52 protein-coding genes (1 of these 52 running past the window's edge) are annotated in these 57,671 nt (G+C 59.8%); 46 read left to right on the top strand and 6 right to left on the bottom strand.

All coding sequences use genetic code 11. The annotated features are described in order from the left end of the window. The 32 genes from trpA to FTE24_RS19805 all read left to right on the top strand — a co-directional run. Positions 1 to 834: the 3' portion of a tryptophan synthase subunit alpha gene (gene trpA, locus FTE24_RS19960; RefSeq protein WP_237401859.1), read on the top strand. Its footprint begins 84 nt before the window's first position; the window shows 834 of its 918 coding nt (coding positions 85-918); its start codon lies beyond the left edge, outside the window; it ends in the stop codon at positions 832 to 834. Between the two features lie 163 nt (positions 835 to 997). Beyond that, positions 998 to 2,095 (top strand): histidinol-phosphate transaminase, encoded by a 1,098-nt coding sequence (hisC, locus tag FTE24_RS19955; protein WP_150229690.1) that lies wholly within the window; start codon positions 998 to 1,000, stop codon positions 2,093 to 2,095. A gap of 71 nt (positions 2,096 to 2,166) precedes the next feature. Then, complete coding sequence (locus FTE24_RS19950; RefSeq protein WP_150229687.1) at positions 2,167 to 3,255, top strand: prephenate dehydrogenase; 1,089 nt, start codon at positions 2,167 to 2,169, stop codon at positions 3,253 to 3,255. Between the two features lie 304 nt (positions 3,256 to 3,559). After that, on the top strand, positions 3,560 to 3,907 hold the full coding sequence (locus tag FTE24_RS19945; RefSeq protein ID WP_150229685.1) for a hypothetical protein: 348 nt from the start codon (positions 3,560 to 3,562) through the stop codon (positions 3,905 to 3,907). A 237-nt stretch (positions 3,908 to 4,144) separates the two neighbouring features. Then, positions 4,145 to 4,870, top strand: a complete 726-nt coding sequence (locus FTE24_RS19940) for a DUF4274 domain-containing protein (RefSeq protein ID WP_150229683.1) — start codon at positions 4,145 to 4,147, stop codon at positions 4,868 to 4,870. Next, a complete protein-coding gene (locus tag FTE24_RS19935) occupies positions 4,867 to 5,319 on the top strand; it encodes a hypothetical protein (RefSeq protein WP_150229681.1) in 453 nt (150 codons plus the stop codon). Before FTE24_RS19940 ends, FTE24_RS19935 begins: the two co-directional genes overlap by 4 nt. 19 nt (positions 5,320 to 5,338) lie before the next feature. Beyond that, on the top strand, positions 5,339 to 5,962 hold the full coding sequence (locus tag FTE24_RS19930) for an immunity protein Imm33 domain-containing protein (protein WP_150229679.1): 624 nt from the start codon (positions 5,339 to 5,341) through the stop codon (positions 5,960 to 5,962). Positions 5,963 to 6,137: 175 nt separating this feature from the next. Further along, entirely contained in the window at positions 6,138 to 6,743 is a 606-nt protein-coding gene (locus tag FTE24_RS19925) for an RNA polymerase sigma factor (RefSeq protein WP_150229677.1), read from the top strand. Then, the gene (locus FTE24_RS19920; protein WP_150229675.1) at positions 6,733 to 7,365 is read left to right on the top strand and encodes a hypothetical protein; all 633 of its coding nucleotides are present in this window, start codon (positions 6,733 to 6,735) and stop codon (positions 7,363 to 7,365) included. The genes FTE24_RS19925 and FTE24_RS19920 overlap by 11 nt, the downstream gene beginning before the upstream one ends. A 51-nt stretch (positions 7,366 to 7,416) precedes the next feature. Continuing rightward, the gene (locus FTE24_RS19915; RefSeq protein ID WP_150229673.1) at positions 7,417 to 8,022 is read left to right on the top strand and encodes a histidine phosphatase family protein; all 606 of its coding nucleotides are present in this window, start codon (positions 7,417 to 7,419) and stop codon (positions 8,020 to 8,022) included. Positions 8,023 to 8,392: 370 nt separating this feature from the next. Next, on the top strand, positions 8,393 to 8,611 hold the full coding sequence (locus FTE24_RS19910) for an IDEAL domain-containing protein (RefSeq protein ID WP_141445882.1): 219 nt from the start codon (positions 8,393 to 8,395) through the stop codon (positions 8,609 to 8,611). Positions 8,612 to 8,739: 128 nt separating this feature from the next. Then, a complete protein-coding gene (locus FTE24_RS19905) occupies positions 8,740 to 9,402 on the top strand; it encodes a DUF1405 domain-containing protein (RefSeq protein ID WP_150229671.1) in 663 nt (220 codons plus the stop codon). Positions 9,403 to 9,505: 103 nt separating this feature from the next. Beyond that, positions 9,506 to 9,859, top strand: coding sequence for a nucleotide pyrophosphohydrolase (locus FTE24_RS19900; protein WP_150229669.1), 354 nt, complete (start codon positions 9,506 to 9,508; stop codon positions 9,857 to 9,859). Then, on the top strand, positions 9,856 to 10,656 hold the full coding sequence (dapB, locus tag FTE24_RS19895; RefSeq protein WP_150229667.1) for a 4-hydroxy-tetrahydrodipicolinate reductase: 801 nt from the start codon (positions 9,856 to 9,858) through the stop codon (positions 10,654 to 10,656). The genes FTE24_RS19900 and dapB overlap by 4 nt, the downstream gene beginning before the upstream one ends. Before the next feature lie 36 nt (positions 10,657 to 10,692). After that, positions 10,693 to 11,118, top strand: coding sequence for a methylglyoxal synthase (locus tag FTE24_RS19890; RefSeq protein WP_170314886.1), 426 nt, complete (start codon positions 10,693 to 10,695; stop codon positions 11,116 to 11,118). After that, positions 11,111 to 11,821: a bacillithiol biosynthesis deacetylase BshB1 gene (gene bshB1, locus FTE24_RS19885; RefSeq protein ID WP_150229665.1), complete on the top strand. Its 711-nt coding sequence runs from the start codon at positions 11,111 to 11,113 to the stop codon at positions 11,819 to 11,821. Before FTE24_RS19890 ends, bshB1 begins: the two co-directional genes overlap by 8 nt. A 148-nt stretch (positions 11,822 to 11,969) precedes the next feature. After that, positions 11,970 to 13,130: an N-acetyl-alpha-D-glucosaminyl L-malate synthase BshA gene (gene bshA / locus FTE24_RS19880; RefSeq protein ID WP_150229663.1), complete on the top strand. Its 1,161-nt coding sequence runs from the start codon at positions 11,970 to 11,972 to the stop codon at positions 13,128 to 13,130. A 45-nt stretch (positions 13,131 to 13,175) separates the two neighbouring features. Beyond that, a complete protein-coding gene (locus FTE24_RS19875; protein ID WP_337190072.1) occupies positions 13,176 to 14,531 on the top strand; it encodes a CCA tRNA nucleotidyltransferase in 1,356 nt (451 codons plus the stop codon). A gap of 116 nt (positions 14,532 to 14,647) precedes the next feature. Then, on the top strand, positions 14,648 to 15,628 hold the full coding sequence (locus FTE24_RS19870) for a biotin--[acetyl-CoA-carboxylase] ligase (RefSeq protein ID WP_237401864.1): 981 nt from the start codon (positions 14,648 to 14,650) through the stop codon (positions 15,626 to 15,628). A 437-nt stretch (positions 15,629 to 16,065) separates the two neighbouring features. Beyond that, on the top strand, positions 16,066 to 16,995 hold the full coding sequence (panB, locus tag FTE24_RS19865) for a 3-methyl-2-oxobutanoate hydroxymethyltransferase (protein ID WP_150229657.1): 930 nt from the start codon (positions 16,066 to 16,068) through the stop codon (positions 16,993 to 16,995). Further along, positions 16,992 to 17,906, top strand: a complete 915-nt coding sequence (gene panC, locus FTE24_RS19860; RefSeq protein WP_150229656.1) for a pantoate--beta-alanine ligase — start codon at positions 16,992 to 16,994, stop codon at positions 17,904 to 17,906. Before panB ends, panC begins: the two co-directional genes overlap by 4 nt. Further along, entirely contained in the window at positions 17,899 to 18,282 is a 384-nt protein-coding gene (panD, locus tag FTE24_RS19855; protein ID WP_141445871.1) for an aspartate 1-decarboxylase, read from the top strand. Before panC ends, panD begins: the two co-directional genes overlap by 8 nt. Before the next feature lie 225 nt (positions 18,283 to 18,507). Continuing rightward, complete coding sequence (dinG, locus tag FTE24_RS19850) at positions 18,508 to 21,372, top strand: ATP-dependent DNA helicase DinG (RefSeq protein ID WP_150229654.1); 2,865 nt, start codon at positions 18,508 to 18,510, stop codon at positions 21,370 to 21,372. A 24-nt stretch (positions 21,373 to 21,396) separates the two neighbouring features. After that, positions 21,397 to 22,074: a redox-sensing transcriptional repressor Rex gene (locus FTE24_RS19845; RefSeq protein ID WP_150229652.1), complete on the top strand. Its 678-nt coding sequence runs from the start codon at positions 21,397 to 21,399 to the stop codon at positions 22,072 to 22,074. Further along, positions 22,037 to 23,347: an amidohydrolase gene (locus tag FTE24_RS19840; protein ID WP_150229651.1), complete on the top strand. Its 1,311-nt coding sequence runs from the start codon at positions 22,037 to 22,039 to the stop codon at positions 23,345 to 23,347. Before FTE24_RS19845 ends, FTE24_RS19840 begins: the two co-directional genes overlap by 38 nt. Before the next feature lie 25 nt (positions 23,348 to 23,372). Further along, positions 23,373 to 23,891, top strand: a complete 519-nt coding sequence (locus FTE24_RS19835) for a DUF5590 domain-containing protein (RefSeq protein ID WP_150229649.1) — start codon at positions 23,373 to 23,375, stop codon at positions 23,889 to 23,891. A gap of 537 nt (positions 23,892 to 24,428) precedes the next feature. Beyond that, the gene (locus FTE24_RS19830; protein ID WP_150229647.1) at positions 24,429 to 24,974 is read left to right on the top strand and encodes a heavy-metal-associated domain-containing protein; all 546 of its coding nucleotides are present in this window, start codon (positions 24,429 to 24,431) and stop codon (positions 24,972 to 24,974) included. Then, positions 24,967 to 26,469 (top strand): AAA family ATPase, encoded by a 1,503-nt coding sequence (locus tag FTE24_RS19825; protein ID WP_150229645.1) that lies wholly within the window; start codon positions 24,967 to 24,969, stop codon positions 26,467 to 26,469. The genes FTE24_RS19830 and FTE24_RS19825 overlap by 8 nt, the downstream gene beginning before the upstream one ends. A gap of 433 nt (positions 26,470 to 26,902) precedes the next feature. Next, entirely contained in the window at positions 26,903 to 27,775 is an 873-nt protein-coding gene (locus FTE24_RS19820; RefSeq protein ID WP_141445864.1) for a 3-hydroxyacyl-CoA dehydrogenase family protein, read from the top strand. Beyond that, a complete protein-coding gene (locus FTE24_RS19815; protein ID WP_150229643.1) occupies positions 27,772 to 28,980 on the top strand; it encodes an acetate/propionate family kinase in 1,209 nt (402 codons plus the stop codon). Before FTE24_RS19820 ends, FTE24_RS19815 begins: the two co-directional genes overlap by 4 nt. Positions 28,981 to 29,003: 23 nt before the next feature. Next, entirely contained in the window at positions 29,004 to 30,299 is a 1,296-nt protein-coding gene (gene asnS / locus FTE24_RS19810; RefSeq protein WP_141445862.1) for an asparagine--tRNA ligase, read from the top strand. Positions 30,300 to 30,356: 57 nt separating this feature from the next. Further along, positions 30,357 to 31,037 carry a DnaD domain-containing protein gene (locus FTE24_RS19805; RefSeq protein WP_337190070.1) on the top strand — a complete coding sequence of 227 codons (681 nt, stop codon included), beginning with the start codon at positions 30,357 to 30,359 and terminating at the stop codon, positions 31,035 to 31,037. 633 nt (positions 31,038 to 31,670) lie between these two features. Here FTE24_RS19805 and FTE24_RS19800 read toward each other — a convergent pair. Together FTE24_RS19800 and FTE24_RS19795 are read right to left on the bottom strand one after the other, a co-directional pair. Further along, the gene (locus tag FTE24_RS19800; protein ID WP_141445861.1) at positions 31,671 to 32,543 is read right to left on the bottom strand and encodes a carbohydrate ABC transporter permease; all 873 of its coding nucleotides are present in this window, start codon (positions 32,541 to 32,543) and stop codon (positions 31,671 to 31,673) included. Between the two features lie 28 nt (positions 32,544 to 32,571). Continuing rightward, on the bottom strand, positions 32,572 to 33,429 hold the full coding sequence (locus FTE24_RS19795; protein WP_415663132.1) for an ABC transporter permease: 858 nt from the start codon (positions 33,427 to 33,429) through the stop codon (positions 32,572 to 32,574). Positions 33,430 to 33,669: 240 nt separating this feature from the next. Here FTE24_RS19795 and FTE24_RS19790 point away from each other — a divergent pair, with 240 nt between their 5' ends. From FTE24_RS19790 to FTE24_RS19765, 6 genes are all read left to right on the top strand, one after another. Next, the gene (locus FTE24_RS19790; protein ID WP_237401858.1) at positions 33,670 to 35,499 is read left to right on the top strand and encodes a sensor histidine kinase; all 1,830 of its coding nucleotides are present in this window, start codon (positions 33,670 to 33,672) and stop codon (positions 35,497 to 35,499) included. Positions 35,500 to 35,594: 95 nt separating this feature from the next. After that, positions 35,595 to 37,202 (top strand): response regulator transcription factor, encoded by a 1,608-nt coding sequence (locus FTE24_RS19785; RefSeq protein ID WP_150229641.1) that lies wholly within the window; start codon positions 35,595 to 35,597, stop codon positions 37,200 to 37,202. Positions 37,203 to 37,314: 112 nt separating this feature from the next. Beyond that, on the top strand, positions 37,315 to 38,988 hold the full coding sequence (locus tag FTE24_RS19780) for an ABC transporter substrate-binding protein (RefSeq protein ID WP_150229639.1): 1,674 nt from the start codon (positions 37,315 to 37,317) through the stop codon (positions 38,986 to 38,988). Positions 38,989 to 39,265: 277 nt separating this feature from the next. Then, positions 39,266 to 39,799: an RNA polymerase sigma factor gene (locus FTE24_RS19775; protein ID WP_150230694.1), complete on the top strand. Its 534-nt coding sequence runs from the start codon at positions 39,266 to 39,268 to the stop codon at positions 39,797 to 39,799. Beyond that, positions 39,796 to 40,272 (top strand): hypothetical protein, encoded by a 477-nt coding sequence (locus tag FTE24_RS19770; protein WP_150229637.1) that lies wholly within the window; start codon positions 39,796 to 39,798, stop codon positions 40,270 to 40,272. The genes FTE24_RS19775 and FTE24_RS19770 overlap by 4 nt, the downstream gene beginning before the upstream one ends. Beyond that, the gene (locus tag FTE24_RS19765) at positions 40,253 to 41,512 is read left to right on the top strand and encodes a multi-tm2 domain protein (RefSeq protein WP_150229635.1); all 1,260 of its coding nucleotides are present in this window, start codon (positions 40,253 to 40,255) and stop codon (positions 41,510 to 41,512) included. The genes FTE24_RS19770 and FTE24_RS19765 overlap by 20 nt, the downstream gene beginning before the upstream one ends. A 172-nt stretch (positions 41,513 to 41,684) precedes the next feature. Here the strand turns inward: FTE24_RS19765 and proC are convergent, their stop codons facing one another. The 4 genes from proC to FTE24_RS19745 all read right to left on the bottom strand — a co-directional run bounded on the left by proC (position 41,685) and on the right by FTE24_RS19745 (position 46,478). Further along, a complete protein-coding gene (gene proC, locus FTE24_RS19760; RefSeq protein ID WP_150229633.1) occupies positions 41,685 to 42,563 on the bottom strand; it encodes a pyrroline-5-carboxylate reductase in 879 nt (292 codons plus the stop codon). Between the two features lie 80 nt (positions 42,564 to 42,643). Further along, a complete protein-coding gene (locus tag FTE24_RS19755; protein WP_150229630.1) occupies positions 42,644 to 43,957 on the bottom strand; it encodes a glutamate-5-semialdehyde dehydrogenase in 1,314 nt (437 codons plus the stop codon). A gap of 80 nt (positions 43,958 to 44,037) precedes the next feature. Beyond that, complete coding sequence (gene proB, locus FTE24_RS19750) at positions 44,038 to 45,141, bottom strand: glutamate 5-kinase (protein WP_150229628.1); 1,104 nt, start codon at positions 45,139 to 45,141, stop codon at positions 44,038 to 44,040. A gap of 419 nt (positions 45,142 to 45,560) precedes the next feature. After that, positions 45,561 to 46,478 carry a LysR family transcriptional regulator gene (locus FTE24_RS19745; protein ID WP_150229626.1) on the bottom strand — a complete coding sequence of 306 codons (918 nt, stop codon included), beginning with the start codon at positions 46,476 to 46,478 and terminating at the stop codon, positions 45,561 to 45,563. A gap of 235 nt (positions 46,479 to 46,713) precedes the next feature. On the opposite strand from FTE24_RS19745, the gene leuC reads away from it, so the two are divergent. The 8 genes from leuC to FTE24_RS19705 all read left to right on the top strand — a co-directional run. Then, a complete protein-coding gene (gene leuC, locus FTE24_RS19740) occupies positions 46,714 to 48,135 on the top strand; it encodes a 3-isopropylmalate dehydratase large subunit (protein WP_150229624.1) in 1,422 nt (473 codons plus the stop codon). Between the two features lie 28 nt (positions 48,136 to 48,163). Then, positions 48,164 to 48,766, top strand: a complete 603-nt coding sequence (gene leuD / locus FTE24_RS19735) for a 3-isopropylmalate dehydratase small subunit (RefSeq protein ID WP_141445849.1) — start codon at positions 48,164 to 48,166, stop codon at positions 48,764 to 48,766. 265 nt (positions 48,767 to 49,031) lie between these two features. Beyond that, a complete protein-coding gene (locus FTE24_RS19730) occupies positions 49,032 to 49,997 on the top strand; it encodes an ABC transporter substrate-binding protein (RefSeq protein WP_160441844.1) in 966 nt (321 codons plus the stop codon). Positions 49,998 to 50,465: 468 nt separating this feature from the next. Continuing rightward, a complete protein-coding gene (locus FTE24_RS19725; RefSeq protein WP_160441843.1) occupies positions 50,466 to 51,788 on the top strand; it encodes an N-acetylmuramoyl-L-alanine amidase in 1,323 nt (440 codons plus the stop codon). A 130-nt stretch (positions 51,789 to 51,918) separates the two neighbouring features. Continuing rightward, positions 51,919 to 54,678 (top strand): S-layer homology domain-containing protein, encoded by a 2,760-nt coding sequence (locus FTE24_RS19720; RefSeq protein WP_150229619.1) that lies wholly within the window; start codon positions 51,919 to 51,921, stop codon positions 54,676 to 54,678. Between the two features lie 134 nt (positions 54,679 to 54,812). Further along, positions 54,813 to 55,484: an endonuclease III gene (nth, locus tag FTE24_RS19715; protein ID WP_141445845.1), complete on the top strand. Its 672-nt coding sequence runs from the start codon at positions 54,813 to 54,815 to the stop codon at positions 55,482 to 55,484. Positions 55,485 to 55,546: 62 nt separating this feature from the next. Then, positions 55,547 to 55,804 carry an NAD/NADP transhydrogenase alpha subunit gene (locus tag FTE24_RS19710; RefSeq protein ID WP_141450240.1) on the top strand — a complete coding sequence of 86 codons (258 nt, stop codon included), beginning with the start codon at positions 55,547 to 55,549 and terminating at the stop codon, positions 55,802 to 55,804. A gap of 45 nt (positions 55,805 to 55,849) precedes the next feature. Further along, on the top strand, positions 55,850 to 57,671 hold a 1,822-nt coding region (locus tag FTE24_RS19705; protein ID WP_202111933.1), incomplete at its 3' end, for a dynamin family protein.

Below are 57,671 nucleotides of genomic sequence, written 5' to 3'. Positions count from 1 at the left end.
AGCGAACGTTTGCCCGCTTTCGAAACTCCGAACCGGATCGAAGAAACGTTCCGCCGGCTCGGCGAAACGGGAGGCACCGCGCTGATCCCGTTTCTGACGGTCGGCGATCCCGATCTCGACACGACGCTCGACATTATAGAGCAGATGGAAAAAGCCGGCGCCGACGTGCTGGAACTCGGCGTGCCTTACTCCGATCCGCTTGCGGACGGCCCGGTCATCCAGCGCGCTTCGGCGCGGGCGCTTGAGCAGCTCATTACGGTGCGCACCTGTCTGGACGTGGCGCGCAAAGCGCGGGAGCGGGGCGTGCAGATGCCTTTCGTTCTGTTTACGTACTACAATCCGATCCTGCAGACCGGACTGGACCTCTTTTTCGAAGAAGCGTCCCGCAACGGCATCAGCGGCCTGATCATTCCCGATCTGCCTTACGAAGAGTCGGAAGACATGCTGCGGCGCGCCGATCGGGTGAACATCGCCCTTATTCCGCTGGTCGCTCCGACTTCGAGCGAGCGGATCGACAAAATTTTGCGCAGCGGCCGGGGCTTCGTCTACTGCGTGTCGTCGCTCGGCGTGACCGGCGAACGGGCTTCGTTCCATGACGGCGTCGATGCTTTTATCCGCGACGTGAAATCGCGGACCGACCTGCCTGTCGCTGTCGGCTTCGGCATCTCCGGGCGCGATCAGGTGGAGCGCTTCGCGGAACTGTGCGACGGCGTCGTCGTGGGCAGCGCGATCGTGCGCACGATCGAGACTTTGATTCCCGATCTGATGAATGCCGACAAGCGCGAAGATGCGCTCTTGCAAATTCGCGAATTTGTGGCAGAATTAAAAGTATAAACGCTTTTCCCCCAGCGGGCGTACAAGGCGGGCGCGGCGGTTTGTCCGCCGAGCTTATCCTGTATCGCGCCGCCGCGGGACAAGCCTTAACTTTTTGAGCGTGTGCGCAGCCCGACACTGTCGCGCTGCAACACGCCAAATCAGGAAAGTAGGGAAATCATCCATGCAGCCCAAAGCCCATATTGTCGATCTTCCGGTCTATCAGCCAGGCAAACCGATCGAAGAAGTTCAAAAAGAATACGGACTCAGCGAAGTCGTGAAGCTGGCTTCGAACGAAAATCCGTACGGATTTTCCCCGCGCGTCAAAGCCGCGATCGAAAGCGAACTGACCAAGTTCAACCTGTATCCGGACGGCGGGGCGGTCGAACTGACGGCAGCCGTGGCCGAGCATCTGTCCGTTGAGGCCGACCAGGTCATTTTCGGCTGCGGTTCGGACGAGATCATCGCCCTGATCGCGCGCGCGTTCCTGTCGGAAGGCGACGAGAACATTATGGCCGACGCCACTTTTTCCGTATACAAAAGCAATGCCGACATCGAAAAAGCGACCAGCATCGAAGTGCCGCTCAAGAACGGCACGCACGATCTCGAAGCGATGCTCGCGGCGGTGACGGACCGGACGCAGATCGTCTGGATCTGCAACCCGAACAACCCGACCGGTACGATTGTCAGTGAAACCGAATTAAAAAGCTTCCTGGACCGCGTTCCGTCTTCCGTGATGGTCGTGCTCGACGAAGCTTATTTCGAATACGTGACCGACAGCGCCTACCCGGACGGCACGAAACTGCTGGCCGATTACGGCAACGTGGTCGTACTGCGCACTTTTTCCAAAATTTACGGGCTTGCCGCGCTGCGGATCGGTTACGGCGTAGGCCAGGCTTCGGTCATCCGTTCCGTCAATCAGGTGCGCGAACCGTTCAACACGACACGCATCGCCCAGGCTGCGGCCAAAGCGGCGCTTGCCGACCGGGAGTTCGTGGAGTCGTGCCGCATCAAGAACACCGAAGGCATCTCGTTCCTGCAGGGCGAGTTCGATCGTCTGGGCCTGTCTTATTTCCCGGCCAACGGCAACTTCATCATGGTCGATACGCAGACGTCCGCGGCGGACCTGTTCCAACGCATGCTGCGCAAAGGCGTCATCGCGCGTTCCGGGTTCAAGCTGTATCCGACGTACATGCGGGTGACGGTCGGTTCTCCGCGAGAGAACGAGATCTTTATCCGGACGTTCGAAGAAGCGCTGAATGAACAGGGAGCGGCCGTCTAGTCCAACTGGCCCAAGTCCGCGCCCGACAACAACCGTAACGCAACGAACCCTATGAAGCGAGGCTGACCTCTATGAAAATTGCCGTGATCGGCGTCGGACTGATCGGCGGCTCGCTGGCTCTGTGCTTCCGCGGGAAGCCGGGCCTTGAGCTTGTCGGCTATTCCAACCGGCAGGATCTGGCCGATCTGAGCGTGGAACTCGGAGTCGTCGATTCCGCGACCCTGTCGCTGGAAGAAGCGGTCCAAGACGCCGACTTTATTTTTCTCTCCACGCCCGTCGGGCTGCTGGAGACGTATCTGGAACAAGTTCATGCCCTGCCGCTCAAAAAAGGCTGCATCGTCACCGACGTGGGCAGCACCAAAGATTCGATCGCCGCAAAAGCGAGACAGCTGGATTGGGAGGACGCCTGCTTTATCGGCGGCCACCCGATGGCCGGCTCGGAACGCTCGGGCGTGCAGGCGGCGACTTCGCTCCTGTTCGAGAACGCGTACTACGTGCTGACGCCGGAACCGGGTACCGATCCGGCGCGCATCGCGGCGCTGACCGAACTGCTGAGCCATACGCGCGCCAAAGTAATCTGCCTGGAACCGGGTCAGCACGACGAGATCGTCGGTGCGATCAGCCATCTGCCGCATATTATCGCCGTGGCGCTCGTCAATCAGATCAGCGGCTATCACGACAGCAATCCGCTGTACCGGACGCTCGCGGCAGGCGGTTTCCGCGACATTACCCGGATCGCTTCCAGCGATCCCGTCGTCTGGCGCGACATTTTGCTGAACAACCGCTTCAACCTGTTAAAGCTGTTACGCGACTGGAATGTGCAGGTGGAAAGCTTTATCGACCAGTTGGAGCGCGAAGACGGCGAAGGCATCTCGGCCCGGTTCCGCGACGCCGGCGATTTCCGCGACGAACTGCCGGAGCGCCGCAAAGGCGCGATCGCCAAAACGTACGACCTGTATCTCGACGTCCCCGATCACCCGGGCATCATCGGCCGCATCACGACCGAGCTCGGTTCGCAGGGCGTCAACTTGAGCAACCTGCAGATCATCGAGAGCCGGGAAGACGTCCCGGGCCTTATGCGGCTGTCTTTCCGCGACGAAATCCAGATGGAACGGGCACGGCAAGTGCTGACCGGCCTGGAATTCGACGTGTACGCCTGACCGATCAATCAAATCCCAAAGCCTGTCGGCCGCTGCTGGCAGGCTTTTTATACGCGTAATCAAGTTTGCAGCAAAAAAGGAAAAGAAAGCGTTGACAATTTGGAAGCGTATACATATAATAAACGTACAGTATGGTTTCTCTCCACTCCTATAACTTAGTGTACTCGACGTAGTACACGGGCCGCTCACAGTGAGCGGCCTTTTTTTTGTCCGCATTTAATTTGCGTCCTCCTGTGCCGACAGGTCGCTTGCCGGGTAATGAATCAGCAGTCGCAAGTTGCACCACAGTCAGGAGGACAAGAAAATGGCGGAAGCGAAGCCGACGCTCCAACCGCTGCGCATACCGGCAGGTTGGACGATCGACGTGAACGAGCTGTACGAACCGGACTTTTCGGCCGAGCCGGTCGACGGAGGGTACGGGTCGATTCTGTTCAACGCGCTGCACCGGGAGCGGGGCCACGAAGTGTACGTGCGGCGGGGTCCGCAGGGCGATCCGGCGGGAAGCGTCCTGCTTCAACGCTACCTGCTCAAGTTCGAACCGCAAGGCAGCGGCGTGCTGGCCGGGTATTTGGTCGACGAACTGCGTCTGCGCGAAGGGGCGCCGCTGATCGAACGGCTGGAAACGCATATGCGCCTGCCGAACTGGACGTAAACGTTCGTCGGCGGCGAAAAGAACAGGCGGGAGCTTCCGGGTTCGGACGGAGCTGCCGCCTGTTTGTGTTCGAAACGGGCGGAAAGTGGCTCCCAAACGCCCTGTGAATGCTCGGCGAACCCCGTAAAATCGCCGCGAAGCGCGCCAATCCGCGATTTCGACTTGAACTGAACGTCTACGCATAGGATACTGTAGGATAAGGACTTACCGAGAACGAAGCTGTAAAGGAGCCAGAACATGACCAATTGGGCGGAGATCGCGAGAACCAAAAACGTGCATGCCGTACGCACGGCGGCCGGCGAGCTGGACGTGAACGAGAGAGACGAGCGCGGCCGCACGCCGCTGATGCTGTTTATGACGTACAAGCTGCCGCCGGACGCGGTAGAGATTTTGCTGGAGCGGGGAGCGGAGCTTGAGATCGAAGACAAGCTGGGCGAAACGGCGCTGCTCAAAGCGATCAAGTTTCACCAGTCGGGAGCGGTCAAGCTGCTGCTCAAGTACGGAGCCCGGATCGATTCGCCGCGGGGCATCCGCTCGACGCCGTGGAACGCGGCCGTGGCGCGCGGGGATCGGGCGCTGGCGGACCTGCTGATGGACACGCAGGGAGCGGTAAGGCTCACGCTGATGCCGGACGAGCAGCAGGCGCTGGACCGGATGCTGGGCGAGGAAGACCCGCGCAGGCTGCTGCAGGCGATCGCGGAGAGCGATTCTCCCGTGCTGCTGCATGCTTTTGTGAACGGCTATAACTGGGACGACGGACCGGAGCCGATGCTGGCCGCGATCGACAATCCGGCCTGCGCCGAAATTACGCTGCTCGACATGTACGATCTGGCGGACGGGGATTACTGGCTCGATCTGCGCAAGGAAGATTACGCGGACGACGAAGAGAAAGCCGCTTTCCGCAAGCTGGCCGAACGTCTGCGCGCCCGGCTGGAAGCGGCGATGCCGGAGGAACGTTCATGAACCGGGAACAGGCGATCGAACGTCTGAAGCAGCATGCGTTTGTCTACGGGGAAAACGATCCGGCAGGCGAAGCGGCGGCGGCCGACGGATTCCTCGGCATGCTGCGCCCGTTTCGCGGCACGCTGAACGAAGATCATTTTCACGAACTGATGCGCATTCTCGACATGCTGGCGGACGACTTGGAGCGGGAATCGCTGGACCGCAGCGTCGTGTCCGCGTTCTGGAGCCTGTGCCAATACGCAAGAGCCTGGGCGATCGAACCGGACGGCATGCTGCGCAGCAACGGGCTGATCTCCGACGAACAGCTGCAGCGGATGGCGCAGTGGATCGATATGCTGTCTTACGCGGTCATGGTGCTGCTCGAAGGCGGCGGGCGCGAAGACGCTTTCTGGACCTACAACGAATACCGGAACGAACAACGGCGAATCGCCGATAGCCATCAAGCATGAATAGTTAAGGAGGCTTACGATGCAGATCATCCGAACCCGAACGATCGGCTCGCGCGTCTTTTCCGTCAAATGCGATCAAGCGCTCGAAGCGCAGGGCGAATTTTTGCTCGATTTGTTTGCGGACACTGAAGCCAAAGCGGGCTTTCTTCAAGACGGCATGAAAATCCAGGTCGGCTGGAGCATCCTGTTCGTGCACGAGCGGGAAGATTCGAACGTGACTATCCTCGCGCCGGATTATGCGTCCAATCCGTTCGAGCGCACGACCGACGACCTGACCGAGACGCTGACCGTGCAGCTGGAACAAAATTACGTACTGAAACTGACTGGAGCCCAAGGCGAAGCGACGCTGTTCCAGGACACGCTGATCTCGTCGGAACAGGCGCTGGATGCGGAGCGGGTCTATCTGGAGCGCACGGAGCACCGGAGTGAAGGCGTGTCCGGCTGGTATCTGGGTCCGGCGCAAGGCGGGCAGGTCGACGCGGGCGAGCTGCGGCGCTATTACGTCTTCCAGCTGCTGAGCCGGCGCCCCGGCGTGCTTAAGACGCTGGCGCTGCCCAAAGGGTACGTCGCCGTCCTGCATGGCGAAGACGTGGAAGCGGTGCTCGACGCGGAAGACCGGAATGTATGGCCGAGCGGTAAATAAGGACGAAAAACGGGTAATCCATAAATAAAGAGAGAAAATTCGCCATTTGATGCAACCTTATCGCGAGCCCGTGCGTCTATGAATCGATTACTCGGATTTTTTGCAAAATACGGGCCATATGATAAAATAGGCTGTAGATTTTTTTGCGGCGAGCTAGAGAGGGGCGCGTTATTCGATGGAAGATTCCCAGTTGATTCGGGAAATTAAAGCGGGGAATGTCGAACTGTACTCGGTTCTCATGAGGCGCTACCAGCGCAAAATCCTGGCGTTTACGTATTATATGTTAAAGGGCGCGGGTCTTGGTCATCTGGCCGAAGACGTCAGTTCCGAAACTTTTTATAAAGCATTCAAGAGTTTGCAATCGTTCCGGGAAGTGGAAGCTTCTTTTTCGACCTGGCTGTACACGATCGCAAGAAACACCGCTTTGAGCGAACTTCGCCGCAACCGGGCGATGAACGTGCCGCTCGAAGACGGGGAGCTGGTCACCGATTCTTCGACCGATGCGGCTCCCGAACAAGCGCTGCTGCGCAGCGAGCAGGTCGGCATGGTGCGGACGGCGATCGACAATCTGCCGGAGAAACAGCGCGCGGCGCTGATTCTGCGCGAATACGACCAGATGGATTATCAGGAAATCGCCCGCATTTTGGGCCAAAGCATCAGTTCGGTCAAATCGCTGCTGTTCCGTGCCCGGCTCAGCATCAAAACCCAGCTGGAACCGTATTATTACGGTCCGGTATACGAAGAAGAGATGTACAAGGGGATGAGACCCAATGAAGGGTAGAGAAGAAGGCGGACACCGGACAGGTACGCGCTGGAATCCGAATGCCGGGCGCAAAGCCGGCCTTCCGGGCGATCCGAAAGAGAATCCGGCCCGGCCGGAAGACCGTCCGGCCGAAGCGTTCGATCTCGACGATTTCCCCGATTTGGACGAGCTGCTGCGCGAAGCGGGCACGGACATGCCCGATGTGGACGCGGAGCGTATGAATCTGGGAGTGATGGACCGGATCTACGAAGAGTCTCCGTGGCTGCTGCCGGGCGAATCCAAGACGTACGCGTCGCAGCACCGGTTTCGCAGCCGGGCAGCCGTGTGGGTCGCCGCGCTGCTCGCCGTTTTTCTCGTCAGCTTTATCTATCTGGCCGGTTGGGGTATTCCCGACCGGGAACAAAGCGCCACGCGCGGCGTACCGGCCGGCGTAATCGTGCAGCCGCTTACGGTCGATTCGGGCGTATCCGAAACGTCGGAAGCCGCGGCGCAGACACGTCCAGCAGCCGATCGGGGCATCGTCGAACCGTTGGTGGCGCAGATCGGGCCGACGCATCCGCAGTATTGGATGTTCCTGTCGCTGACCGGCATGGCGCTCGCGCTGCTGTCGCTCACCCGCATCGCGACGATGCGCAAGTAAGTAAGGCGCAAGCGCGCGCAAGCAGCATGAAGAAAGGTTGTGGAGACGTTCATGCGTATCGGATTGATCAGACACGGACTTACGGATTGGAACGCGGCGGGCCGCATTCAGGGGCGCAGCGACATTCCGCTGAACGACGAAGGCCGCAGGCAGGCCGCCAAGCTGGCCGAACGCCTGGCCGAGGACGAGTATGCGTGGGACTTCGTCGTCTCAAGCGGCCTGCTGCGGGCACAGGAAACGGCGGAGATCATTGCGGGCCGGCTGAACCTGCCGCTGCTTGAAGCCGATCCGCGGCTTGCGGAGCGCGGCTTCGGCCAGGTGGAAGGCATGACGCAGGCCGAACGCGAGGCACGCTTCGGGGCCGACTGGAATCTGCAGGACGTCGGGCAGGAGAAGCTGGAAGCGCTCGAAGAGCGCGCGCTGGCGTTTATCGCCGACCTGGACGTCAAGTACCCGGACGGCAGCGTGCTCGTCGTGACGCACGGCGGATTGCTTGCGCAGGTGTATGCGGCGCTGTACAAAGGGCGCTATACCGACCGGATCGGCAATTTGTCGCTGACGGTGCTGGAGAAGCAGGGCGACCTGTGGGAGCCGCTTTTGTACAACTGCACCCGGCACCTGTCGGAAGAGCCGGTAAGCGATACGCGCCGGCCTTGATTGTTCCCTGTCGTGCGCGGCACGTTACGATGCGCAACAGCACTGAATTTGCATTCCAAGCTCCGCTTCGGCTTTTTGCCGAAGCGGAGCTTTTTTTGGATCGGCGGCGACTTGTAAGCCTCCTGGCTAAATAAATAAGCAGAATTTTTCCGTTTTCTGGTGCATGTCTTGGATTTATGGTTATAACAAGAGAAAGGAGTCGGCTTCTTGGTTCCCGTCGCTTTGGGGATGCCAAAATTGAAGACGCTCACAGTTTTATTTCGAGCAACAATGATGCAGGGGTACGCGGGGGAAATCCCGACTCCGACAGAAGTCGTGGAAGCCGTAACGATTGCCGGTGACGATACGAGAAACTCGGGAGGTGCGTCCTTTGGACAAGATGAAAGCCGCTTACGAAGTGATGTTGGGTCTGGCCGCCGAGATGGTATGGGACGAAGCGCTGCGCAAACGGCGCTGCGAGATGCTGCAGCAGGAGATCGACGCCGCGCTCGCAAACGGGGATGAATTGGCTTTCCTGGCGCTGACCAGCGAATTGAACACATTGGAGAACGGAATCCTGCCGGTCGAATCCTCGCGCTTGCCAACTTAAAGAAGTCACAGTTAAAATAGAACAGGGTTCACCCAAAGCCCGACCGCCGATGCGGTCGGGCTTTTTGTGAAGGCGTGGCTTCGGCATCACGCCGAAGCCGCCTCATCTTTTTATTCGGGAGGAAAATCATGTCGCTTTCGTTTTTGTGGAGCCGGGCCCTGCTGACCGACCGCCGCATTCTGTGGCTGTTGTTCGTCAGCAACCTGATCGGAACGGTATACGGGTATATCTGGTACGGCGACCAGTTGGCCAACGTCTGGCACACGCAGCCGGCGTGGCAGATCGTGTTCGTGCCGGACAGCCCGACGGGAAGCCTGTTCTTTACGCTTGCCCTGCTCGGCCTGCTGTTTCCGCCGGCGTCGCGCTTCATGCGCGGAGCGGTGCGGCTGATCGAAGCGCTGGCGGTCGTCACGTCGGTCAAATACGGCGTATGGGCGATCTCGATCATTGTGTGGGACGCCGCGCTGGGCTACCCGATCGAGCCGCTGAGCTGGATGCTGATCGCTTCGCACGGCGTCATGGCGGTCGAAGCGCTGATGTACGTCCGTTTCTTCGGTCTGGGCGCGCTCTGGCTTATTCCGGCCGCGCTCTGGACATTCGCCAACGATACGGTAGATTATACATACGGGATTTTCCCTTATCTGTCGCCGGAACATTTGGCCCGTCTGGATCAGGTGCGGAATTTCACGGTTGCGCTGACGGCGTTAAGCGTGCTGGCCGGATGGGCGGCGATTACGCTCGCCGGACGGCGCTGGAGGTCGAAACATCCGTCCGGGCGTCGTTCTGGCTAACCCTTGTTATGTCATTGTTTTCAAAATGTCTTTGCGATAACATAGGGAAGAGCGCTGCGGAACATCATCATCAAGCAGCAAACGCGGAAAAGGAGGACCGGCCATGGAGAAAAGTCTGGCGGAAATGCAGCGGGAAGTCGATGGCTACATCTCGCAGTTCAAGGAAGGTTATTTCAGTCCGCTGGCGATGCTGGCCCGGATGACCGAAGAAGTCGGGGAGCTGGCGCGCGAAGTTAACCACAGTCACGGGGAGAAACCGAAAAAGAGCGGGGAAGACGACAATTCGATCGAATTGGAACTGGGCGACATTTTGTTCATTACGCTCTGTTTTGCCAATTCGCTGAATATCGACCTCACCGAGGCGCATGACCGGGTCATGCATAAATTCAATACGCGCGACAAAGACCGTTGGACGCGGATCGACGCCGAAGCGGAGCGGGAGGAGAACGAACAATGAGCAAAACAATCAAAGTGGCGGTAGCCGGAGCAGGCGGAAGAATGGGACGCGAAGTCGTCAAAATGGTGCTGGCGGACGAAGGGCTGGAACTGGTGGCGGCTGTTGACCGGTCGGGAGCGGGCACCGACGCCGGCGAACTCGTCGGCCTCAAGCCGTGCGGCCTTATCGCGACGAGCGACCTCGACGCGGCGCTTGCGCAGACCAAGCCGGACGTGCTGGTAGACTTTACCGTGCCTTCGGTCGTATACGGCAACACCGTGACGGCGATTAAGCACGGGGTACGTCCGGTTGTCGGCGCGACGGGCTTTACGCCGCAGCAGATCGAAGAACTGGACACCTTGTGCCGCGAAGCGAATATCGGCGGGCTGATTGCCCCGAACTTCTCGATCGGCGCGATCCTCATGATGCAGTTCGCGGCCAAAGCCGCGGAATACCTGCCGCACGTCGAGATTATCGAGACCCACGGCGACCAGAAGCTGGACGCGCCTTCGGGCACCGCGATCAAGACGGCCGAACTGATTGCGCAGGGCCGCGAGAAGATCAAGCAGGGCAACCCGAACGAAGAAGAGATTCTGCCGGGCGCGCGCGGCGGCGAATATGAAGGATTCCGTATTCACAGCGTCCGTCTGCCGGGCGTGTTCGCGCAGCAGGAAGTGATCTTCGGCGGGTACGGGCAGAGCCTCAAAATTCGCCATGACTCGTACGAGCGTGCCGGCTACATGCCGGGCGTGAACATCGGCATCAAAAAAGTGATGGAATACGAAGGCATGGTCTACGGATTCGAGCATTTGATGTAGGCCGTTCGATCAATAGAGCCGGAAAGAGGGATTTCGATGAAGGTAGCATTTATCGCGCACGACCGCAAAAAAGACGAGATGGTCAATTTCGTCACCGCTTACGAAAAAGCGTTCGACGGCTGCCAGCTGTATTCGACCGGCACGACCGGGCAGCGGATCATGGAAGCGACCCAGCTTCAGATCCACCGGTTCATGTCGGGACCGCTCGGAGGCGATCAGCAGATCGGGGCTATGGTAGCCGAGAACGAGCTGGATTTGATCATCTTCCTGCGCGATCCGCTGATGGCCCAGCCGCATGAGCCCGACATTACGGCGCTGCTGCGTATTTGCGACGTGCAGGGCATTCCGGTGGCGACGAATGTCGCGACGGCGGAGATTCTCGTCCAGGCGCTGATGCGGGGCGATTTCGGCTGGCGCGAGCTGGTACATAAATACAAGCCGGGACTTCAGGGCAATGAATGAACCGCAGAATCGGCCGCTTGACCTGCTCGTCTTCGGCGCCCATGCGGACGATGCCGAGATCGGAATGGGCGGCACGATCGTCAAGCATACCCGCGCCGGCCTTCGCGTCGGCATCTGCGATCTGACGTTCGCCGAGATGTCTTCGAACGGCACGGTCGAGCTGCGCGTCCAAGAAGCCGAGTCGGCCTCCGCCGTACTCGGCCTCGCCATGCGCTCCAATCTGGGCCTGCCGGACCGCGGCCTGTTTCTGACCGACGACCATCTGCGCAAAGTGGCCGCCGAGATTCGCAAATGGGCACCGCGCGTCGTGTTCGCCCCATATTGGGAAGACCGGCACCCGGACCATATTTCGTGCAGCCGCCTTGTGCAGGAAGCGGTATTCAACGCCAAACTTCGCCGCTACATGCCCGAAATGCCGCCGGTGACGGTGGAGCAGCTCTATTTTTATTTCATTAACGATCCGGGACGTACCGACCTGATGGTCGACGTCACGGACGTGTACGCGGACAAAGAACAGGCGCTGCGCTGCTACGCGTCGCAGTTTACCGGCCCGTCGCAAGGAAGCGACGCTGTCGATACGCCGCTGACCGCGCAGTACGTCGAACGGGTCAAAGCGCGCGATTCGCTGCTCGGCCAAAAAGGCGGGATCGGGTATGCGGAAGGATTCGCTTCCCGGCTGCCGCACAAAGTCGATTTATTTTAACGGATTCCTTGTTCGATCGCGGGGCGAAACCCTTATCGGGAACTCGCGCACAGGAAACTCGCACACCTATTGACCAATCAAGTTGTCCAATCAAGAAACGACCAGGCGCCCTTTATGTGGGACCGGCAAGAAAGGAGTTCCGGGCTTAATGAACGAAACACTCAAAATCGGCATCACCTGCTACCCCTCGCTCGGCGGGTCGGGAGTGGTAGCGACGGAACTTGGCAAGCTGCTGGCGGAAAAAGGACACGAGGTCCATTTTATTACGCACAGCATTCCTTTCCGGTTGGGAGCCTTCCATAAAAATATCCATTATCACGAAGTCGAGGTCAGCGACTATTACGTATTCCGTTATCCGCCGTACGATCTGTCGCTGGCTTCCAAAATGGCCCAGGTGGTCAAACGGGAAAAGCTCGATATTTTGCACGTGCACTACGCGGTGCCGCATGCGGTCTGCGCCTATCTGGCGAAGCAGATGGTCGGCGACGACCTCAAGATCGTCACGACGCTGCACGGAACCGACATTACGGTGCTCGGACAGGACGAGACGCTCAAAGACCTGATCGCCCTCGCCATCAACCGCAGCGACGCGGTAACGGCCGTATCGGCCGACCTGATCGGCCAGACACGCACGGCGCTCGACATTACGCGCGATATCGACCTGACGTACAATTTTATCGACAAAAGAGTGTACTATCCGCGCGAAGTGAGCGGGCTGCGCAGCGAGTTCGCGGCGCCGGACGAAAAAATACTGATGCATATTTCCAACTTCCGTCCGGTCAAGCGGGTGTCCGACGTGATCGAAGTGTTCGACCGCGTCAACCGCGAAGTCCCGTCGAAGCTGCTGCTCGTCGGCGAAGGGCCGGACATGCCCAAAGTCCAAAACAAGATCCGCGAGCTGGGTCTGGAAGACCGGGTGCATTTTCTCGGTAAACAGGACGAAATCGCGCAGGTTATCTCGCTGGCGGATCTGCTGCTGCTGCCGTCGGAAAAAGAAAGCTTCGGACTGGTCGCGCTTGAAGCGATGGCCTGCGGCGTGCCGACGGTCGGTTCCGAAGCGGGCGGCATCCCGGAATTGGTCGAGCACGGCATTACGGGGTATCTGGCTCCGATCGGCGATACGGACGCGATGGCCGCTTATGCCGTCGGCCTGCTGAACAATCCGGCCGAGAAAGCGCGGATGCGCGAAGCGTGCCTCGACCGGGCGCATACGCGTTTTTGCGATCAGAAAATTATGCGCGAGTACGAAGAAATCTACTATCGCGTATTGGGTCGCAGGCTGCCGGAAGCGGTCGTTCAAAGCCGCTGATCGGCGGTCTGCGCCCGGAACGAGACAGAAACGGAGTTGAAGACTGTGACTGTGACGCAGTGGAAGCATGCCGATCCGGAGCAGGTCAGGCTCAGCGCGGACCTGCTTGGCGTCCTTGAAAAAGCGGGGCATACCGCCTGCTGGGTAGGCGGCTGCGTCCGCGACGAGCTGATCGGCCGGCCGGTCAACGATATGGACATCGCCACGTCGGCGCGGCCCGAAGAAGTGATCGGATTGTTTGCGCGCACCGTGCCGACAGGGATCCAGCACGGTACGGTGACCGTGATTTTGGACAAAATGCCGTTCGAAGTGACGACGTTCCGGACCGAATCGGCGTATCAGGACTTTCGCCGGCCGGACGAAGTGACGTTCGTCCGGTCGCTCGACGAAGATTTGCGCCGGAGAGATTTTACGATGAACGCGATCGCCCGGCTGCCGGGCGGACAATACGTCGATCCGTACGGCGGGCTCGCCGATCTGGAGCGCGGCCTGATCCGCTGCGTGGGCGAAGCTCGCGAGCGGTTCCGCGAAGACGCGCTGCGGATGCTGCGCGGAGTGCGGTTCGCTTCCGTGTTCGGCTTCGAACTTGCGCCAAGCACATGGGAAGCGCTGCTTGAACTGCGCGGAAATATGCGCCATATCGCGGCGGAGCGGATCCGCGCCGAACTCGAGAAAATGATCGGCGGGCCGCAGCCGTCCGCAGGGCTGCGGCTGCTTGCGCGCAGCGGCCTGCTGGAGGACGCCCGCATCGGTCTGCAGCCGCAGGCTTTGCGGGCTGCGGCTTCGGAGCGGCTGGACGATCTGCCGCCCAAGCCGGGCGAACTGCGTTGGGCGGCGCTGCTGCAAGGGCTGGGCGTGCCCGGCGACGAAGCGGAAAGCCGGCTCAAAAGCTTGACGTTCTCCGGCGGATTCGCCAAATCCGCTGCGGCGCTGCTGCGGATCGACGAAGCGATGAATACGGCGGGGTTGTTCGAAGGCGCCGCCGAAGCCGGCGGATTTGCGCCACCGCACCAGCCGCGGAAAGCGGACGCGCGGACGGTATTCGTCCGCTGCGTGCTCGATTTCGGCCGGACGGCGGCCGAAACCTGGCTTGCGTACCGCTCCGCGCTGCATGGAGCGGACGAAAAGCTTGCCGCGCGGCTTGAACGCGCGGCCAGTTGGCTGGCGGCGATCCCGGCGGAGTCGCCGCGCGAACTTGCGCTCGGCGGGCACGACCTCGCCGGGCAGCTGGACCGGGCGCCCGGCCCGTGGCTCGGCGCCCTGATCCGGCGGCTGCTCGAAGCCGTCGCGCTCGGCGAGATCGCCAACGAGCGCGAAGCGCTGTTGGCGGAAGCGCTCCGGCTGGAAGCGCTGCTGGCGAAGAACGAGACTCAAGCGCAGAAGGAGGAGCGGCCCATATGACCGAAAGCGAAAAGCGAAGCCTCGGCGAACCGGAAAAATCGGAGTCGTCGGAGTCGTCGGCGCCGGTTCCGGACGGCAGGGAAAATGCAGGCGACAGCCGCGACCGGCTGCTCGATATGTTCGAAGCGGCGGGCGGCGACTATTTGTCCGGCGAGGAGATCAGCCGCCGGCTCGGCGTGAGCCGTACAGCCGTATGGAAGCGGATCGGCCGGCTCAAGGACGCCGGCTACGTGTTCGAAGCCGCGCCCAAGCTCGGCTATCGCCTGGCGGCGACGGCGTCGGCGCTCGATATGCGCCGGATCGCGGCCGAACTTCGGACGGAGCGTTTCGGCCGTAACTTGACCGTACTGGCCAAGACCGATTCGACGCAGACCGAAGCGGAGACACTGGCGCGCGCAGGCGCCCCGGAAGGCACGCTCGTCGTCGCCGAAGAGCAGACGTCGGGCCGCGGCCGTCAAGGCCGCGCCTGGCATTCGCCGCCCGGCCGCGGCGTCTGGATGAGCACGGTGCTGCGCCCGGAAGGGCCGCTGACCGCCGTGCCGCAGCTGACGCTGCTGGCGGCGGTCGCTGTCTGCCGCGCGATTCGCGCCGCAAGCGGCGTGGAAGCCGGCATCAAATGGCCGAACGACCTGCTCGCAGGCGGCCGCAAGCTGTGCGGCATTTTGCTGGAAGCCGTCGTCGAAGACGGAGGCATCCGGCACTGCATCATGGGCATCGGCATCGACGCGAATCTGGAAGAGTCCGATTACCCCGAGGAACTGCGCGACCGCGTCACTTCGCTGCGGCGCGAATCGGGAACGGAAGTCGATCGTTCGGCGCTGATCGCCGCCGTCATGAACGAGTTCGAGACGCTGTACGCGCTGTATGCCGAGAGCGGCTTCGAACCGATCCGGCTGCTGTGGGAATCGCTCAGCGTCACGCTGGGACGAGAGATCGTCGTACGCGACGTGCGCGGCGAACGGCGCGGACGCGCGGAAGGACTCGGCGCGCAGGGCGAACTGCTGATGCGCGCCGAAGACGGAAGCCTCGCCGCCGTCTATTCGGGCGACGTGGAACTGTATCCGGGACCGGCCGGCGGAGCGGGAAGCGGCCAGTAGGCCCGCTCCTTTTTCCGAAGATCGGCAGATGGGATGATTTATCGACAAGGTTTTGGTATACTTGCGATGTGGAGGCGGTATCGGCTGAAGAAAGCCGAACTGCACTGCCGCGAATCGCAACATTGTCTACGTCCGCAGCACTTTCGGGCTCGGCAAGGCCGATCACCCCTGAAGCGGCACACCCGAAGTTTCAATTCTGAAGTTGCAAGCCTGAAGTTGCAAGATCGATTCCGGGCGCAATCGCCCCGGCTGTCGATAACCCTGCAGTTCTGCTCTGAGCCTTACAAGGACCGAGACAGAAGGGAGAAGCGAATCATCGCACCCGTTTCTTCTTTACCTTTCGGCCCTTTTGGTGACAGCAAAAGGCTATTTGTGCTGGACGCAGTTGTAAATCCGGTGCAAACAGCCTCCACTATCCACAAAAGGAGCCTGATCCCATGGCAGCGAAAAGACCGTTAAACGTAGTGAAAATCCGTAAAATGAAACAACAAAAGGAACCTCTGACGATGATTACGGCGTACGACTATCCATCCGCGAAACTGGCGGAGGAAGCGGGCGTGGATCTCATCTTGGTCGGAGATTCCCTCGGCAACGTCGTACTCGGTTACGATTCGACGATTCCCGTCACTTTGGACGATATGGTGTATCATTCGAGAGCGACGGCGCGGGGAGCGGGCAATACGTTCATCGTCGCCGACATGCCTTTTATGACGTACCACGGAAGCATAGATGAAACGCTCAGAGGCGTGCGCCGCCTCATGCAGGAAGGACACGCGCACGCCGTCAAGGTGGAAGGCGGCCTGGAGATCGCTGCCGCCGTCAAAGCGATCGTGCAGGCCGGCGTGCCGGTGCTGGGCCATATCGGCCTGACGCCGCAGTCGGTCAACACGATCGGCGGCTACCGCGTGCAGGGCAAAGACGCCGAAGACGCGAAGCGCCTCATGAACGAAGCGAAAGCGCTGGAAGAAGCCGGAGCGTTTGCGGTCGTGCTGGAGCTGGTGGCGGAAGAGACCGCTGCGGCGATCTCCCGCGAACTGTCAATCCCGACGATCGGTATCGGCGCCGGCCGCGAATGCGACGGCCAGGTACTCGTCTTCCATGACGTGGTGAAGTATGCTTCGCCCTATATGGAAAAAAGATTCGTCAAAACGTTCGCCGACGTCGGCGAGCAGATTCGCGGCGGCATCGCCGATTACGTGAACGAAGTGAAAAGCCGGGCATTCCCGGCCGAACAGCATGTGTTCAAAGCGGACGAAGGCGTCAGCGAATCGCTTGATTCGCTCTACGGCGGCGGACGTGCGGCAGCCGACAGCGCCCAGCCGGAAGCGGCATCTGCCGAGCAGAAGAAAGTGGGGGCGCAAGGATGAAGATCGCCACCACGATCGTCCAGGCACGCGCCCTGATCGCCGGGCTGCGCGAAGAACGCCGCGCTTCGGCGCAGGGCAATGCCGTCGGCTTCGTGCCGACGATGGGCTATCTGCACGAAGGGCATGCCAGCCTGCTTCGGCGTTCGCGCCAGGAGAACGGCGTGTCCGTGCTCAGCATTTTCGTCAACCCGATCCAGTTCGGGCCGGGCGAAGACCTTGACCGCTATCCGCGCAGCGAAGAAGCCGATCTGAAGCTGGCCGAGCGCGAAGGCGTGGACGTCGTGTTCCTGCCTTCCGTGGACGAGATGTACCCGGAAGAACGCAGAACGACTGTCACGGTCACGGGAGTCACCGAGCGTCTGTGCGGCGCTTCGCGCCCGGGCCATTTCGACGGCGTGGCGACGGTCGTCTCCAAGCTGTTCCATATCGTCAAGCCGGACCGGGCGTACTTCGGCGCCAAAGACGCCCAGCAGGTCGCCGTGCTGCAAAAGATGGTGACCGACCTGAATCTGGACGTTGTCATCGTGCCGTGCCCGATCGTGCGCGAAGCGGACGGCCTTGCGCTCAGTTCGCGCAACGTGTATCTGAGCGCCGAGCAGCGCCGGGAAGCGCTCGTGCTGTCGCGTTCGCTGCGCGAAGCACAAGCCCGCATCGAGCTGGACGGCTCCGTCACGTCGCGCGAGATCACGGACGAGGTGACGCAAGCGATCCAGGCTTCGTCGCTCGCCGAGATCGATTACGTGGAACTGCTGACGTTCCCGAATCTCGAACCGCTTGTCGCAGACCGCGAAATGGCCGACCTTCGGCTTTCCGGCGGTTCGGTCATCCTCGCGCTTGCCGTCAAGTTCGGTTCGACCCGCCTGATCGACAATGTCATTATGAAGCTCAAGGAGGCTGACCTGCATGCATAGAACGATGATGAAATCCAAAATCCACCGCGCAACCGTCACGGAAGCGAATCTCAATTACGTCGGCAGCATTACGATCGACGAAGATTTGATGGAAGCGGCCGATCTGCTGGAAAATGAAAAAGTCCAGATCGTCGACAACAACAACGGCGAACGTCTGGAGACGTACGTCATTCCCGGACGGCGCGGAAGCGGCGTGATCTGCCTGAACGGCGCGGCCGCCCGCCGCGTGCAGCCGGGCGATACGGTCATCATTATCTCGTACGCTTCGATGTCGAACGAAGAAGCGCATCTGCACAAGCCGACGGTCGTGTTCGTGGATGCGGACAACCGCGCTGTCGAGACGGCCGTGAAGGAAATTCACGCGACGATTCGCTAAACGGCGAATCCCGGCCTGCCGGGGATGCCGCGCCCAACCGTTTTCCCGTTTTTTACAAGCGGGGAACAGACCCTATTCGAACGAGCAGCGAGATGCTTTCCGCCGCGGGACGCGGCGCGGAAGCCTCGCTTTTTTTGGGCCCGGATCGGTGGTGAAGAGTTTCCCAAACTGCAGTTTGTCTGTTATGCTGATAGAGAAATACGACGGAAAGGATTTATCGACTCCATGAAATTTGCCGTGCTGGACTTTGAAACGACGGGCACTCAGGCATCGGATGCCATCATCCAGATCGGGCTGAGCGTCATCGACCACGATCTGCGGATCGTGGATACGTACCAATCGCTGGTTAACCCCGGCGTCCCGCTTCCGTCGTTCGTGTCCGAACTGACGGGAATCCGCGAAGAACAGCTCGGCGAAGCGCCGGTGCTGGACGAAGCGATCATCGGGATGATTCCGCTGCTCGGCGACGCCGTCCTCGTCGGACATAACGTGGCGTTCGACTTCGGCTTTTTGCAGCGTGCGCTCGACCAGACCGGATATCTGCCGTTTACCGGCCGGATTCTGGACACGATCGACCTGCTGCGCATTTTGTACCCTTCGATTACGAGCTACCAGCTCGGCGCGGTGTCTTCGCAGTTCGGCGTGCCCCACGAACGGCCGCATCAGGCGGATAGCGATGCGTTGGCAACGGCGCACGTTTTTTTGCAATGTCTGGAAGAGGCCCGTTCGCTGCCTTTGGTTACGCTGCAGCGGATCGCCGAACTGCTGGCAGGCGATAGCGATTTGGGCTGGTTTTTCCAAACGCTGGTCGAGGAGAAAGAGATGGAACCTCTTCAGGAAAGCGGCGAATTCAAATTCTACCGCCAGTTCGCGCTCAAAACGGGGGAGTGGGCCGAAGTGCCGCCCGCCCGCGAGATCCGCGACGGCAATCCGCTCGAAGATGTGCCGTTCGGCGATTTTCTGGAACAGGTGCAAAACAATCTGCGCGCCGAGCTGCCGGGTTACGAAGAACGCGAATCGCAGAACATCATGTTCGAAAAAGTGCAGGAAGCGTTCGGAAGCGACAAGCATCTGCTGATCGAGGCGGGAACGGGGACGGGCAAATCGCTCGGCTACCTCATTCCGGCCATTTACGAGAGCGTAAAAAAAGACCGCAAAGTGATGATCAGCACGCATACGATCAACTTGCAGGAACAGCTGCGCGAACGCGACGTTCCGCTGCTGAACCGCGTCGTGCCGTTCGAATTCCGCGCTTCGGTGTTCAAGGGACGCCAGCATTATCTGTGCATGCGCAAGCTTGAACAGAAGATCGACCGGCGCGAATTCACGCATCCCGCGGACGACGTCCTGACGGCGGCGCAGCTGCTCGTCTGGCTGACCCGCACGCAGAGCGGGGACGACGAAGAACTGAATCTCGGTATCGGCCGCGGCCAGGATTTTTGGGACACGATCGCGAGCGAGACGGATTCCTGTCTGGGCCGCGCCTGTCCCTGGTTCCGCAGCTGTTATTATTACCGGGCCAAGCATGAAGCGTCCATGGCCGACGTCGTCGTGACGAATCATTCCAAGCTGTTCTCCGACGTCAAGGCGGACGACCAGCTGCTGCCTGCCTACGAGCGTCTCGTTATCGACGAAGCGCATCACCTCGAAGACGTGGCCGGCAAGCATCTCGGGCTGCACCTGAAATATTTCTCGTTCGTGCATGCGATGACCCGCTTGTACAAGGACGGCAAGAACGGGCAGCTGCCCGCCCTGCGCCAACTGCTTGGCAAGATCGGGCACGAGAAGAAGAATGAATGGAACCGCGCGATCGACGAAGTCATTCCCGAGTTGATCGACGCCAAAGAAAGCTGGGACAAACTGACGGAGCTGCTGTACACGCTGCTGCCCGACCGGGTGGACGTGTCGGCGCCGGAAGCCGGCCAGCATACGCTGCGCCTGACGGCGGGCGAATATCCGAAAGGCTGGGATACGCTCTCGACGCTGGAAGACCAGATCTACGTCGGGCTCGGCGAAGCGATCCGCCGCGGGGAACGCATGGCGGCTTCCGTCAAGGAAGACAGCGGCGACTACACGGCCGAAGGTCTGGCGACCGATATTTCGGGTCTGTTCAAAGACCTGTCCGAAGCGCGCGAATCGCTGCGGTTCTTCATGCGGCTCGACGACGGAAGCACGGTCTACTGGCTCGAAGGCAGCTCGCAGTTCAAAAGCAAGTCGCTGCAAATGTACGCGGTGCCGATCGACGTCAGCGCCCAGCTGCAGCAGCACTTTTTTGATAAAAAGAAAAGCGTCGTTCTCACTTCGGCCACGCTCGCCGTGGACAAAAAGTTCGACTACATGATCGATCAGCTGGGTCTGCGGGAAGCGGCTGTGCAAAAAAGGCTGTTGACGGAAGTGCTGCCGTCGCCGTTCAATTACCGGGAGCAGGCGCTGCTGATCGTCCCGCGCGATTTCCCGAGCGTCAAAGGGCAGATGGCCGACGCTTCGTTCCTCGCCGCGCTGACCGATTCGCTGGCGCGCACGGCGGAAGCGACGCAGGGACGCATGCTCGTGCTGTTCACGTCGTACCGGATGCTGCGCCAGGTGTACGATCCGCTCAAGGAACTGCTCGGCGCTTCCGGCATTTCGCTGATTGGGCAGGGCGTCGACAGCGGAAGCCGAAGCCGCCTCACCCGGCGGTTTCAGGAGAACGCGAAAACGGTGCTGCTCGGCACGAGCAGTTTCTGGGAAGGGGTCGATATTCCCGGCGACGCGCTGACGTGCCTCGCTATCGTGCGGCTGCCGTTCCAGCCTCCGAGCCATCCGCTGCTGGAAGCCAAAAGCGAACTGCTCAAGCGCCAGAACCTCAACCCGTTCATGAAGCTGTCCGTGCCGCAGGCCGTTATCCGCTTCAAGCAGGGGTTCGGCCGCCTGGTGCGTACGCGCCGCGACCGCGGCATCGTGATCGTCTACGATACGCGCGTGATCGAATCGTATTACGGCAAATACTTTTTATACTCGCTTCCGGGTCCCAAAATGGAGCATATGGCGCTCGACCAAATCGTGCCGAGAGTCGCCGAATGGCTGGAACCGGAAGAGAAGTCGGATTAACTTTTCCCCTGGGAGGGACATGGAATGAAAGCGGAAAAAATTTCGGAAGCCGTCGTTCGTAGACTTCCCGTTTACCTGCGTCACCTGACCGAACTGCACAAACGCGAAGTGATGACGGTGTCGTCGCAGGAACTCGGGCAGAAACTGGATCTCAATCCGGCCCAAATCCGGAAAGACCTTGCGTATTTCGGCGATTTCGGCCGAAAAGGCATCGGCTACGACGTCTCGTACCTGATCGAGAAAATTCGCCATATCCTCAAGCTGGACCGTCCGATCAACGTGGCCCTGATCGGCGCCGGCAATCTGGGACATGCGCTGTCCAACTATAATATGTACCTCAAGGAAAGCATGAAGATCGTCGCCGTGTTCGACTCGTACGCGCCGAAGGTCGGCACGCAGATCAACAAGCTGACCGTTCAGCCGATCGAACAACTGAAGCCGACCGTGCAGGAGAAAAACATTCGCGTCGGCATCATCACCGTGCCCGATTCCGAAGCGCAGCGCGTCGCCGACCAGCTGGTCGAAGCCGGCGTCGAAGCGATTTTGAATTTTGCGCCGACCGTGCTCAAAGTGCCGGCCGATGTGCGGATCCATGCGGCCGATTTTACGACCGACCTGCTCAGCCTGGCTTACTACCTCGATAACGGAAAGGAAACCGAAACCCATGACAACGACAAACCATCCGAACAAGTGGATCGTTAGAAACGGCGTATTCGCCACCGGCGAACGGGAAGGGGTCGTCCGCGGCTGCATGATCGTCGACGGAGACACCATCGCCTATATCGGAACCGAAGAACCGGAAGACGCGCGCGATCTGCCGTCGATCGACGGCAAAGGACTGCTGTTTATGCCGGGTCTCGTCAACAGCCACGGCCATACGGCCATGTCGCTGCTGCGCGGATACGGCGACGATATGGTGCTGCAGGAATGGCTGCAGACCAAAATGTGGCCGATGGAAGCCAAGTTCACGTCGGACGACGTGTACTGGGGCAGTTCGCTGTCGATCGTCGAGATGCTCAAAAGCGGCACGACGACGTTCCTCGACATGTACGACCATATGGACCGCGTGGCCGAAGCGGTCGTCCAATCCGGCATGCGGGCGTCGCTGACGCGCGGCGTGATCGGGCTGTGCTCGCAGCAGGAACAAGACGACAAGCTGAATGACGCGATCTCGTTCGCCAAAAACTGGCATGGCCAGGCGGATGGACGCATCACGGTCATGATGTCGCCGCACGCGCCTTATACGTGCCCGCCCGCTTTTATCGAGCGTTTCGTACAGGCGGCGCACGATCTGGATCTGCCGCTGCATACGCATATGTCGGAAACGGCGGCGGAAGTGGAGCAGAACGTACGCGAATACGGGCTGCGTCCGGTCGCGCATCTGGAGAAGCTCGGCTTCTTCTCCCGCCCGTCGATGGTGGCGCATGCCGTCCATTTGACGGACGAAGAGATCGCGATGCTTGCGGCCAACCGGATAGCCGTCTCGCACAATCCGGGCAGCAACCTGAAGCTTGCGAGCGGCGTGGCGAAAGTGCCGCAGCTGCTCAAAGCGGGCGTCGTCGTGTCGCTCGGCACAGACGGCGCAGCCAGCAACAACAATCTCGACATGTTCGAAGAGATGCGTCTGGCCGCGCTGATCCACAAAGGCGTGTCGGGCGATCCGACCGCCGTGCCGGCAGCCGAAGCGCTGCGCATGGCGACGCTGCATGGCGCGCAGTCGCTGTACCTCGACAATCTGGGCACGCTCGAAGCCGGCATGAAAGCGGACTTCGTCGCGCTCGATATCGAGCAGGCCCATTTCCTGCCGCGCACCGATTACGTGTCGCATGCCGTGTATTCGGCGGCCGGTCAGGACGTGCGGCATGTATGGGTAGACGGCATCCAGATCGTCAAGAACCGCGAGTGCCTGACGCTGGACGAAGAGAAAATCCGGTTCGAGGCCCAGTCGGCTTTCGAAGGGCTGTTGGCCCGCTAAGCCGGACACCGGGAGGATACACAACGTGAGCAAGCGCACGAAAGTCATTTTGCTGACCCTGCTCGTCGTGCTGATTTTGCTGGCGGGAGCGTATTTGTACTATATGCTCTCGATGCAGGGCAGAACGGACGAACGCAACGCGGCGATCGCTTCGGCGCGTACGCAGGGACAGCTGACGGAAATCGAACGGGCCGACAAATGGGTCTGGGGCGAAAATTCGATCTTCTGGGTCGTTCAAGGAACGACGGCGTCCGGCGAGGAGCAGTATGTCTGGCTGAAATATACGCCGGAAGGCACTCCGGCATCGGGCGAGAACGCGTTTCGCTCGATGCCGGTCGCCGGAACGATCACCCGGGAAGACATGTGGGATCGGGCCGAAGCGGAGCTTCCGGACGCCAAACTGATCCGGATGCTTCCGGGCGTGTACGGCAACCAATACGTCTGGCAGGTGTTCTACGAACAGCAAGATACGCATTACTACCGCTTCTACAGTCTCAAAGACGGCAGCGCCGTCGGAGAAGCGTTCGATCTGCCGGATTGGTAAGCCGAAGTGTTCGGCAATCTTCCGGCGCATAGCGTATAGAAAAACCCGATTCTCCGAAATGGAGAGTCGGGTTTTTTCGGCGTTCCTCGGATACGTCGGAAAAGGTCGGATAAGTCGGGTACGACGCATACGTCGCCTATTTCGCGCAGAATGAGCCGGATGAGCCGGAGTCGGCTCGACGACGAAAAAGCCTCTTCCCGGACGGGGAAAGGTTTTTTATAGGGCTATAAATGCTGCGCGTTTTTGCACGCTTCTAGGAAGAACCAGGCGGAAAATTGACGTTTTGGCGGTCAAAACCGTGCCAAGCAAGCACCTGCCAAGAGCCGTGCGAATTAGAAAATGGGAAAACGGTGTGATATACTTATGTTTAACGAAGGGGTAAATTTGGATTACAGAAGGAAACGATCGTTGATGGTTTGACGGTTTTGCGTGCGCCAAAAAGCATTTTGCGAAAATGCTCAAAACGGCGCCGTATCGATGATGGATGTCATACTCGGGTCTGAATTTCAAACACAGCATGAAGAGGAGAAATGCCCATTGAAAATCCGTATTCTGCCTATCGCCCTTACAGCGGCTTTGTCGCTGATCGTCCTGCTCGGCGGCTGGTTTCTGTATCGCCAGACCGCAATCGAACGTCCTATCGCAAAAATGCTGCAGAATTACCCCGGCGTTACGAGCGCCCAAGTGGACATTACCCAAAACCGTGCCGTGTTGAAACTCGATCTGGAATCGAATGTCGATCTTCGCGGCATGGTCGCCCAACTTCGCAAAGAAGAAGGCGAACTGCTCAAAAGCCGTTCGGTCGTATTCGATATCGCCGACCATTCCACGCCGGATATCGAAGCGCTGTGGAGAGAAGCTTCCTTCTCGGTCGCCGAAGCGATGGCCAACAAACGGTACACGCTCATTACGGACACGCTGTCCGAAATTCAAACCGAAAATAACGGCTATACGATCTCAAGCGATATGGACGAACATTATATTTACGTAGCTTTAAGCTCCGCTTCGGACGAACAGGCCAACAAGTACATCATTTTGCCGCTGCATGCGGCGCCAGGAATTGGGGGACAAACGAATGCCTAGAGGAATAACGGAAATACTGATCGGTTTCGCGGCGGCGCTCGTTCTTTTCCTCGGTTTTATCGGAGTCAACATGATGCCGTTCGCCGTGCTGGCGCTGGTCGGCGTCGGCATTTTCGCCGTCCTGCAAATGAAGGGCGGACTTGCGGTGGGCGCGGCCCAGGATCGCAAACGCAAAAAGCAAAAGCCGGAAAAGTTCACGTTCGAGCAGATCGGCGGGCAGGACAACTCCAAGCAGGAGCTGCGCGAAGCGCTCGATTTTCTTATTAAGCACGAAGAGATCAAGAAGCTTGGCATTCGTCCGCTCAAAGGCATTCTGCTGACGGGTCCTCCGGGAACCGGCAAGACGCTCATGGCCAAAGCGGCCGCCCATTATACCGATTCCGTGTTCGTCGCCGCTTCGGGCAGCGACTTCGTCGAGATGTACGTTGGCGTCGGCGCGGGCCGGGTCCGCGATCTGTTCAAGGATGCGCGGACCCGCGCAGCCCAGGAGAAAAAGCAGAGCGCGATCATTTTTATCGACGAAATCGACGTGATCGGCGGCAAGCGCGAAGGCGGCCAGCAGCGCGAGTACGACCAGACGCTGAACCAGCTGCTGACCGAGATGGACGGCATCTATAACAACGAAGAACCGCGGATTCTCGTTATCGCCGCGACCAACCGCAAAGAAATGCTCGACAGCGCGCTGCTGCGCCCGGGACGGTTCGACCGCCATATCCAGGTGGACCTGCCGGACAAAAAAGGCCGCAAGCATATTCTCGAACTGCATGCGACAAGCCGTCCGGTATCGCCGGAAGCGGATCTTGACCGGATCGCCGAAGAAGCGTACGGGTTCTCGGGCGCCCAGCTCGAAAGCGTCATGAACGAAGCCGCGATCTACGCGATGCGCGAAAAAGCGGCCATGATCGGGCAGCAGCATCTGTCCCGCGCGATCGACAAAGTCATGCTCGGCGAGAAGACGGACCGCGAGACGAGCGCCGAAGAAAAGCGCCGCGTCGCGATTCACGAACTCGGGCATGCGATCATGGCCGAAGTGCTGCGTCCGGGCAGCGTAAGCCAGGTGGCGCTCAGCCCGCGCGGACAAGCGCTCGGCTACGTTCGCCATAATCCGCAAAAAGAACAATATCTGTACACGAAGCAGTTCCTCGAAGAGCAGATCATGATCGCCCTCGCCGGTTCCGCGGCGGAAGAGCTGTATTACGGAGGCCGCAGCACCGGCTCCCGCGGCGATTTCGAGCAGGCGCTCAACCTCGTCGAGAACATGATCGTCTCGGGCCTGACCGATCTCGGCATCGTCAGTCTCAAGATGCTGACGCAGGAAGAATTGATGAAGCATAACGACAAAATTTTGCGCGCTTTGACAGACTCGACCCGCGGCGAACTCGACCGTTACCGTCAGGTGTTCGAAGGTTCGCTCGATATCCTTATGCGCGAAGAAGTGCTGTCCGGCGATCAGTTCCGGGCGCAGTTCCGCGAATTGGTACAGCTGCCGGCGTAAGCCTCAAGCCGAAGCCTCAGGCCTAAGCTCCAAGATCCGTTTCCCTGCTTGACGAGAAGCTTCCGAAAACTTTTGCCTGCAGGCGAAGGTTTCGGGAGCTTTTTTTGCGCGACTGTCGGTCCGCGTGAACGTTCCCGGGTTGGAAGCGGGAGGGGCGGGGGACTCTACCGGAGCCCCGGCGCGGACCTGTTGGAGGAATGGATACGCGGTGCTCACAAAATATCCGCAAGTGACGGAACACTTCCTTGTCGAAAGGAGGTATGATAAAACTGTGTGTCCTTCTCCGGCAGACTCGAATATTTTTGGTTTGCAATTTCTTTTTTACATTTCGGGTATGCTAAGATATGATTAGATGTTGGGAATGCAAGACGCTCATGTCGGCTGTAGGAGTGGACAATCTTGCAAGAGAGACCAGAAAGGATGAATACTAGAGATGAATTTCAAAAAAATAGGCGTCGTGGGCGGCGGGGTTATGGGACAAGGCATCGCGGAGATGCTCGCTTCCCGCGGCCTCGACGTGCTGCTGGTCGAGAAAAACAACGAAAAGCTTGAACATGCGTACAGCATGATCGAAAGCAGTCTGGACAAGAAGCTGGAGAAATGGGGCATTACCCCCGCAGAGAAAAAGCTGACCTTGTCCAGAATCGCGAAAGTGACGCATTTTGCGGAACTCGGTTCGTGCGATCTCGTCATCGAGACGATCTCCGAAGACCTGGAAGCGAAAAAAGCGGTATTCGCCCAGCTGGACCAAGTGTGCGCGAGCCATATTACGCTTGCGAGCAACACGTCCGCGCTGAGCCTTACCGAAATCGGCAGCTCCACGATGCACCCGGAGCGCGTGATCGGCATGCACTTCATCTATCCGGTCGCTTCGATCAACCTCGTGGAACTGATCCGCGGGCTGAAGACGTCCGACGATGTCGTCGACGCGGCGAAATATTTTGTGGAAGAAACGCTCGACAAAAAAGGCATCATGGTCTACGAGTCTCCGGGCTTTGTCAGCACCCGCCTGATCTGCACGCTGATCAACGAAGCGCTGCACGTGCTTGAAGAAGGCGTGGCTTCGGCCCAGGATATCGACGATGCGATGCGTATCGGCTACCAGTTCAACCGCGGACCGCTCGAAATGTGCGACCGGTTCGGTCTGGATTCGGTACTCGCGGCGCTCGAAGGCATGTTCCGCGAATACGGGGACATCAAGTACCGTCCGGCATTCATTCTCAAAAAGATGGTGCGCGCGGGACAACTCGGCACGAAGACCGGCGAAGGATTTTTCAAGTACGACAAGGACGGTGACAAACTGTGAAAGTTCTCGTAATCAACTCGGGGAGTTCCTCGCTTAAATATCAGTTGTACGACATGACCGACGAATCCGTTTTGGCCAAAGGTCTGGTCGAGCGGATCGGGATGGACTCGTCCATTCTGACCCACAAGCCGGCCGATAAGGAAGAAGTCGTGGAAGTGAGCGAGATTCTCGAACATAACACGGCAATCCGCAAAGTCATCGACAAGCTGACCGACAAAACGCACGGCGTGCTCGCAAGCGTCGACGAGATCAATGCGGTCGGTCACCGCGTCGTGCACGGCGGCGAATTCTTCAATGAATCCGCACTCGTGGACAAGGAAGCGAAGAAAAATATTCGTGCCCTGATCGACCTGGCTCCGCTGCACAATCCGGCTGCCGTCATGGGCATCGAAGCTTGCGAAGTCAACATGCCCGGCGTGCCGCAGGTTGTCGTGTTCGACACGGCGTTCCACCAGACGATGCCGGAAAGATCGTATCTGTACGCTATTCCGCGTGTCCTGTACAGCAAGTACAAAGTGCGCCGCTACGGTTTCCACGGCACGTCGCATTATTACGTCAGCCTCGCGGCAGCCGAGTTCCTGGGCAAGCCAATCGAAGACATCAAGATCATCACGGCGCATATCGGCAACGGCGGCAGCCTGACAGCGATTCAGGGCGGCGTATCCGTCGATACTTCGATGGGCATGACTCCGCTCGAAGGCCTGATGATGGGTACGCGTTCGGGCGACCTTGATCCGGCGATCGTGCCTTACGTCATGAACAAGGAAGAACTGACCGTAGGTGAAATGAATTCGATGCTCAACAAGCACAGCGGTCTGCTGGCGATTTCCGGAATCAGCAGCGATATGCGCGACATTACGGACGGCTGGGAAAAAGGCGAACCGAACGCGAAGCTTGCTTTTGAAATGTACGAATATCGCCTGCGCAAGTATATCGGTTCGTACGCGGCCGCGATGAACGGCGTGGACGTGCTGGTGTTCACGGCCGGCGTCGGCGAAAATTCCGCGATCGTGCGCAAAGCGGTCTGTGACAACCTGTCGTACCTCGGCATCGAGATCGACGAAGAACTGAACAAGATCCGTTCCGGCGACGCGCGCCGCATCTCCACACCAAATTCCAAAGTGGAAGTGCTCGTCGTGCCGACGAACGAAGAACTTGTGATCGCCCGCGATACGTACCGCATCGTGGAAGAAAGCCAAGCTTAACCTACAGGAGAGGAATGACTCGCATGTCCACCAAAACAGACATTCGCGGCGTCAGCAGCCATGTCGGCGAGACCGTCAAAATCGGCTGCTGGGTCAACAACAAACGCTCGAGCGGCAAAATCCAGTTTCTTCAGCTTCGCGACGGCACCGGGTATATCCAGGGCGTCGTCGTCAAAAGCGAAGTTTCGGAAGAAATCTGGAACGATGCCAAAAGCTTGACGCAGGAAAGCTCGCTCTACGTGACGGGGATCGTCCGCGAAGAACCGCGCAGCAAATCCGGCTACGAGATGACCGTAACGGGTATCGAAGTGCTGCACCTGACCGAAGACTATCCGATCACACCCAAAGAGCACGGAGTCGATTTCCTGATGGATCACCGCCATCTGTGGCTGCGTTCGACGAAGCAGCGCGCGGTCATGGTCGTGCGCGCACAGATCGTGCGTGCGATCCGGGAATTTTTCGATACGAGAGGCTTCACGCTGATGGACCCTCCGATCCTGACGCCGTCTTCGGCCGAAGGCACGACCGAGCTGTTCCATATCAAATATTTTGACGAAGACGCGTACCTGACCCAGAGCGGGCAGCTGTACATGGAAGCGGCCGCTATGGCGCTCGGCAAAGTCTACTCGTTCGGCCCGACGTTCCGCGCCGAAAAATCCAAAACGCGCCGCCACCTGATCGAGTTCTGGATGATCGAGCCGGAGATGGCGTTCGTGGAACTGGAAGAAAGCCTGGAAGTCCAAGAACAGTTCGTCAGCCACGTCGTGCAGTCCGTTCTGGACAACTGCAAAGCGGAACTGGAAACGCTGGAGCGCGACGTGAGCAAGCTGGAACAAGTCACGGGCTCGTTCCCGCGCATCACGTACGACGAAGCGATCGAATTCCTGAACAACAACGGCTTCGACGTACCGTGGGGCGAAGATTTCGGAGCGCCGCACGAGACGGCGATCGCCAATCACTACGACAAACCGGTCTTCATCACGCATTATCCGGCGGAGATCAAAGCGTTCTACATGAAGCCCGATCCGAACCGCCCGGAAGTCGTGCTGTGCGCCGACATGATCGCACCGGAAGGCTACGGCGAGATCATCGGGGGTTCGCAGCGGATCGACGATCCGAAGCTGATGGAAGAGCGTTTTGCCCAGCATGAGCTGTCGTCCGACGCGTACCAATGGTATATGGACCTGCGCAAATACGGTTCCGTTCCGCACTCCGGCTTCGGCCTGGGTCTGGAGCGTACCGTGGCCTGGATCTGCGGACTCGATCACGTCCGGGAGACGATTCCGTTCCCGCGCATGCTGTACCGCCTCTATCCGTAAGGCGATTTACGCATGCTGCGAAGAGCCGATCAGGCAGGCGGAAGGAGGAACAAGCGGGTGAATGACGAAGCCTGGAAGACTTGGGCCATGGGAGTCTCCTATGCGATGGAATCGCCGCAGGTTCATCTTCCCCATGCCCTGCTGCGTTTTTACCGCAAGATGGACCTTACCCTGGAGGAGACGATGCTGCTGATTCAGCTTATCGCTTTCCGTCAGGCCGAATTGAACGATTTTCCGACGCTCGAAGAGCTGCGCGACCGCACCGGCCTTGAACCGGGCGAACTGGCCGCGCGGCTCCAGCGGCTGATCAAGGACGGCTTCCTCGCGATCCACGAAGACGAGGATACACCGTCCGGCATCCGCTACGAGCGCTACAACCTGGCCGGCCTGTACGAACGTCTCGCCGGCTGCCTGGCCGAGGAGCGGCGCAGCCAGCGCCGCGCCGAACGCCCGGCCGTTCCCGAAGAGGAAGTCGAGCTGGTCGATAACCTGTTCCGCATTTTCGAACAGGAATTCGCCCGCCCTCTGTCCCCGATGGAATGCGAGACGATCTCGATCTGGATCGACCAGGACAGCTACCCGGAAGAGTTGATCCTGCTGGCTTTGAAAGAAGCCGTGTTCGCGGGCAAACTTCATTTCCGGTATATCGACCGTATCCTGCTCGAGTGGAGCCGGAACCGTGTTCGTACGCCCGAAGACGTCCGTGCCTATTCCCAGAAATTTAGAGGGCAAAGGTGATTCCCGATTTTCGAGCGTTAGCGAGAGAGAGGGAAACACCGGGCAGAAAAGGGGTTTCCCGATTTTCGAGCGCTAGCGAGAGAGAGGGAATCACCTGCACTTATGCACTTATCCCCACCCCGCCGAATTCCACCGTTTGAGCCTCGGCGAAAACGAAGAAACTCGGCGCGCCGCCACTAGCGCGGCTTCACCGCTTTGCCCACCGGGCAGAGCGGTTTTTTAATCCCCAAAATCGCCCACAAAAAAACCGGCCCCCCTTTTCGGGAAGACCGGTTTTACACATTTTTTTCAGGCAATCGTACGCACGCTTGGCAGACCGCGAAGCGATCGTCGATTAACGACGTAAGCGCACTTATTTCAACCGAACAACCGTCGAAATCACACTTAACTGCACCAATCCACTTATTTTTCGAAAAAAACGGATTTTCGACGCCTGTAAGGTGAATTAACTGCTCTCCCGCAGTTATTCCCGCTCAAGCGCCCCAACAGCGCGAAATAGCTGCTCTCCCGCAGCTATTTCCACTCACATGTGCTCACATACTCACGCACAAGCACAAGCGCTCACACGCTCACGCACTCACACTGCCGCTCAAGCGCTCCCGCCCCCAAGCCGCAGCCCTACCGCGCAAACCCCTACTCTTTCACCGCGCCAACCACGATCCCTGTCACGAAGTACCGCTGCAGGAACGGATATACGATCAGGATCGGCAGGGCGCTGATAAAGATTTGCGAAGCGCGGATCGTCCGCTGCGACAGATTGGCGACCGCTTCGGGATCAAGCTTCGACATGTCGGCCTGCACGATGATCGTCTGCATGAAGCTGGCCAGAGGAAGCTTTTCGGAATCGCGGATATAGATGATGCCGTCGAAATACGCGTTCCAGTGTCCCACCATCATGAACAGCGACACGGTCGCGATAACCGGCAGCGAGAGCGGGAGATAGATGCTGAAGAACGTCCGCAGATGACCGGCGCCGTCGATAAACGCGGCTTCTTCGAGGTCTTTCGGAACGCCGCGGAAAAAGTTCAGCAGCAGGATGATGTTGAACACGGCGACGAGACCCGGCAGGATCAGCGCCCAGAGCGAGTTCATCAAGCCGAGCTTGAGGATCAGGATGTAACCGGGAATCAGACCGCCGCTGAACAGCATCGTGACGACGAAATACCACAGATACACGTTGCGGGCGGCAAACACGCGGGTTTCTTTGGACAGTGCGTAGGCGGCCGTCGTGTTGACGACGAGCGCAAGCGCCGTGCCGAGGATCGTCCGCTGCACCGATACCCAGAGCGAAGACAGGAAGTTGGCGTTATCGAACGTTTTGGCATAAGCCTCGAACGTGAACCCGATCGGCCAGAACGTGACCAGTCCGGCGTTGGCCGGAGCGGTCGAGCTGAGCGACACCATGAGCAGGTGCAGCAGCGGCAGCAGGCAGGCGATAGAGATGACCGTCAGAAATATATTGTTGCAGATGCTGAAAATGCGGTAAGGCAGCGTTTTGTGGTACATGGGCAAGATCTCCTTTCGGCTCGGTGGACTAGAAGATGCGGTATCCGGCGAAGCGGTAAGCCAGACGGTACGAGACGGCGATCAGGATGAGGCTGATGACCGACTTGAACAGGTTCACGGCTGTCGCAAAGCTGAATTGTCCGCTGAGCAGGCCTTCCCGATACACGAAGGTGTCGATGATGTCGCCCTGCTGGTAGATCAGCGGGCTGTACAGGTTGAAGATCTGGTCGAAGTTGGCGTTCAGCACGTTGCCGAGCGCGAGTGTCGCGATTACGATAGCGATCGGTACGAGCGACGGGATCGTGATATGCAGCGTCTGTTTCCAGCGCGTCGCCCCGTCGACTTCCGCCGCTTCGTACAAGGCGGGATTGATGCCCGACAGCGCGGCGAGGAAGATGATCGTGTTGAAGCCGAACTCTTTCCACACGTCGCTGACGATGATCGTGAAGCGGAACCAGTTGCCGTCGCCGAGGAAGAAGATCGGCTTCGTGCCGAACAGATGGACGATGAACTGGTTGATCAGGCCCGTCTGCGCGAGCATGTCGATCAGGATGCCGGACAGCGTGACCCACGACAGAAAGTGCGGCAGATACACGAGCGTCTGAATCGAACGCTTCAGCGCCATTTTTCGCACTTCGTTCAGCAGCAGCGCGAATACGAACGGCACGATCAGGTTCATGACGATCTTGGTGCAGGCAAAAAACAGCGTATTGCCGGTAATTTTGAGGAAATATTCGTTTTCCCACATGTACTGAAAATGTTTCAGGCCGACCCACGGCGACTCGGCAAATCCGAGCGCTGGTTTGTAATCCTGAAAAGCCATCACGATGCCGCTCATGGGAATATAAGAAAAAATAAAGACCATGACGGCGGCCGGAAGGACCATCAAATGCAGGATCCAGGGCTGCCGACGGCCTCTTTTTCTTTTGCCGCCGCGCGCCTCCGTTTTGTTCGTCCGCTCGCTTAGATTCGCTTCCATTGCGTTCCCCCGCTTCCAAATGTGTGTGGTGCGTCTCTACGTTCTCTGCTATATATAAATAGTACCAAGCAAGTGCGCGGCGAGATATATAACAATGTTAGGATCGTATAGGCTTTTATTAGGGAACACGATCCGGAGGAGCGCTTTATGCAGCCAATGTTCGAAGCCGTCGCGGCGCGGGGCAAGTCCCGGGGCCGTTTTAGTTTGTTTGCCAAAATGAACAGCCTGATCGCGATTTTGTTTTTGCCTATCATTCTCGCCTATACGTATTCGAACGACGTGACTTTCCATGTGGTGAGCCGCGAACTTCAGACGTCGAGCGCGCGGCAGTTGACGTTTCTGTCCAGCCAGATCGATTCGCGCGTCAATCAGATGATGGATTTCAGCCTGACGTTTTCCAAAGATCCGAACGCCCGGGACTTCAACGGACTGAATCTGTGGGGCGGACGTTACGACCGGATGCAGACCCGCTACGCGATTCAGGAAAAAATGATGCTGCAATCCGGCGTGACCGATATTTGGCCGGCGCGCTACGCGCTGCATTCGCAGCAAAATCACCAGGTCATCGCCAATTACGATCGCCGGGGCGAGTACAGCGAAGACTACCTCAAGCGCAACATGAGCGGCAAATGGATCTACGGCGACGAAGGCAGCGGGCAGCCGCCGTACTTCTATTGGTTCTACACCGATTCGCTCGGCGAGCAGGGACTGCTGACCGGCAGCAGCCTCGTCGTCGAAGCGAGCTTCAGCTCGGACAATATCCGCAACATGCTCGACACGTACAAAGCCGGCGGGCAGGGCGATCCTTTTTATTACCGCAAAGGCGATCTGCCGATTCTGAACCGCAGCGCGGACCGGACGCTGTCGTCGGAGTTGATCGCGTATCTGGACGTGCATCCGCTGGAGCGGACCGCGCAGCGCATCGTCGAACTGCGCGGCCAGGATTATCTCGTCAGCTCGGTCGGTTCCGCGTATCTGGACGGTCAGCTGATCGATGTGGTGCCGCTCGGCCAGGTGCTCGGCCCGATCTCGTCCAGCCGCAATTTGTTCTATTTGTCGATCGCGCTGCTGCTGCTGCTCGGCGTGTCCGCGTCCGTCCTGCTGTACCGCAACGTGCAGCGCCCGATCCGCAAACTGATGAACGGGCTGCTGCGCGTGCAAAGCGGCGATTACACGGTGCGGCTGCATGCCCGGAACCGGAACGAATTCTCGTTCGTGTTCGAACGTTTCAACGACATGTCGCAGCGGATACAGGACTTGATCGAAAATGTGTTCAACGAGAAGATCCGGGCCCGGGAAGCGACGCTCAAACAGCTGCAGGCCCAGATCAATCCGCATTTTCTGTACAACTGCCTCGGCTATATCATCAATATGGCGCAGATGAAAGACGAAGAAGCGGTCGTGTCGATGGCGTTTAATCTCAGTGCCTACTACCGGTACACGACGCGCATGGAAAAAGAAATCGCCCCGCTGGAAGAAGAAGTGCGGCTGCTCGTCAACTATCTGGATATCCAGAAGCTGCGCAACGGCAGGATCGATTATGTGATCGATCTGCCGGAAGAGCTGCGCCGGCAGGACATTCCGCGATTGATGCTGCAGCCGATCGTCGAGAACGCGGTCATACACGGCGTCGCCAAATCGTACGCTTCGGGCGAGATCCGCATTACCGGACAGTCGGAAGACGGCTTCTGCGTGATCGTCATCGACGACGACGGGCCGGGCCTGAGCCCGGAAGAGTACGAAGCGCTTAACCGGAAAATGGACGAAGAACTGCAAGAAGAGATGGGCTGCGGGCTGTGGAATACGCATCAGCGGATCGCCCATCAATTCGGCAGCCGGTCGGGGCTGCGGTTCGGTCCGTCTCCGGCCGGCGGATTCCGCACCGAGATCCGTTGGGCCATTCCCGAGCGGCCGGAACTTCAGACCTCCGAACCGCTTATGCCGATCGTGCCGATTCCCGGCAATCGAAACGTTTGAAATAAGCTCGAATCATCGCAAATATCGTCACAATCGCAAGTCTATCCACAATCGCAAGCCTATCCGCCATCATGAGCAAGAAGGAGCGAACCCTCATGCAATTACTGATCGTCGACGACGAAATCCACTGGGTCGACAATCTGTCGATGAACAAACCGTGGCACACGCTCGGGATCGAGCAGGTGCACAAAGCCTATTCCGCCCGCGAAGCGCTGGAACTGATCGATACGTATCCGATCGATATCGTCATCTCGGACATTCTCATGCCGGAGATGAACGGGATCGAATTGATCGAGAAGATCCGCAAGCGGGACCGCAAGATCAAATGCATCATGCTGTCCGGTCATTCGGACTTCGAATTCGCCAAGCAGGCGATGCGCAACAGCGTGGTCGATTATTTGCTCAAGCCGCCCGGCGACGCCGAACTGCTCGGAGCGGTCGGCACGGCGATCGAGCAGTTGAACGCCGAATGGGAAATGGTCAGCTCGCTGGAGCGGACGAATTATGCGCTGCGCGAAAACCTGCCGCTGCTGCGCGGGCGCCTGCTGCTCGATGCGCTCGACGGGCAGCGGATGCCGGCCGACGAGTGGGAGCGCAAGCTGCACAATTACGGCCTGCCGTTTACGGTCGGGCCGAGCGCGCTGCTGCTCGTGCGGATGGAAGAAGAATTCGGCAAATACCGGCATAACGGCCAGCCGCTGATCGAATACGCGATCATCAATATGGCCGAGGAAGTGATGGGCGAATTTCTGGAAGTGTGGGGGGTCAAAGAGGAACACGGCTATCTGGCGTTCCTGCTTCAGTTCAAGCCGGAAGCGCCGCCGGAACGCGACGGGCTGCTGGAGAAACTGTCGATCCAGCTGCAGTCCAAAGTCAAACAGTTCCTCAAAGGCTCGCTGTCGATCGTCATGACCGACCTGTTCCGGTTTCCGGAAGAGCTGCCCGACGCTTTTCGCCGGGCCGCCGCCTATTTCCGCCAAATCGTCGGGGACGAGCGGGAATTCGTCATGCGGCTCAGCGAGCCGGCCGGCCCGTCGCAGCAGGGCGCGCTGCGCTCGCTGTACCTGCCGCCTTCGCTGGAGAACCTGCTGGAAGCGGGACGCTGGGACGAAGCCGAAGAGAAACTGCAGGCGATCTGCGGCGAGCTGGACGACAGCTGGTCGGAATCGTGGGAACACTGCATGGAAGCCGGATTTTTGATCGCGGCGGCGTATACCAATCTGGCGCACCGGGGCGGACGGACGCTCGAAAGCCTGCTCGGCAGCGAAATGGAGCCGCTGCAGCGGGGTGAAGCGTTCGCTTCGATCGCGCGGCTGCGTAAATGGTCGCTCGAAGCGCTGCGCGCCGTCAAAGAAGGCACGTCGAGCGAAGTCAAAGACAATCGTTCGCTCTACGTGCGCAAAGTGCAGGCTTTTGCCGACAAAAACCTGCATCTCGACGTCTCGCTGCGCGCGCTGGCCGACCACGTAAATTTGCATCCGACGCATTTGTCCAAAATTTACAAAATCGAAACGGGCGAAGGCATCAGCGATTACGTCTCCAATCTGCGGATGGAACGCGCTTCCCACAAGCTGAAGTCGACAGACAAAAAAGTGTACGAGATCGGACTGGAGATCGGCTACATGGACCCGGCGTATTTTATCAAAGTGTTCAAGCGCCATTTCGGCATGACGCCGCAGGACTATCGCGACTCCGGCAAATAACGTGACAAAATCCTATCCGGCCTAACAAACTCATATAGATGCCTTCCCCGGAAAGTTGGTAAAGTAACGAGTGTAAGCTAGAGGTGTACAAGTTAACGGGGGGGATTAAGCAATGAGAAAAATACGGAATGCTTGGAAAATCCTTGCGGTCGCCAGTCTGTTCACGGTCAGCGCGTGCAGCGGGGCTTCGGATAGCGGCTCCAAAACGGACGGCGCGGCAGTCGAATCGGAAACGGCGACAGCGGCGTTCGCGGCCGGCAAATACGATCCGCCGATCGAGATCAGCAGCGTGCTCATGCCGAAGAAATACGTGCAGGGCGACACCAAAGAAAACAATGTCCACGACCGGTGGATGTTGGAGACGCTGGGTATCAAACACAAAGACACGTGGTACCCGGCCAACGACGACCAGTACAGACAGAAGCTTCAGCTTGCCGTCGCTTCCGGGGAGAAACTGCCCGACTTCGTGCCGGTGCCGACCAATCCGGTACTGACGAACCAACTGATCGAATCGGGACAGTTTATGCCGATCGACGAACTGTTCGACAAATACGCCAACCAGATCCTCAAAGACCACTCGGCCGAACATCCCGAGCTGTGGTATCCGTTCACCAAAGACGGCAAAAAGTACAACATGCCGATTCTGGAGTATACGGACAACGACAACACCGAACTGTGGCTGCGTGAAGACTGGATGGAAAAGCTGAACCTGGAGGCGCCGAAAACGATCGCCGACCTGGAAGTCATCATGGACAAATTCAAAAACGAGAATCCCGACGGCTTGTCTCCGGACAAAGTGTTCCCGCTGGCGATCTCGCTCAAGAACAACACGAACACCTGGATGGGTTCGCTCGACTGGCTGTTCGGCGCTTACGGCACGATCGAAGAACAGTGGAACAAAGACGCGGACGGCAACCTGGAATACGGCTCCATCAATCCGGGTTCCAAAGAAGCGCTTGCGAAGCTGCAGGAATGGATGAACAAAGGCTATATCCACGCCGATTCCGCACTGTGGGACGAGTCCAAAGCGGCCGAGAGCTGGACCAAAGGCACGGCGGGCATTCTGCCCGGCGCGAACTGGGTACCGGACTGGCCGGCTCCCGATCTGCTCAAAGCGGTACCGGGTTCCAAGTATAAAGCGTATCCGGTCCCTGCCGGACCGGACGGCAAGATCGGTACGAAATGGCAAAACTCCGGCGTCAACGCGAGTATCATGATCAACAAAGACGCGGCGCACCCGGAAGCCATTTTCCTGTACTACAACTACCTGCTCGACAACCTCGCGAACCCGAAAGCGGGCAGCGAATACGAATACGGCTTTGCCAAAGGTTATGACTGGGACGTTATCGACGGCAAATCGACCAGCGACAAAGAAAAGATTCCGAACTTCTCCAACGAATTCCCGTTCCTGACCGGCCCGGCGCGTATTCCGGATCTGTACATGAAGACGCTCGTCAAGCTGGCGGACGGCGAAGAGGCGGTAACGCCTTACGAGAAGCAGATGGCCGAATTCCGCAAACCGGAAAACTGGCAGGCGGCCAAAGTCGTCATGTCCCAACAGGACGTCCGCAAACAGAACTACTTCACCGGAGCGGCTACGCCGACCATGATCTCGAAGTGGAATCTGCTGCGCCAGTCCGAAATGGAGACGTTCAACAAAATCATCTACGGCAAACTTCCGGTAGACGCGTTCGACGAATTCGTCGCCAGCTGGAAATCCAACGGCGGCGAGCAGATCACGCAGGAAGTCAACGACTGGTACAAGTCGGTCTCGTCGGCGCAGTAACAAGTACGCCGAACCTGCCGACTCCACCGCGCACCACACGCAAGGCCGAAGATCGCAGCCGCGATTTTCGGCCTTTTTTTGCCGTCTTAACGTCTGCCAGAAGACTCGGTCATGTACAATGAAGTCGACGAAAAGGATGCCGAAACGGCCGAAAAGCGGCGGCGTCCCCGATATTTGCACAAGAATTGCAAAAAGGTTCGCCAAAGATGCAGGGGCACCGGCGGGGCGGCGCGTCTATTCGGCGGGAAAGGGGGAGAGCACGATTGACGAACAGGAATTGATCCGCGGTATTCTGCGCGGCGACCGCGACGCGTTTCGCGAACTCGTCGACACGTACAGGCAGCACGTATTTCGCGTCGCCTTCTCGGTACTGCGCAGCGAGAAGGATGCCGAAGACGTCGCGCAGGAAGTATTTATCCAGATTCATAAATCGCTCCCCGATTATCGTTCCCAAGGATTCAAGACGTGGATTTCGCGCATCGCGACGAACAAGGCGATCGATTTCAAGCGCAAGCAGAAGCGGCGACGCGAAGATCTGTACGATTCGGAACCGGCTCTGCTGCGGATCGTGTCGGGAGACGAAGCGCCGCTTGCCAAAATGCTGCGCGAGGAGCAGTCGGAAGAAATGCGCAGGCGTCTGGCCGACATGCCGAGAGGTCATCGCGATGTCATCGAAGCTTTTTATTTTGAAGGCAAAAACTACGAACAAATCTCGGCGGAAATGCACGTTACGGTCAAGACCGTCGAATCGAAATTGTACCGGGCGCGAATGTGGATTCGTCAGCACTGGCAGGAGGAGGAATGGCGATGAGCGAGTTGGAACGTTACGGACCGCAGGAATGGATGCGCTACGTGCGGGGCACGCTGGCCGAGCCAATGAGGGAACGCCTGGAGCATTTGCTGGAGCAGGGCGACGAGCAGGCTTTCGGCCAATATCTGGCGGCGCTCGAAAACGTTGGCGGAGAGCTGCCCGGCCTTGCCGACGAAGAAGCGTTCAGCGAACGGGTCATGGCCTTGATTCCGGAACGCGCCGACGAACAGGGAAGCCAAGGCTATTTCGGCCGCAAATGGAGAGAGCCGATCGTGCTCTATACGGTAGCGGCCGCCGCCGCGCTGCTGCTGACGTTCACCGGCACGTTCGACCGGATCGGCGAGCAGGCATCCAAAGCGGCGGACGAAGCGGGAAAAGTATCGTACAGCCAACGGCTGACGGACGGAGCGTCGACGTGGCTGGGCGGCTTCAAAGCGAAAGGGGAAAGCGACCATGAATCGACTACGAAGTAAACTGGCGGCGCTGCTGCTGAACCTGGTACCGGGTCTCGGCCATGTATATTGGGGCAACCGCTCCCGGGGATTTATCTACTTTTTGCTTCCGCTGTTTATGCTGATCGGCGGAGGGTTGCTTGCGGCGATTACAGAAAGCGACGCGCCAATGGCGTTAGGCATAGCGGGAACCTGCCTGGTCTGGTTCATCAGCATGTTCGACATGCTGGTCGCCGTGCTCAGCCGGCCGCTCGGGCCGGATGCGCCGCCCGGTTATTACGCTCATGCGTCTTCCGCTCCGAGACATCCGGGCTATGCGGATGATCCGTACGGCGCTTACCGTTCGGGCGAACCCGGCGCACCGCGGACGGCGGACAGGGAAGAAGAGCCGCGGGCCGGATTCGGGCCGGGCGAAGATGCCGGTTATCCGACGTACCCGCCTTACCCGCCGATCGGAGACGGGCGCATGCTGCGCGAACCGAACTATTTTTCCGACGTGCAGCGGTTCTGTACCGTCATCTTGAGCTTCGTGCCGGGACTCGGCCATTTGTACATGGGCCTGGTGCAGCGGGGAGTTTCGTTTCTGGCCGCCTTTTTCGGACTGACGACGGCGCTCGTCTTCCTGAGTATTTTCACCGGCGAAGAAACGTTTCTGATGTTTCTCGGCGTGCTGCCGATCATCTGGATCTACGGGATGTTCGATGCGGTCCAACTGGCCGGACGCAAAAGCCGCGGCGAGCAGCTGCGCGACTTTTCGCTGATCGAACGCTGGGACATGGGGCGCGACGGCAGCGGGAAAAGCCGGACGATGGGCCTGCTGCTTGCGATCGTGCCGGGCGCGGCGCATATGTATCTGGGTCTTATGAAGCGCGGGGCGCAGCTGATGATTCTGTTCTTCGGCAGCATCTACATCCTCGACGTGCTCGGCTTGTCGATCTTCCTGTTCCTCGTGCCGCTCATTTGGTTCTATGCGTTTTTCGACGCTTTGCAGCAGGTCGGGCGCTACGGCCGGGAACCGCTGGTCGACAAGCCGCTGCTGGACAACTTCGAAGCGAACCGCGGCTGGCTCGGCGTGCTGCTGGTGGCGCTGGGGCTGTATTACGTACTCAAAACGCTCGTGATGCCGTTTATCGACCTGTATCTGCCGACGCTCGGATTCCTGCATCAACTGGAACCGTATATCCGCAACGCCGTCGTGGCGCTGCTGCTGATCGGCGGCGGCTTCAAGCTGATGAAGACGGGGCGCCGGGCGAGAGCCTGAACGCGGAAGAACGTGCAGGAGCAAGAGCAAGAACAAGCAAGCTGCCTATCACGTTAAAAGCCCGTCCGTTTTCGGAGTACGCTCCGGAAACGGACGGGCTTTTGCGTTCATGTCGTTCATATCGTTCATATGGTTCATATCGTGTCAGGGAACGGTTCCGGCACCGGAGACTTCAGTTCGACTCCGCGTTCGGCAGTTGGCTCTCCAGCTCCCGGCCCATTTCGGCCGAGCGCTCCGAGCAGCGCTGCGCGGCCCGGATCAGGGCACCGTGAAAATCGCTTTCGTCAAGCTTGGCGATCGCCGCCTGGGTCGCACCGTTCGGCGAAGTGACTTTGCGGCGCAGTTCGGCCGGTTCTTCGCCGGTCTGGCGCACCATTTGGGCGGCGCCGAGGACGGTCTGGACCGTCATCTCGCGCGCTTGTTCGGGCGTAAGACCGCCGAGCTCGGCCGCTTCGATCAGCGCCTCCATCAGGTAGTAGACGTAGGCCGGACCGCTGCCGGAGATGCCGGTCAGGGCGTCGATCTTGTCTTCTTCGGTCTCGACGACGACGCCGACCGCTTCGAACAGCAGGCGGGCGGTGCGGCGCTGCGCTTCGGACAAGCCGTCCGAGAAGCTGACGCCCGTCACGCCCAGGCCGATCGAACTCGACGTATTGGGCATCGTGCGGACGATAGGCTGCTCGGGACGGTTCAGCAGGCGGCGCAGCGTGTCGATCGACAAGCCGGCGATCATGGACACGATCAGCGTACGCGGGCCGACCAGCGTCCCGAGCTGCCGCAGCGCTTCGGCGGCGTCTTTGGGCTTCATCGCGAGAATGACGACCGGGAAGGTGCGCAGCACCTGCTCTTTCTCGGCCGGGTCCTGCGTGCCGGGCGTGCCGTAGCGCTGCCGAAGCTGGTCGAGCTTCGATTGGTCGCTCCGGTTCAGGAACGTGATCTGTTCGGGTGCGATCACCGCGCGGGCGATCAGGCCCCGGGCGACGGCTTCCGCCATCGAACCGGCTCCGAAAAAGCAAACGCGGTCTTCGATCAGCATGCGGGTCTGGGTCATGGGAAATTCATCCTTTCGCTTCTGGGAAAATGGGGTGGAGCGTATGCTCGCGATCAAAGCGGCCGCAGAGTCGCGGCGGCTTACGGGCGAATCTGGCCGGTGCCGTAGATCCGGTATTTGGACGAAGTCAGCGCCGGGAGGCCCATCGGCCCGCGGGCGTGCAGCTTTTGCGTGCTGATCCCGATCTCGGCGCCGAAGCCGAACTCGAAGCCGTCGGTGAACCGGGTGGACGCATTGTGGTATACGGCGGCCGCGTCCACTTCGTTCAGGAAGCGGACAGCGTTGACCTCGTCTTCTGTCACGATGCACTCGGAGTGCTTCGTGCCGAAGCGGGAAATATGGGCGACCGCTTCGTCCACGCCGTCCACGATTTTGATATTCAGAATATAGTCGTTATATTCCGTACCGTATTCTTCGTCGGCAGCGGGCTTCGCTTCCGGCAGCAGGGCGCGGGTCCGCTCGTCGCCGCGCAGTTCGACCTTGAGCCGCAGCAGCTCGTCCGCAAGAGATCGCAGCTCGCGCTGCGCGAAGTCCGCATGGACGATCAGCGTCTCCATCGAATTGCAGACCGAAGGACGCTGCACTTTGGCGTTGATCGCAATCTCGGCGGCCATCTTGGCGTCCGCCGAAGCGTCGAGATACGTATGGCAGACGCCGGCGCCCGTCTCGATGACCGGCACTGTCGCATTGCGCACGACGTTGTCGATCAGCGAACGGCCTCCGCGCGGGATGATGACGTCGAGCAGCCCGTTCAGCTTCAGCATCTCGTCGACCGAAGAACGCGACGCGTCTTCGATCACCTGAAGCGCTTCGGGTGGCAGCGCCGTGCCGGCCAGCGCCGCGCGCAGCACTTCGGCAATACGCCGGTTGGTGGACAAGGCGGCCGAACCGCCGCGCAGCACGACCGCGTTGCCGGTCTTCAGGCAAAGCGCCGCCGCATCGACCGTGACGTTCGGGCGCGCTTCGTACACAATGCCGATAACGCCGAGCGGCACGCTGACTTTCTCGATCCGCAGCCCGTTCGGGCGCTCGATCGTCTCCAGCACGGTGCCTGTCGGGTCCGGCAGGTCCGCGACGAGCTTGAGCGCGTCGGCGATCGACGCGATCCGCGCTTCGCTCAGCATGAGCCGGTCGAGCAGCGATTCGCTCGTGCCGTTTGCGCGTCCGCGCTCCAGATCTTCGCGGTTCGCTTCGATCAGCGAAGCCGCTTCCGCGTTCAACGCGTCGGCCATCGCGAGCAGGGCCGCATTTTTCTCGTCGGTGGACAGCGAAGCCATCCGTCGCGCGGCGGAGCCGGCCAGAATCGCTTTGGCGCGCACTTCGCTCTGCACCGCGCCGCCTGCGGCCGTGGAATTGGCCGTTTGTCCGTTTTGTTCGATCGGTGATTGATTCATATGGCAATCCTCCCTTTACTGGTATGCGTTATGGGTGTGTGTATGGGTATGCGTATGGCTAGGCGTTATTCGGTCCCGGCTCAGCCGAGCGAGATCCATTCGTCGCGATGGATCGCTTCGAGCCGGTGCAGGCCGTTCAGCGTCTCCAGCACCCGGGGTCCCGGCCATCCGCAGACGCGCTGCAGGTCTTCCATGTCGTAGTTGACGACGCCGCGTCCGACGACGTCGCCGTCCGGGCCGCGCACTTCGACGACGTCGCCCGCATGGAACTGTCCTTCGACGGCGGTGATGCCGACCGGCAGCAGGCTGCGGCCTTCTTCGGCGAGCGCGCGCTTGGCGCCGGCGTCGACGATCAGCGCGCCGAGCGGCCGGGACAAATACCCGAGCCACTGCTTTTTGACGGACATGGAAGAGAGCGTCGTCGTGAAATGCGTACCGCGGCCGCGGCCTTCCGCCGCGTCCGCCAGATCGCCGGTTTCGGTGGCGCGGCCGACGAATACCGGCACGCCTCCGCGCGTGGCGATCCGCGCCGCATCGAGCTTGGACCGCATGCCGCCGGTGCCGACGCTGCTTCCGCTGCCTCCGGCCATACGGTAAATATCGTCGCTGATTTCGCCGATCGCCTCGTATTTGATCGCGTTCGGGTCCTGCCGCGGATCGGCGCTGTACAAGCCGTCCGTATCGGTCAGGATGACGAGCCGCTCCGCTTTGACCAGATTGGCGACGAGCGCGGACAACGTATCGTTGTCGCCGAATTTCAGTTCGTCGACCGAGACCGTGTCGTTTTCGTTGAAGATCGGCAGAATGCCGCGTTCCAGCAGTTCCTCGATCGTCATGACCGCGCTGCCGATCCGTTTGCGGCTGTGAAAATCGGTGCGCGTCAGCAGGATTTGGGCCACCACATGGCCGTGGCCGGCCAGCGCTTCCTGGTAAGCGCGCATGAGCAGCGCCTGACCGACAGCGGCCGAAGCCTGCTTTTCGTACAGCTTTTTGGGCCGCTCGGGATAGCCGATCGCCCGAAAGCCGGCCGCGACCGCTCCGGAGGTGACGAGCAGCGGCTGAACGCCGCGCCGGTACAGTTCCGCCAGTTCGCCGGCGAAGTACGCAATCGCTTCGCGGTTCAATCCGCCCCGGCTTCCCGTCAGCGAGCTGCTGCCTATTTTGACTACGATCCGTTTTTGCATAAATATCTCCTTCTTTCTGCGGGCAGCGTACCAAAAAAGCTTCCGTCCAGGCGCAGCTTATGCTGCGCGAAGGACGAAAGCCCGATCTGTGCTTCCGCGGTACCACCTTGATTGACGGCCGAAGCCGTCCCGCTCAACCCCCGATAACGGAAAGGGAACCGTCCGGGCTTGAGGCCCGGATCGCTCGGAGGTAGGATTCGGAAAAGTCCGACCGTGAATTCTCGCAGCCGAGGCGCGGCCTTCGGACACTCTCGCGCCCAAGCCGCACCTGTGGAATTCACTCTCTGAAAGGCGGATCTTCTCGTACTGGCCCCGTCATTGCGGCATGACATTTGGTTTTTCCTAGAATAGCACGCAGAACCCGGTTTGTAAAAGGCGGAATTTGCGCCGAGCGCAGCGTCGGCTCCGCATGCGGCGGTTCAGGAACGTTCGAGCCGCTGCATCGTGCTGCGCAGCGTGCCGATAAACGCTTCGGCCGCTTTGGACAGCGAACGGCCTTTGCGGTAAGCGATGACGAGCGTGCGGTAAGGCACCGGATCGGCGAGCGGGACGTAGACCGGCAGCAGCTCGCTGCGCCTCGACCGGGAGACGAACCGCGGCACGAGCGTGACGCCCATGCCGGCGGCGACGAGCGATTGCAGCGTCTCCATATTGCTGCTCTCGAACACGACCTGCGGCTCGTAGCCGGCTTCGCGGCACAGATCGAGCACCATTTTACGAAACCCTTGCCCCTGCTTCAAAATGATAAACGGTTCGTGCTCCAGCTCGCGCATCGTAATGCCCGCGGCGGGAGAACCTTCGGAGCGCAGCGCGAGCGGATGGTTCGGGGGAACGGCCAGGTCGATCGGTTCGTCGGCAATCCATTCATAGTCGAGCGTCGGTTCGCCAAGCGGCAGCGACAGCAGACTGATGTCCGTTTTGCCGCCCGCGGTCAGCCGTTCCAGATTTTGCGACGTGTCTTCGAGCAGCGTCACGTCGATACCGGGGTAGCCATCCCGAAACGCCGGCAGCACGTGCGGAAGCAGGTGGGAGCCGGTTGTCGGCATGCTGCCGACGGTGATCCGCCCTTTGCGCAGCTGCGAAATGTCTTCCATCTCGACCCGCAGCAGATCCATTTCGTCGACGATCCGCTGCGCGCGCTTCATGAACTCGCGTCCCGCGTGCGTCAGCTGGACCGTGCTCGTGTTGCGCTGGAACAGCAGCACGCCGAGTTCTTTTTCCAGTTTGGAGAGCTGCTGGCTGAGCGAAGGCTGGGCGATATGCAGCTTCTCGGCCGCCCGCGAAAAATTGCGCTCGGCGGCGATCATGAGCGCGTATTGAAGCTGTCTCAATTCCATGTGGGGGAAGTCTCCTTCATTGTGTACGTTCGCGTCCATTCGCGTAAGCGGACAGTCTTTCGTTTTATTTTACAGGGAGATTCTCTTCTGCGTATATAGGTAAAACCTATCAGTATTATAGTTATTATATCTTGGAACAATGAGACAACTCCATGTTATATTTAACCCACTAACAAAACCTGGCCTCGGGAATCGCGAAAGTGGCCGGTTTGAATCCAGCAGCGGGGTGAAGAAGATGAGTAAAAAAACGATGTACGAAAAGATTTGGGACAATCACGTTATTCATCAAGAAGAAGGCAAGCCGGCCATCATCTATATCGATCTTCATTTGGTCCACGAAGTCACGTCGCCGCAGGCGTTCGAAGGATTGCGTCTGAGCAACCGCCAAGTCCGCCGTCCGGACCGCACGTTCGCGACGATGGATCACAACGTGCCGACGACCGACCGCTTCAATATCAAAGACCCGATCTCCAAGCAGCAGATTGACACACTGTCGCAAAACTGCAAAGACTTCGGCGTCAAACTGTTCGACCTCGACACGATCGACCAGGGCGTCGTACACGTCATGGGACCGGAGCTGGGCCTGACCCATCCGGGCAAAACGATCGTCTGCGGCGACAGCCACACGTCCACGCACGGCGCGTTCGGCGCGTTGTCGTTCGGTATCGGCACAAGCGAAGTGGAGCATGTGCTCGCTACCCAGTGTTTGCAGCAGGGCAAATCCAAGACGATGGAAGTGCGCTTCGTCGGCAGCCGCAAGCCGGGCGTCACGGCCAAGGACATGATTCTGGGCGTTATCGCCAAGTACGGCACGGACTTCGCGACGGGCTACGTGCTGGAATATACGGGCGAGTCGATCCGCAGCCTGACGATGGAAGAGCGCATGACGGTCTGCAACATGTCGATCGAAGGCGGAGCGAGAGCGGGACTGATCGCGCCGGACGAGACGACGTTCGAGCATATCCGCGGACGCCAATACGCGCCGCAGGGCGAAGCGTTCGAGACGGCGGTAGCCGATTGGAAGCAGCTCGTGACGGACGAAGGCGCGCAGTATGACCGCGTCGTCGAATTCGACGTCGATTCCCTTATTCCGCAGGTGACCTGGGGCACAAGCCCGGGCATGGGCGCGGACATCGATTCGGTCGTGCCGAATCCGGCCGACTTTACGACGGAGAACGAACGCCGGGCCGCTGAAAAAGCGCTGGAATATATGGACCTCGTGCCGGGTACGCGCATGTCCGATATTCCGATCGACTACGTGTTTATCGGTTCCTGCACGAACGGCCGCATCGAAGATCTGCGCGCCGCCGCCGAAATCGCCAAAGGCTACAAAGTCGCGGACCAGGTCACGGCGATCGTTGTCCCGGGTTCGGGCCGCGTCAAGCTGCAGGCCGAAGAAGAAGGACTGGACGTCGTTTTCCGCGAAGCGGGCTTCGAATGGCGCGAAGCGGGCTGCAGCATGTGTCTGGCGATGAATCCGGACGTGCTCCAGCCGGGGCAGCGCTGCGCTTCGACTTCGAACCGCAACTTCGAAGGCCGTCAGGGCCGCGGAGGACGGACACATCTCGTCTCGCCGGCCATGGCCGCCGCTGCGGCGATCGAAGGACATTTCACCGACGTACGCGATTGGACGTTCAAGACCGAAGTCGTCAGCTGACCAAATCTCCGGAAAGAAGGGATCTCGCATGGAAGAATTCAAACAATTAAACGGACTCGTCGCCCCGGTGGATCGGGTCAACGTCGACACGGACGCCATCATTCCCAAGCAGTTTCTCAAGCGCATCGAACGGACGGGCTTCGGCCAGTTTCTGTTTTTCGAATGGCGTTTCGCCGAATCCGGCGAAGTGAATACCGAATTCGAAATGAACAAACCGCGTTACACGGGAGCGGAAGTGCTGATCTCGCGGGCCAACTTCGGCTGCGGATCGTCCCGTGAACATGCACCGTGGGCGATACTGGACTACGGATTCCGCGTCGTGATCGCGCCGTCGTTCGCCGATATTTTCTACAACAACTGCTTCAAGAACGGCATTCTGCCGATCCAGCTGTCCGAAGAACAGGTGCAGGATCTGTTCGCCCGCACGGCCGAGCACGAAGGTTATCGCCTGAACGTCAATCTCGAAGAGAAGACGCTCACCGACGCTTACGGTCTGCGTATCGATTTCGATCTGGACGAACATCGCCGCCAGTTCCTGCTTCAGGGCCTGGACGATATCGGCTTGACGCTGCAGCACGAATCTTCGATCTCCGAATACGAAGCGAAGCGGGCCGAACGGACTTACGTGTAACGCCAGGGCCGTTCGCGGCACGCAGCAGAACGCGGCAGCACCGTCAGCACCGATAAGAACAGAAGCAGCAGCGCCGTTTGGCCTTAGGGCCGGCGGCGCTTTTCGGCGTGGTCGGGCAGGATGCAATCAAGTGTCAATTAAGCGTAAATTTCAAAAGGCTGGCCGGCGTCGGCAAAGTCTGCTAGACTGGTGTGTATTGATAATGATTATCAACGTTGAGTCTAGAGAACGAACAAGTCAGAACGAAGAAGTCAGGAGAATGAACATGAACAAAAAGCAAAACACAAGATGGGCCGCCGCCGCGCTGCTCGGCCTGGGGCTGCTCGCCGGCTGCGGCTCCGATTCGAAGCCGGCGGCATCGGAAGCGTCGGCGCCGGTGTCCGGTTCCGCGATCCGGCTGACCGGCACGTCGGGAGACGTGGACCTGGCCAAGCCGGCGGCCCGGGTCGCGGCGCTGGAATGGTCGTTCGCGGGCGACCTGCTCGCGCTCGGCGTGACGCCGGTCGGCATTGCCGACGACGGCAAAGCCGCCGCGATGCGCAAGCTCAACGGCGGGCAGCCGCTCGATTATGCCCCGCTCGGGGAAAGGTCCGCACCGGACATCGAAGCGATCCTGGCCAGCGCGCCGGACTTGATTCTGGGCGATACCGATCGCCATACCGCCATTGTGGACAAATTGCGGGCCGTCGCCCCGACGCTGATCCTGAACAGCCGCAAAGGCTCGTACGACGACAGCCTCGGCGATTTCCGCCGGATCGCGGCCGCGGTCGGACGGGACGCGGAAGGCGAAGCGCGGCTGAAGCAGCATGCCGAAGCGATGGAGCTGCTGCAAGCAAAAGCGGAAAAACTGCCGGTTCGCAAAGTGTTGATCGGCGTCGCCCGCAAAGACGGCCTGAACGCGCACAGCGCGTTTTCGTACGCGGGTCAGGTGATGCAGCGGATCGGGCTGGACAACGTGGCGAGCGGCAGCGAGGAAGAACCGTACCCGGAACTCGGGCTCGAAGGCATCGTCGAAGCCGATCCCGACGCGATCTTTATCGCGACCGACGACGAAGTTCCGATTACCGACCAGTGGGCAAAGACGTCCGTGTGGCAAGGACTGCGCGCGGTCAAAGCGGGCCGCGTCTATGAAGTCGACCGCGACGTCTGGACCCGTTTCCGCGGCATTACGCCGGCGGAAAGTATCGCGGGTGAAGCGATTTCGCGGCTCGAATCCGGCGCTTCGCAGTAAGCGCGCAGGATCGATTACGACCCGGCGGCGTACCGGATAAGTCCCGCGCCGACCGAACGCCGGATTGCTGCGGGCGCCGCGCGGGAAAAGCGCAAAAAAAAGACGGAAGGTTTTTTTCGCAAAGCTCTAAGCTTCGCGCACCTTCCGTGCCGATACATAAGAAACAGCCGTCAACAGCCGAATCGAATTCGGAATTGATGACAGAATTGAAATAAAAGCCGCAACTTTCGAGAAAAGTCCGCGTCTAAGCTTAACGTGAGCACCTGTTGGGATGTCAATAGTTCGGAATCTTTCCGACCGCGTTTGGGAGCAAGCGCGGGAAGAAGGCAATTCCGGCGAAAAAAGCGAAAAAGTTAGAGGTGGATGTGAAGAATGAAAAAGTACGTGTTAACGACAGTAATGGCAGTCCTGATGCTGATGTTCTTGCTCCCGCATACGGGACAAGCGGCCTCGTCGGACACCCGAATCATGCTGGACAATCGAGAACTGGCCAATGCGGACGTCTTGACCGTGAGTCAGACGACGATGGTTCCGATCCGGGTCGTCTCCGAGGAACTGGGTTACAAGGTCGGATGGAACCAGGCGGCTCAGCAGGTTACTATCGGCAGCGGTGCGGATACCGTCGTACTCACCATTAACCAGAAAGCGGCTACGGCAAACGGAGCGATCGTGCCGCTTACGCAGCCGGCCATGGCCCAAAAAGAAACGACTTACGTTCCGCTGCGTTTCGTCAGCGCGCAGCTCGGTCTGCAGGTCAAATGGCAAAACGCGGCCAAGACCGTCTATCTGTTCACGCAGGGCAATCCCGCGGGCGGACAGGTGGGAGCGAATCCGGGCAGCACGGACGGAGGCACGGTCGTACCGGGCACGCCCGTAGAGACGCCGGTCACGCCTTCGGCGGCAGTCAAAGCGATCAGCTTCAGCGACAACCGCCTGATGATCTCGACCGACAAAGCGGTCATCGCCAAAGATTCGGTGCTGTCGGGTCCCGACCGCATTCTGGTCGAACTGCCGAACACGCGGTTCGGCAGCTCGATCGGCGGCAACCTCGCGGTCGGCGAGATCGGCACGATCTCCGCGTCCAACGCGGACAACGTGTCGCAGATCCGCTACTTCGTACCGAAAGGTTCGACAAACAGCGTGCAGGTCGTGATCGACCTCAAAAGCGCCAACAACTATAAGCTGTCGACCGAAGGCACTTCGCTGTTCGTCACGCTCGACAAAGTGACGGCGCCGATCACGGGCGTAGGCGGCAACGGCAAAAAAGTAATCGTGATCGATGCCGGACACGGCGATCACGACCCGGGCGCGGTCGGACCGACCGGCGTGCGGGAAAAAGACGTCAATCTCGGCCTGGCTCTCAAAGTCGCCGCCATTTTGAAAAAGAACCCGAACGTCGACATCGTCATGACGCGCAGCGACGATACGTTCCTGGAACTCAAAGAACGCGTTCGCGTCGCGAAAAACGTCAACGCCGACGTCTTCGTCTCGATCCATAACAACAGCGGTTCTTCGGCCGCAAGCGGCACCGAAACGTACTATCAGCGCGGAGACAGCAAAGCGCTTGCGACTACGCTGCACAAGTACATTCTGGCCGCTACCGGCTTCAAGGACCGCAAAGTGCAATACGGCAATTTCCACGTCATTCGCGAAACGACGATGCCGGCCGCCCTGCTGGAGATCGGCTTCGTGAGCAACGCCGCGGAAGCGGCCCAGCTCAGAACGGAAGAGTTCCAGCAGCGCGTGGCGGAAGCGATCGCCCGCGGCCTGACCGAATATCTGGGCGTGTAAAAGCCTGCAGCTTGCAAATAGTTACGATTCTTTCATATATTCGCCGCCGGCAGGAAAGCAAAACGCCGGCGGCGAATTGCTATGTTTAGCGCTATTTCGTTTGGACAAATCGGGAAGGGGATCAAATCATATGCAGCATTCCAAATCCAACCGGCGGCCTTCGGGCGCAAAGACCGGCAAAATCAACAAGGTGGTTCCGGCCGTTCTGGCCGTCATGATGGGAGCGGGCGGAGGCACGTTCGCTTTCGCGGCGGAGACGCCGGCGACGACTGCGGTACCGGCGGCTTCGGCACCGGCGGCAGCCGCGTCGAACGGGTTCGGCGACGTCAAGACCGGCTACTGGGCCGAGAAACATATTTACAAGCTTGCCGCGCAGGGCATCGTACTGGGCCAGAACGGCCAGTTCAAGCCGGGCGACAATATCACCCGCCAGGAAGCGATCACGATGGCGATCCGTTTCATCGGAGCGGGCAAAGAACTCGGCACGATCGAGACGGCGATCGTGCCGGACGGCTTGACCGTGAACAATTATTTCAAGCCGTACGTCGATCTCGCACTCGACAAAGGGCTGATCCGATCCGCGGAGGAAAAAGACGCCGACGGCAAAGCGTGGGGCACGCAGCCCGCAAGCCGCGAGTGGGTGACCCAGATTCTGGTGCGCGCGATCGGCAAGGAAGCCGAAGCGCTGTCTGCCGGCTCGACCTCTTTTGCCGATAACGCCGACATTTCCAAAAGCAGCGTAGGCTACGTCAGCACCGCTGTCAGCCTCGGTATCGCGCAGGGAATGGAGAACAACAAATTCAATCCGGCCGGTTCCGTGACGCGCGCCCAGATGGCGACGTTCTTCAGCCGGGCCGAAGCGCATATTACGCCTACATACGCGGGCATGACGACAGGCATCGTGACCGCTCTGAGCGCCAATTCCGTGACGCTGTACGCAAACGGCCAGAACGCGACGTACGCGCTGAACGCGTCCACGCCTTATTTTGCGGCCGGGTCCGAGACGCGGGTCCAGCCTTCCGAGTTGAAGCTGTACACCCGCGTGACGGTCGCCGGAGCGAACGCCCAGGCAGGCTACGTCGAGATCGTCGATCCGAAAGCGCAGGTCGAGACGCTGTCCGGCGAGTTCGACCGCTTGACGGGCACGAACACGCTGTTCCTCAAAACGGCGACGGATTACCCGAAATACGAATATGACGCGTCCACCGTGTTCCTCGACGCGAACGGCAGCCGGATCGAAGCGAAAAGTATCAGCGCCGGCAGCCGCGTGTCGCTGCTGCGCGAAACGTATTCCGGCCAGAACAAGATTCTGACCGTACAGGTGACGTCGGGCAACGTCAGCAAGACGGATACCGGAACGGTGGCGGCCGTGGACGCCGCGGCGGGAACGGTCACGTTTATCGGCTCGACCGGCCTGTCCGAAGTCTACAAGCTCGACCCGACGTCGATCATCCGCTACCGCAACGAGATTTTGGCCGCGTCGGACCTGAAAGTCGGCAGCCAAATCCGCTATGTGATCGAGAACAACGTCGTCCGTACCGTCGAAGTGACGCAGAGCGTGGAGCGTGCGTTGACGGCGCTGCTGTACCAGATCTCTTCGGACGGTTCGACGCTGACGTACAAGACGGATTCCGGCGCGCTCGAAGTCAAGCTGATCGCGTCCAAAGCGGAAGTGGTCGTCGGCGGCAAAAACGCCGCGCTGCAGGATCTGATCGCGGACAAAGCGCTGGGCGACCGCGTGGAATTGACGCTGAGCGGCAGCGGCGAAGTGACCCGGATCGTGGTCAAAGACCGCGAAGCGACGCAGCTGGCTTTCGCGGCGGTCAGTTCGTACGACGCGGCGACCGGCGTGCTGGCGGTCATCGACGCGGCGGGCAAGCCGTACGCCTTCACGGTGGACGCGACTACGAAGCTTGCCTATAACGCGCCTTCGCCGACGCTCAAAGGCATCGAGCCGCTGCTGATCAAAGGCCGCGGATTGAACCTGACCGCGGTCGGCAGCCGCCTGATCTCGCTGGAGATCGTCTACAAATACGAAGGCACGGTCGAGCGGGTCGATCCCGCTTCGATGATGCTGACGCTCAAGCTCGGCGACGGCACGAGCGTCAAGCTGCCTTACGGCTCGACCGGCACGGCCGTGCAGGCGTACGGCGTGAGCAACGCCACGATGAACAACGTCAAGCCGGGCGACCGGGTCACGGCTGCGCTGTACGCGGACCGCGTCGCGCTGCAGTCCGTCGCCGTCCAGACGACGAAGCAGTTCCGCGTGACCGGCACGACGCCGGGCAGCAGCCGCCTGAACGTCGAACAGGCCGGCGTATCGGCGAGCCTGTTCGTCGACAACCAGGCGATCGTCAACGTGCAAGGCGCGCAGATCGGCTATGCCGGACTTGCGAACGGCCAGCTCGTCGACGTGACGTTCAACGGTCCGGACGTGTCCAAAGTCCGTCTCGCCGACAGCGCGATCGGCACGATCCAGAGCGTCGACGGAGCTGCGCGCTCCGTGACGCTGCTGACTTCGACAGGAGCAACGCGCACGTATTCCGGCGCCGTCTCGCCGCTGAACGTCAACCAGAACGGTACGGTCGTGTCCGCCGCGGCGACGCTTGCGGCCGGCCAGCACGTGCAGGCGACCGTGCAGCCCGACGGCAGCACGTCGTTCACCGTTCTCCAGGCGCTCAGCAAAAGTTTCTGGAGATACGACGCTGCCGCGCAGGCGGTCTACGTCAAGATTACGCCGGGCTCGACGGAAAACAATATGTACAAGCTGGCGCCGGAAGCCTGGGTTCATCAGGGAGCGGCGAATATCAGCGTGCAATCGCTCGTCGGAGATGATAAAATCGTATTGTATCTGAATAACAACGTCGTGTATGAACTCGTGAAGCAATAGATTTCCGCCCGTCGAACCGTCGGGTACGGCCAAGCCGGTTCGGTGCGAACGCTATCGTTCGTACCGGCCGGTTTGTCTTTGGCATCGGATTGCGTTCACCGTTCGGAATCGCGACGCGGGAAAAGGATTGAGCCATGACAAACGCCAAAGTCAGACACATCCTGGATACGATTGCCGGCATGTATCCGGACGCGCGCTGCGAGCTGGATCACCGCAATGCGTTCGAACTGACGATCGCGGTGCTGCTGTCGGCCCAGTGCACGGATGTGACGGTCAATAAAGTGACGAAGGATCTGTTTGAAAAGTATCGGGCTCCGGCGGATTACGTCTCGGTGCCGCGCGAGGAACTGGAACAGGATATTCGCCGGATCGGGTTGTACCGGAACAAGGCGAAGCATATCCAGAGCCTGTGCCATCTGCTGATCGAGCAGTACGGCGGCGAAGTTCCGAGCGCGCACGACGAGCTGGTCAAGCTTCCCGGCGTCGGCCGCAAGACGGCCAACGTCGTCGTCTCCAACGCGTTCGACATGCCGGCGATCGCGGTCGATACGCATGTCGAACGGGTCTCCAAACGGCTCGGGCTTGCGGCGGAAGGCGATTCCGTGCTGGAAGTCGAGAAGAAGCTGATGAAAAAAGTGCCGAGGGAAGAATGGACGCTCACGCACCACCGTCTTATTTTTTTCGGCCGGTACCACTGCAAAGCCCAATCGCCCAATTGTCAGGTCTGCCCGCTGCTCGACGTATGCAAAGAAGGCAAAAAACGCATGAAAACGTCGACGGTACGCAGAACGCGCAAATCGGGTTGAACAGGCGACCTGCACACAGTTAGGCAAATCACACACAAAAGAGGATGGACAGTATGGAAAACATGAGATGCGTTACGGTATACACGAACGAGTTTGAGAAATTTTCGGATATTTTCGAGCAGGTGCTGATCAGCGACATCCCGGAAAACGACGATATGGAAATCGAAGGCGTAACGGTAGGCAGCGTCAGCGAGATTCCGGAAGAATACGTCGAGCAGATGCGCCTGAAGCCCGAAGTCGTCGTCATGCGCGACAAGAAACGCAACATCACGATTTTGCAGCACGGCAAAATTTTCGAAATTTTTATCCCAACCGTTTAAGATCGGCTTGAAAAAGCGGACACGGCATCGAACCTGGAGGAACATATGGCGGACACGACAATGAAATCCGGGGATCTGCACCAAAAACTAGAGCGGCTGCGTGCCGCTCTAGTTTTGTATGAAGATCCCGAAACGGCGGCCAAGATCGGCCAACTGGAACGAAAATGGAACGATCGCGAGCTGACGCTTGCTTTTCTCGGTCATTTCTCGGCCGGCAAGTCGAGTCTGATCAACGCGCTGTGCGGAGGGCCGCTGCTGCCGTCCGGCCCGCTTCCGACGACGGCCAATGCCGCGATTATCCGCAGCGGCGAGCGCCGGGCGGAGATTACGCTGCATCCGGCGGACGCTGCTTCGGAAGCGGCGTCCGCCGGTCTGCCGTCCGGCAGCGGCGAGCGCAAGCTCGTGCTGGCGCCGGAAGAAATGGAAGGCGCGCTCGCCCGCTACTGCAAAGACGGGGAAGCGTACGCCACGGTCGAAATCTGGGGCGATATTCCGCTGCTGCACGGCGGAGGCGCGTTCCTCGATACGCCGGGCGTCGACTCCACCGATGCGGCGCATGCTTCGGCGACCGACGCCGCGCTGCATTTGGCGGACGTCGTCTTCTACGTCATGGATTACAACCATGTCCAATCGGAGACGAATCTGGCATTTGCCAAAAGCTTGTCCGATCTCGGCAAGCCGCTCGTGCTGATCGTCAACCAGGTGGACAAGCACCGCGAGACGGAGCTGTCGTTTGCCCATTACCGGGAAACGGTCGAGCGCACGTTCTCCGATTGGCAGATTCAAACGGCGGACGTGCTCTATTTGTCCGTCAAGCGTCCGGATCATCCGCTCAGCGGATGGAACCGCTTCGTCGCGCTGATCGGCCGGCTGTTCGAAGAACGCGAACAGCTGCTCGAACGCGGCGTGCGTCTGGCGGCGCAGGATTTGCTGGACCGGCATCTGCTGCGCGAACGCGACGTTCGCCCGGGCGAAGCGGCAAGCCTGAGCGCCGAAGAGGAAGAAGTCGAATACGAAGCCGAAGCCAGCCTGCAAGCGCTTCAATCGCAGCAGAGCGAATTGGCCGATCGCGGGCGCAATTTGCGCGACCGGCTTATGCAAGAGATCGGCCGCACGCTCGACAATGCGCCGATCATGCCGGCTTCGCTGCGCGACCTGATCCAGCTCTATCTGGAAGCGTCGGCGCCGGGATTCCGTGCCGGCGGCTTGTTCGGCTCGAAAAAGCGGACCGAAAAAGAGCGCGAAGACCGGCTCGCCGCGGTCACTGCCGATTTCGCCGAGCGGGTGGAAGCGGGACTGGACGTGCATGTGCGCGAACGGCTGCGGGCTTTCGGACGGGAACTGGGCGTCTGGGACGCCGGGCAGGAGACGCGGCTGGAACAGGCGCTGCCGCGCGTCGAGGGCGGCTGGGTATCCGGCCTGCTCCGCGAAGACGTGCGGCTGTCGCCGGAATACGTCATGAATTTCTCCGGCGACCTGCGCGGCGAAGCGCTCGCCCGCTTCCGCCGGGCGTCGCTGGAGTTCGCCGACAGCCTGCTGGAAGATGCTGAGCCGCAGGGCGGGGAGCAGCTGGCGGAGATCAGCCGGCAGGTGCTCCAGGCGGCGGCGCTTGCGGGCAAAGCGCGGCTGCGCCGCGAAGTCCGCGAAGCGCTGGACCTGCGCGAGCAGGAACTCGCCGGGCTGCTCGGCAACGCCGACGGCCTGCCGGCGCTGCGCCTGCCGCAGCTGGACGAGCCGCAGGGCGAAGCCGGCCGCGGCGGAGAGCCGGTCGCAGCAGGCGGCGCGGCCGATACGGCGTCTGGGCCGGCGGCGGTCTCCGCGGCTGCAGCCGCTGCGTCAGCCCCGGAGACCGGGCTGACGCCTGCGC

This window comes from Saccharibacillus sp. WB 17, assembly GCF_008634075.2.
GTDB lineage: Bacteria > Bacillota > Bacilli > Paenibacillales > Paenibacillaceae > Saccharibacillus > Saccharibacillus brassicae.
Note: the sequence above shows the minus strand (reverse complement) of the source record. Positions and strands in the feature narration are given on the sequence as shown.

Bases quoted from the DNA above. Each gene is read 5' to 3' on its own strand.
- FTE24_RS19945 (WP_150229685.1), top strand. From the start codon at position 3,560: ATGGCGGAAGCGAAGCCGACGCTCCAACCGCTGCGCATACCGGCAGGT.
- FTE24_RS19870 (WP_237401864.1), top strand. From the start codon at position 14,648: ATGTTCGAAGCGGCGGGCGGCGACTATTTGTCCGGCGAGGAGATCAGC.
- FTE24_RS19770 (WP_150229637.1), top strand. From the start codon at position 39,796: ATGAGCGAGTTGGAACGTTACGGACCGCAGGAATGGATGCGCTACGTG.
- FTE24_RS19790 (WP_237401858.1), top strand. From the start codon at position 33,670: ATGCAGCCAATGTTCGAAGCCGTCGCGGCGCGGGGCAAGTCCCGGGGC.
- FTE24_RS19915 (WP_150229673.1), top strand. From the start codon at position 7,417: ATGCGTATCGGATTGATCAGACACGGACTTACGGATTGGAACGCGGCG.
- leuD (WP_141445849.1), top strand. From the start codon at position 48,164: ATGGAAGAATTCAAACAATTAAACGGACTCGTCGCCCCGGTGGATCGG.
- FTE24_RS19820 (WP_141445864.1), top strand. From the start codon at position 26,903: ATGAATTTCAAAAAAATAGGCGTCGTGGGCGGCGGGGTTATGGGACAA.
- FTE24_RS19725 (WP_160441843.1), top strand. From the start codon at position 50,466: ATGCTGGACAATCGAGAACTGGCCAATGCGGACGTCTTGACCGTGAGT.
- FTE24_RS19785 (WP_150229641.1), top strand. From the start codon at position 35,595: ATGCAATTACTGATCGTCGACGACGAAATCCACTGGGTCGACAATCTG.
- dinG (WP_150229654.1), top strand. From the start codon at position 18,508: ATGAAATTTGCCGTGCTGGACTTTGAAACGACGGGCACTCAGGCATCG.
- FTE24_RS19950 (WP_150229687.1), top strand. From the start codon at position 2,167: ATGAAAATTGCCGTGATCGGCGTCGGACTGATCGGCGGCTCGCTGGCT.
- FTE24_RS19935 (WP_150229681.1), top strand. From the start codon at position 4,867: ATGAACCGGGAACAGGCGATCGAACGTCTGAAGCAGCATGCGTTTGTC.
- FTE24_RS19940 (WP_150229683.1), top strand. From the start codon at position 4,145: ATGACCAATTGGGCGGAGATCGCGAGAACCAAAAACGTGCATGCCGTA.
- FTE24_RS19710 (WP_141450240.1), top strand. From the start codon at position 55,547: ATGAGATGCGTTACGGTATACACGAACGAGTTTGAGAAATTTTCGGAT.
- hisC (WP_150229690.1), top strand. From the start codon at position 998: ATGCAGCCCAAAGCCCATATTGTCGATCTTCCGGTCTATCAGCCAGGC.
- FTE24_RS19755 (WP_150229630.1), bottom strand. From the start codon at position 43,957: ATGAATCAATCACCGATCGAACAAAACGGACAAACGGCCAATTCCACG.
- bshB1 (WP_150229665.1), top strand. From the start codon at position 11,111: ATGAATGAACCGCAGAATCGGCCGCTTGACCTGCTCGTCTTCGGCGCC.
- FTE24_RS19720 (WP_150229619.1), top strand. From the start codon at position 51,919: ATGCAGCATTCCAAATCCAACCGGCGGCCTTCGGGCGCAAAGACCGGC.
- FTE24_RS19925 (WP_150229677.1), top strand. From the start codon at position 6,138: ATGGAAGATTCCCAGTTGATTCGGGAAATTAAAGCGGGGAATGTCGAA.
- panC (WP_150229656.1), top strand. From the start codon at position 16,992: ATGAAGATCGCCACCACGATCGTCCAGGCACGCGCCCTGATCGCCGGG.
- FTE24_RS19730 (WP_160441844.1), top strand. From the start codon at position 49,032: ATGAACAAAAAGCAAAACACAAGATGGGCCGCCGCCGCGCTGCTCGGC.
- FTE24_RS19780 (WP_150229639.1), top strand. From the start codon at position 37,315: ATGAGAAAAATACGGAATGCTTGGAAAATCCTTGCGGTCGCCAGTCTG.
- proB (WP_150229628.1), bottom strand. From the start codon at position 45,141: ATGCAAAAACGGATCGTAGTCAAAATAGGCAGCAGCTCGCTGACGGGA.
- panB (WP_150229657.1), top strand. From the start codon at position 16,066: ATGGCAGCGAAAAGACCGTTAAACGTAGTGAAAATCCGTAAAATGAAA.
- FTE24_RS19825 (WP_150229645.1), top strand. From the start codon at position 24,967: ATGCCTAGAGGAATAACGGAAATACTGATCGGTTTCGCGGCGGCGCTC.
- panD (WP_141445871.1), top strand. From the start codon at position 17,899: ATGCATAGAACGATGATGAAATCCAAAATCCACCGCGCAACCGTCACG.
- FTE24_RS19920 (WP_150229675.1), top strand. From the start codon at position 6,733: ATGAAGGGTAGAGAAGAAGGCGGACACCGGACAGGTACGCGCTGGAAT.
- proC (WP_150229633.1), bottom strand. From the start codon at position 42,563: ATGACCCAGACCCGCATGCTGATCGAAGACCGCGTTTGCTTTTTCGGA.
- FTE24_RS19800 (WP_141445861.1), bottom strand. From the start codon at position 32,543: ATGTACCACAAAACGCTGCCTTACCGCATTTTCAGCATCTGCAACAAT.
- FTE24_RS19840 (WP_150229651.1), top strand. From the start codon at position 22,037: ATGACAACGACAAACCATCCGAACAAGTGGATCGTTAGAAACGGCGTA.
- FTE24_RS19930 (WP_150229679.1), top strand. From the start codon at position 5,339: ATGCAGATCATCCGAACCCGAACGATCGGCTCGCGCGTCTTTTCCGTC.
- FTE24_RS19745 (WP_150229626.1), bottom strand. From the start codon at position 46,478: ATGGAATTGAGACAGCTTCAATACGCGCTCATGATCGCCGCCGAGCGC.
- FTE24_RS19890 (WP_170314886.1), top strand. From the start codon at position 10,693: ATGAAGGTAGCATTTATCGCGCACGACCGCAAAAAAGACGAGATGGTC.
- dapB (WP_150229667.1), top strand. From the start codon at position 9,856: ATGAGCAAAACAATCAAAGTGGCGGTAGCCGGAGCAGGCGGAAGAATG.
- FTE24_RS19905 (WP_150229671.1), top strand. From the start codon at position 8,740: ATGTCGCTTTCGTTTTTGTGGAGCCGGGCCCTGCTGACCGACCGCCGC.
- asnS (WP_141445862.1), top strand. From the start codon at position 29,004: ATGTCCACCAAAACAGACATTCGCGGCGTCAGCAGCCATGTCGGCGAG.
- nth (WP_141445845.1), top strand. From the start codon at position 54,813: ATGACAAACGCCAAAGTCAGACACATCCTGGATACGATTGCCGGCATG.
- FTE24_RS19765 (WP_150229635.1), top strand. From the start codon at position 40,253: ATGAATCGACTACGAAGTAAACTGGCGGCGCTGCTGCTGAACCTGGTA.
- bshA (WP_150229663.1), top strand. From the start codon at position 11,970: ATGAACGAAACACTCAAAATCGGCATCACCTGCTACCCCTCGCTCGGC.
- FTE24_RS19795 (WP_415663132.1), bottom strand. From the start codon at position 33,429: ATGGTCCTTCCGGCCGCCGTCATGGTCTTTATTTTTTCTTATATTCCC.
- leuC (WP_150229624.1), top strand. From the start codon at position 46,714: ATGAGTAAAAAAACGATGTACGAAAAGATTTGGGACAATCACGTTATT.
- FTE24_RS19845 (WP_150229652.1), top strand. From the start codon at position 21,397: ATGAAAGCGGAAAAAATTTCGGAAGCCGTCGTTCGTAGACTTCCCGTT.
- FTE24_RS19900 (WP_150229669.1), top strand. From the start codon at position 9,506: ATGGAGAAAAGTCTGGCGGAAATGCAGCGGGAAGTCGATGGCTACATC.